Origin of the sequence: Floccifex porci, from assembly GCF_009696175.1 — a bacterium.
GTDB lineage: Bacteria > Bacillota_I > Bacilli_A > Erysipelotrichales > Erysipelotrichaceae > Floccifex > Floccifex porci.
In genome coordinates, this window is record NZ_VUMM01000008.1 from 1 (window position 1) to 57,671 (window position 57,671).

General features: G+C 33.5%; 48 protein-coding genes and 1 riboswitch (1 of these 49 running past the window's edge). Of the genes, 11 read left to right on the forward strand and 37 right to left on the reverse strand.

Going from position 1 to position 57,671, the window contains the following annotated elements; genetic code table 11:
* Positions 1 to 127 precede the first annotated feature (127 nt).
* The 6 genes from bcp to FYJ50_RS05320 form a co-directional block, all read right to left on the reverse strand.
* Positions 128 to 583, reverse strand: coding sequence for a thioredoxin-dependent thiol peroxidase (bcp, locus tag FYJ50_RS05295; RefSeq protein ID WP_154460048.1), 456 nt, complete (start codon positions 581 to 583; stop codon positions 128 to 130).
* 1 nt (position 584) lies between these two features.
* Entirely contained in the window at positions 585 to 1,574 is a 990-nt protein-coding gene (gene argF / locus FYJ50_RS05300) for an ornithine carbamoyltransferase (protein WP_154460049.1), read from the reverse strand.
* A gap of 52 nt (positions 1,575 to 1,626) precedes the next feature.
* Entirely contained in the window at positions 1,627 to 3,216 is a 1,590-nt protein-coding gene (locus FYJ50_RS05305) for a putative ABC transporter permease subunit (protein WP_154460050.1), read from the reverse strand.
* Position 3,217: 1 nt separating this feature from the next.
* Positions 3,218 to 3,922, reverse strand: coding sequence for an ABC transporter ATP-binding protein (locus tag FYJ50_RS05310; RefSeq protein ID WP_154460051.1), 705 nt, complete (start codon positions 3,920 to 3,922; stop codon positions 3,218 to 3,220).
* Complete coding sequence (locus FYJ50_RS05315; RefSeq protein WP_154460052.1) at positions 3,909 to 4,631, reverse strand: GNAT family N-acetyltransferase; 723 nt, start codon at positions 4,629 to 4,631, stop codon at positions 3,909 to 3,911. The genes FYJ50_RS05310 and FYJ50_RS05315 overlap by 14 nt, the downstream gene beginning before the upstream one ends.
* Before the next feature lie 125 nt (positions 4,632 to 4,756).
* Entirely contained in the window at positions 4,757 to 6,079 is a 1,323-nt protein-coding gene (locus FYJ50_RS05320; RefSeq protein WP_154460053.1) for an MATE family efflux transporter, read from the reverse strand.
* 273 nt (positions 6,080 to 6,352) lie between these two features.
* Between FYJ50_RS05320 and FYJ50_RS05325 the strand changes: the two genes are divergently transcribed.
* Positions 6,353 to 7,936 (forward strand): glucose-6-phosphate isomerase, encoded by a 1,584-nt coding sequence (locus FYJ50_RS05325; RefSeq protein WP_154460054.1) that lies wholly within the window; start codon positions 6,353 to 6,355, stop codon positions 7,934 to 7,936.
* A 39-nt stretch (positions 7,937 to 7,975) separates the two neighbouring features.
* On the opposite strand, the gene deoC is transcribed toward FYJ50_RS05325, so the two are convergent.
* From deoC to FYJ50_RS05365, 8 genes are all read right to left on the reverse strand, one after another.
* Positions 7,976 to 8,683, reverse strand: a complete 708-nt coding sequence (gene deoC / locus FYJ50_RS05330) for a deoxyribose-phosphate aldolase (protein WP_154460055.1) — start codon at positions 8,681 to 8,683, stop codon at positions 7,976 to 7,978.
* Positions 8,684 to 8,745: 62 nt separating this feature from the next.
* Complete coding sequence (gene pyk, locus FYJ50_RS05335) at positions 8,746 to 10,167, reverse strand: pyruvate kinase (protein ID WP_154460056.1); 1,422 nt, start codon at positions 10,165 to 10,167, stop codon at positions 8,746 to 8,748.
* Between the two features lie 104 nt (positions 10,168 to 10,271).
* Complete coding sequence (cls, locus tag FYJ50_RS05340; protein WP_154460057.1) at positions 10,272 to 11,774, reverse strand: cardiolipin synthase; 1,503 nt, start codon at positions 11,772 to 11,774, stop codon at positions 10,272 to 10,274.
* A 1-nt stretch (position 11,775) separates the two neighbouring features.
* Positions 11,776 to 12,546, reverse strand: coding sequence for a sulfite exporter TauE/SafE family protein (locus tag FYJ50_RS05345; protein ID WP_205946438.1), 771 nt, complete (start codon positions 12,544 to 12,546; stop codon positions 11,776 to 11,778).
* A 2-nt stretch (positions 12,547 to 12,548) separates the two neighbouring features.
* The gene (locus FYJ50_RS05350) at positions 12,549 to 12,977 is read right to left on the reverse strand and encodes a MarR family winged helix-turn-helix transcriptional regulator (RefSeq protein WP_154460059.1); all 429 of its coding nucleotides are present in this window, start codon (positions 12,975 to 12,977) and stop codon (positions 12,549 to 12,551) included.
* 83 nt (positions 12,978 to 13,060) lie between these two features.
* A complete protein-coding gene (upp, locus tag FYJ50_RS05355) occupies positions 13,061 to 13,705 on the reverse strand; it encodes a uracil phosphoribosyltransferase (RefSeq protein WP_154460060.1) in 645 nt (214 codons plus the stop codon).
* Between the two features lie 13 nt (positions 13,706 to 13,718).
* The gene (locus FYJ50_RS05360) at positions 13,719 to 15,125 is read right to left on the reverse strand and encodes a uracil-xanthine permease family protein (protein WP_154460061.1); all 1,407 of its coding nucleotides are present in this window, start codon (positions 15,123 to 15,125) and stop codon (positions 13,719 to 13,721) included.
* Positions 15,126 to 15,184: 59 nt separating this feature from the next.
* Entirely contained in the window at positions 15,185 to 16,057 is an 873-nt protein-coding gene (locus tag FYJ50_RS05365; RefSeq protein ID WP_154460062.1) for a DegV family protein, read from the reverse strand.
* A gap of 100 nt (positions 16,058 to 16,157) precedes the next feature.
* Between FYJ50_RS05365 and FYJ50_RS05370 the strand changes: the two genes are divergently transcribed.
* Positions 16,158 to 16,739, forward strand: a complete 582-nt coding sequence (locus tag FYJ50_RS05370; protein ID WP_154460063.1) for a TetR/AcrR family transcriptional regulator — start codon at positions 16,158 to 16,160, stop codon at positions 16,737 to 16,739.
* Positions 16,740 to 16,778: 39 nt separating this feature from the next.
* Here FYJ50_RS05370 and FYJ50_RS05375 read toward each other — a convergent pair whose 3' ends face one another.
* From FYJ50_RS05375 to FYJ50_RS05395, 5 genes are read right to left on the reverse strand one after another with little or no spacing between them, the layout of a single operon-like run.
* Positions 16,779 to 17,741 carry a transketolase family protein gene (locus FYJ50_RS05375; RefSeq protein ID WP_154460064.1) on the reverse strand — a complete coding sequence of 321 codons (963 nt, stop codon included), beginning with the start codon at positions 17,739 to 17,741 and terminating at the stop codon, positions 16,779 to 16,781.
* Between the two features lies 1 nt (position 17,742).
* Positions 17,743 to 18,597: a transketolase gene (locus FYJ50_RS05380; RefSeq protein ID WP_154460065.1), complete on the reverse strand. Its 855-nt coding sequence runs from the start codon at positions 18,595 to 18,597 to the stop codon at positions 17,743 to 17,745.
* 59 nt (positions 18,598 to 18,656) lie between these two features.
* On the reverse strand, positions 18,657 to 18,938 hold the full coding sequence (locus FYJ50_RS05385; RefSeq protein ID WP_154460066.1) for a PTS sugar transporter subunit IIB: 282 nt from the start codon (positions 18,936 to 18,938) through the stop codon (positions 18,657 to 18,659).
* A 47-nt stretch (positions 18,939 to 18,985) separates the two neighbouring features.
* Positions 18,986 to 20,407: a PTS ascorbate transporter subunit IIC gene (locus FYJ50_RS05390; protein WP_154460067.1), complete on the reverse strand. Its 1,422-nt coding sequence runs from the start codon at positions 20,405 to 20,407 to the stop codon at positions 18,986 to 18,988.
* A 30-nt stretch (positions 20,408 to 20,437) separates the two neighbouring features.
* On the reverse strand, positions 20,438 to 20,881 hold the full coding sequence (locus tag FYJ50_RS05395) for a PTS sugar transporter subunit IIA (protein WP_154460068.1): 444 nt from the start codon (positions 20,879 to 20,881) through the stop codon (positions 20,438 to 20,440).
* A gap of 157 nt (positions 20,882 to 21,038) precedes the next feature.
* On the opposite strand from FYJ50_RS05395, the gene FYJ50_RS05400 reads away from it, so the two are divergent.
* The gene (locus FYJ50_RS05400; RefSeq protein WP_235900933.1) at positions 21,039 to 21,785 is read left to right on the forward strand and encodes a hypothetical protein; all 747 of its coding nucleotides are present in this window, start codon (positions 21,039 to 21,041) and stop codon (positions 21,783 to 21,785) included.
* Between the two features lie 13 nt (positions 21,786 to 21,798).
* Positions 21,799 to 23,838: a BglG family transcription antiterminator gene (locus tag FYJ50_RS05405; protein WP_154460070.1), complete on the forward strand. Its 2,040-nt coding sequence runs from the start codon at positions 21,799 to 21,801 to the stop codon at positions 23,836 to 23,838.
* A gap of 7 nt (positions 23,839 to 23,845) precedes the next feature.
* On the opposite strand, the gene FYJ50_RS05410 is transcribed toward FYJ50_RS05405, so the two are convergent.
* From FYJ50_RS05410 to FYJ50_RS05425, 4 genes are read right to left on the reverse strand one after another with little or no spacing between them, the layout of a single operon-like run.
* On the reverse strand, positions 23,846 to 25,129 hold the full coding sequence (locus tag FYJ50_RS05410; protein WP_154460071.1) for an ABC transporter substrate-binding protein: 1,284 nt from the start codon (positions 25,127 to 25,129) through the stop codon (positions 23,846 to 23,848).
* Positions 25,113 to 25,817 carry a response regulator transcription factor gene (locus FYJ50_RS05415; RefSeq protein WP_154460072.1) on the reverse strand — a complete coding sequence of 235 codons (705 nt, stop codon included), beginning with the start codon at positions 25,815 to 25,817 and terminating at the stop codon, positions 25,113 to 25,115. The genes FYJ50_RS05410 and FYJ50_RS05415 overlap by 17 nt, the downstream gene beginning before the upstream one ends.
* Positions 25,814 to 27,133, reverse strand: coding sequence for a sensor histidine kinase (locus tag FYJ50_RS05420; protein WP_154460073.1), 1,320 nt, complete (start codon positions 27,131 to 27,133; stop codon positions 25,814 to 25,816). The genes FYJ50_RS05415 and FYJ50_RS05420 overlap by 4 nt, the downstream gene beginning before the upstream one ends.
* On the reverse strand, positions 27,133 to 28,107 hold the full coding sequence (locus FYJ50_RS05425) for a sugar ABC transporter substrate-binding protein (RefSeq protein ID WP_235900934.1): 975 nt from the start codon (positions 28,105 to 28,107) through the stop codon (positions 27,133 to 27,135). The genes FYJ50_RS05420 and FYJ50_RS05425 overlap by 1 nt, the downstream gene beginning before the upstream one ends.
* 139 nt (positions 28,108 to 28,246) lie before the next feature.
* Between FYJ50_RS05425 and FYJ50_RS05430 the strand changes: the two genes are divergently transcribed.
* Positions 28,247 to 29,590, forward strand: coding sequence for an ATP-binding protein (locus tag FYJ50_RS05430; RefSeq protein ID WP_154460074.1), 1,344 nt, complete (start codon positions 28,247 to 28,249; stop codon positions 29,588 to 29,590).
* Positions 29,591 to 30,164: 574 nt separating this feature from the next.
* Positions 30,165 to 30,806, forward strand: a complete 642-nt coding sequence (locus FYJ50_RS05440; RefSeq protein WP_154460075.1) for a zf-HC2 domain-containing protein — start codon at positions 30,165 to 30,167, stop codon at positions 30,804 to 30,806.
* Positions 30,807 to 30,836: 30 nt separating this feature from the next.
* On the opposite strand, the gene FYJ50_RS05445 is transcribed toward FYJ50_RS05440, so the two are convergent.
* Both FYJ50_RS05445 and baiCD read right to left on the reverse strand, forming a co-directional pair.
* Positions 30,837 to 36,146 (reverse strand): GH32 C-terminal domain-containing protein, encoded by a 5,310-nt coding sequence (locus FYJ50_RS05445; protein WP_154460076.1) that lies wholly within the window; start codon positions 36,144 to 36,146, stop codon positions 30,837 to 30,839.
* A gap of 138 nt (positions 36,147 to 36,284) precedes the next feature.
* The gene (gene baiCD / locus FYJ50_RS05450; protein WP_154460077.1) at positions 36,285 to 39,758 is read right to left on the reverse strand and encodes a bile acid Fe-S flavoenzyme BaiCD; all 3,474 of its coding nucleotides are present in this window, start codon (positions 39,756 to 39,758) and stop codon (positions 36,285 to 36,287) included.
* Positions 39,759 to 39,928: 170 nt separating this feature from the next.
* Here baiCD and FYJ50_RS05455 point away from each other — a divergent pair, with 170 nt between their 5' ends.
* Positions 39,929 to 40,900, forward strand: coding sequence for a MerR family transcriptional regulator (locus tag FYJ50_RS05455; protein ID WP_154460078.1), 972 nt, complete (start codon positions 39,929 to 39,931; stop codon positions 40,898 to 40,900).
* Here the strand turns inward: FYJ50_RS05455 and trhA are convergent.
* From trhA to FYJ50_RS05470, 3 genes are read right to left on the reverse strand one after another with little or no spacing between them, the layout of a single operon-like run.
* Complete coding sequence (gene trhA, locus FYJ50_RS05460) at positions 40,874 to 41,530, reverse strand: PAQR family membrane homeostasis protein TrhA (RefSeq protein WP_154460079.1); 657 nt, start codon at positions 41,528 to 41,530, stop codon at positions 40,874 to 40,876. The two genes, FYJ50_RS05455 and trhA, sit on opposite strands and share 27 nt — an antisense overlap.
* A 36-nt stretch (positions 41,531 to 41,566) precedes the next feature.
* Positions 41,567 to 41,734 (reverse strand): hypothetical protein, encoded by a 168-nt coding sequence (locus FYJ50_RS05465; RefSeq protein ID WP_154460080.1) that lies wholly within the window; start codon positions 41,732 to 41,734, stop codon positions 41,567 to 41,569.
* Entirely contained in the window at positions 41,731 to 42,489 is a 759-nt protein-coding gene (locus FYJ50_RS05470; RefSeq protein WP_154460081.1) for an alpha/beta hydrolase, read from the reverse strand. The genes FYJ50_RS05465 and FYJ50_RS05470 overlap by 4 nt, the downstream gene beginning before the upstream one ends.
* A gap of 107 nt (positions 42,490 to 42,596) precedes the next feature.
* Here FYJ50_RS05470 and FYJ50_RS05475 point away from each other — a divergent pair, with 107 nt between their 5' ends.
* From FYJ50_RS05475 to FYJ50_RS05485, 3 genes are all read left to right on the forward strand, one after another.
* Complete coding sequence (locus FYJ50_RS05475) at positions 42,597 to 43,055, forward strand: divergent PAP2 family protein (RefSeq protein WP_154460082.1); 459 nt, start codon at positions 42,597 to 42,599, stop codon at positions 43,053 to 43,055.
* Between the two features lie 97 nt (positions 43,056 to 43,152).
* Entirely contained in the window at positions 43,153 to 43,599 is a 447-nt protein-coding gene (locus FYJ50_RS05480) for a MarR family winged helix-turn-helix transcriptional regulator (RefSeq protein ID WP_154460083.1), read from the forward strand.
* Between the two features lies 1 nt (position 43,600).
* Complete coding sequence (locus FYJ50_RS05485; protein WP_205946440.1) at positions 43,601 to 44,935, forward strand: citrate/2-methylcitrate synthase; 1,335 nt, start codon at positions 43,601 to 43,603, stop codon at positions 44,933 to 44,935.
* A gap of 254 nt (positions 44,936 to 45,189) precedes the next feature.
* Here FYJ50_RS05485 and FYJ50_RS05490 read toward each other — a convergent pair whose 3' ends face one another.
* Complete coding sequence (locus FYJ50_RS05490; protein ID WP_154460084.1) at positions 45,190 to 45,546, reverse strand: hypothetical protein; 357 nt, start codon at positions 45,544 to 45,546, stop codon at positions 45,190 to 45,192.
* Positions 45,547 to 46,126: 580 nt separating this feature from the next.
* Positions 46,127 to 46,212, forward strand: a riboswitch (glycine riboswitch).
* Between the two features lie 75 nt (positions 46,213 to 46,287).
* Here FYJ50_RS05490 and FYJ50_RS05495 point away from each other — a divergent pair.
* Positions 46,288 to 47,751, forward strand: coding sequence for an alanine/glycine:cation symporter family protein (locus tag FYJ50_RS05495; RefSeq protein WP_154460085.1), 1,464 nt, complete (start codon positions 46,288 to 46,290; stop codon positions 47,749 to 47,751).
* A 236-nt stretch (positions 47,752 to 47,987) separates the two neighbouring features.
* Here FYJ50_RS05495 and FYJ50_RS05500 read toward each other — a convergent pair whose 3' ends face one another.
* The 8 genes from FYJ50_RS05500 to FYJ50_RS05535 all read right to left on the reverse strand — a co-directional run.
* Complete coding sequence (locus FYJ50_RS05500; RefSeq protein ID WP_154460086.1) at positions 47,988 to 48,944, reverse strand: hypothetical protein; 957 nt, start codon at positions 48,942 to 48,944, stop codon at positions 47,988 to 47,990.
* A gap of 277 nt (positions 48,945 to 49,221) precedes the next feature.
* On the reverse strand, positions 49,222 to 49,755 hold the full coding sequence (locus FYJ50_RS05505; RefSeq protein ID WP_154460087.1) for a hypothetical protein: 534 nt from the start codon (positions 49,753 to 49,755) through the stop codon (positions 49,222 to 49,224).
* On the reverse strand, positions 49,739 to 51,832 hold the full coding sequence (locus FYJ50_RS05510) for a DUF3160 domain-containing protein (RefSeq protein ID WP_154460088.1): 2,094 nt from the start codon (positions 51,830 to 51,832) through the stop codon (positions 49,739 to 49,741). The genes FYJ50_RS05505 and FYJ50_RS05510 overlap by 17 nt, the downstream gene beginning before the upstream one ends.
* Positions 51,833 to 51,919: 87 nt before the next feature.
* Positions 51,920 to 53,785: a DUF2075 domain-containing protein gene (locus FYJ50_RS05515; RefSeq protein WP_154460089.1), complete on the reverse strand. Its 1,866-nt coding sequence runs from the start codon at positions 53,783 to 53,785 to the stop codon at positions 51,920 to 51,922.
* A gap of 56 nt (positions 53,786 to 53,841) precedes the next feature.
* Positions 53,842 to 54,930 carry an NAD(P)H-dependent amine dehydrogenase family protein gene (locus tag FYJ50_RS05520; protein WP_154460090.1) on the reverse strand — a complete coding sequence of 363 codons (1,089 nt, stop codon included), beginning with the start codon at positions 54,928 to 54,930 and terminating at the stop codon, positions 53,842 to 53,844.
* Between the two features lie 70 nt (positions 54,931 to 55,000).
* Positions 55,001 to 55,837: a MerR family transcriptional regulator gene (locus FYJ50_RS05525; RefSeq protein WP_154460091.1), complete on the reverse strand. Its 837-nt coding sequence runs from the start codon at positions 55,835 to 55,837 to the stop codon at positions 55,001 to 55,003.
* A gap of 60 nt (positions 55,838 to 55,897) precedes the next feature.
* Positions 55,898 to 57,292 (reverse strand): MATE family efflux transporter, encoded by a 1,395-nt coding sequence (locus FYJ50_RS05530; RefSeq protein ID WP_154460092.1) that lies wholly within the window; start codon positions 57,290 to 57,292, stop codon positions 55,898 to 55,900.
* Between the two features lie 317 nt (positions 57,293 to 57,609).
* A protein-coding gene (locus tag FYJ50_RS05535; RefSeq protein ID WP_154460093.1) for a thioredoxin family protein crosses the window boundary here: on the reverse strand, positions 57,610 to 57,671 show its 3' end. The gene runs 331 nt beyond the window's last position; 62 of the gene's 393 nt are visible here — the last part of the coding sequence; its start codon lies beyond the right edge, outside the window — the gene reads right to left on this strand; the stop codon is at positions 57,610 to 57,612.

The following is a 57,671-nucleotide window of genomic DNA, read 5'->3' on the forward strand; positions in this document are numbered from 1 at the left end:
AGGGTCTCTTTTTTGTCTTGCCATTTCATTCATTTCCTTTTTTCTCCTATATCATAGCATAGATAATAATAAAAACCGTGAAGTTGATCCGTACGCTCTCAACTTACACGGTTTATATTACACTCTCCTATTTTACTGTTTCTAACATTTTTTGAGCATCCTGTGCTGCTTTTACTTTATCATTGCTAAAGATTATGATTCCATTTTCATCAATAACATAAGTTGTACGAACGACACCCATATAGGTTTTTCCACACATTTTCTTTTCATGCCATACATCATAAGATGAAATCACATCTAAATTCTCATCTGATAATAAAGTAATATCCAAATTCTGTTTCTGTTCAAAATTTTTATGTGATTTTACAGAATCTTTGCTTAAACCAATGATTTGAATTCCTTTTTCTAAAAATTCTGATTTTAATTGAGAATATGCACAAGCCTGTTTTGTACATCCAGCTGTGTTATCTTTTGGATAAAAATACAATAAAACTTTCTGACCTTTATAATCACTTAAAGAATGCAGATTTCCATCCTGGTCCTGTAATGTGAAATCCGGTGCTTTACTTCCCACTTCTAACATATCAATCTCCTATTGTTGCCACCATTACTGCTTTAATGGTATGCATACGATTTTCTGCTTCATCAAATACAACACTGTTCTCAGACTGGAAAACTTCATCTTCCACTTCACGGATATCCAGTCCCAATGTTTCCAACTTTTCTTTGGCAACCTGTGTTTCAAAATCATGGAAAGAAGGAAGACAATGCATAAATAAACAGTCAGGATTATTCGTCAATTCCATCATTTTCTGTGTCACTTTATATGGACTTAACATTTCCACTCTAGGTTTATATAAACTTTCATCTTCTCCCATACTTACCCAGATATCTGTATAAATCACATCCGCATTTTTAACCGCTTCTTCCACATTGTGACTCACTTCTAAAATAGCTCCGCTTTTTTCCGCTTCAATCTGACAATACTCCCATACAACCGGATCAATCTGCAGCTGTTCAGGTCCTAAACATACAAAATGCATTCCCATTTTTACCGCTCCATACATCAGACCATAACAAACATTGTTTCGTATATCTCCACTGAATACAAATTTTACCTGTTCCAGTGGTTTATTTAAATGTTCTTCAATTGTTAAGAAGTCGGCTAATGTTTGTGTGGGATGATCCACATCCGTTAAACCATTCCACACAGGAATTCCAGAATATTGTGCCAGCAATTCCACTGTTTCCTGTTCAAAACCTCTAAATTCAATTCCATCGTACATTCTACCTAATACTTTGGCACTGTCTTTAATCGATTCTTTTTTTCCAAATTGAGAGTTATTTAAAAAAGTAACATGGGCTCCTTCATCATAACAGGCTACTTCAAAAGAACAGCGAGTACGTGTAGAAGTCTTATCAAAGATTAAAACAACATTTTTTCCATTTAAATGTTTTTTAATTGTGCCTTCTTTTTTATCTTTTTTTAATTCTTTCGCCAAATTTAAAAGATATCGTATTTCCTCTTTTGTATAATCTTTTAATGTTAAAAAATTCCTTCCTTTTAAATTCATAGTCAAAGCTCCTTTTATATGTGACTATTCTATCAATTTTGTATTTTAATTTCTATAGATGTCTAAAGATTTCTGCTCCTTTTTTAAAGATCCAGGCACGCAAACAAAGAATACATATCAACAAAAGAATGGAAATTATCCCTGCATATACATATGCTGAAATAGATTTACGCAGTAAAAAATACAATCCTGCAATGACAACTACAACGATCCAGTTTCCAAATAAAGCCACAAAAGGAGCCATTCCCTGTTTCACAACAGCGGTTTCATTTGTCCATTCCATATTTGGAAATTTTAATCCCAGATAAAGACCATCTAAATCGGAGAATGTGACAATCAACAGACTATAAACAAAAATAAATAAAGTTTCTAAAATAGAAAACGATAATAACCAGGCCAGTACTCCATCTAAAATCAATAGTGGAATTATAGTAAATAAAAAATGCAGATTGAATTTAGCCTTTAAAATATCTATTTCTTTGACTGGACAAGTTTGAACGATCCAAACATTCTTCCCTTCTAAAGAAACAGAAGGAGCACTAATCATATTGGATGTAGCCACAAATCCAATGATTGTCATGCTGACAATCAGAAGCATAGATGCATCTGGTAAAAAAACCAGCAGTTCTAAAATCGTATCTTTCTGTAATATACAGACACCAATCAATAAAACTGTAAAAACGGAACCGATTCCTGAATTCAACATATAAGTTGGACTGCTATAGAAACGAAGCCATTCTTTTTTTAATAAAGTTTTAGAAATAGAACTTTGTTTAATACTCTTTACATTGTATTCTTTTCTTTTCTGTCCTTTATTCATCATTAACAAACGATCAAATCCTATCGTAACCAGTGCATAAACAACAATTGTACAAAGAATAGACAACAGTAAAAGAATTCCTGTATATACATAATTTCCATCCGCTGCTTTTCCTAAAACATATAAAATATATCCTTTATCTTTAAAAGAAACAGCTAAACTCATCACTTTTACAAGCAGATTCTGAAATCCTGATACCAGCTTAAAATAGAAATAATAATAAATCCCAATAAAACCTAAAGATAAAAATACCACAATCAGTGATTTATTTTTCAAACGAACACTGATTAATGCTACTATCCATCCTAATAATGTGGATAAAGCCAGTACAAGAAAAGAAAGAGTCATCATTAATACAATTTGACAAATAAAACTGGATACTGTGAATCCAAAACCAATCTGTCCAATAATCATAGATGGAATATAGGCCAAAGCCATATATATAAAACCCATAACATATACACCCGTTAAACGAGAAAGAATTAAATCTTTTTTAGGAATAGGTAAAGACAGCATCAATTCATTATCTTTTGGTAAATACAGACTGGCATAGGTACTAAATACAGAACCAAATACACCCAGAATAATGGATACTAAAGACATAATACAGTAATAGAACCAGTTGATTTTCAACCCTTTAAAGGTTGATACCATCAGACCTGCATAAATACCAATGGCCAAAGCCATAATCAGGCATACAAAAACCATCAGGAAACCAAAACCAATTTTTTCACCTTTTGATTTAGCTTTTCCTTTTTTATGATCAAAAAACAAGAAGGAAAAAGATTCTAATAATTGTTTTTTCAATAATACTTTCAACATATTATTCCTCCAGTTCCAGAAAGACTTCTTCTAATGAAGTATCTCCTTTTACCTGTTCCATTGTTCCAGAAACGATCCGTTTTCCATTTTTAATGATTGCGACCTTATCACATAATTTTTCTGCTACTTCCAGTACATGAGTAGAAAAGAAAATTGAACTTCCCTTTAAACACATCTCTTTCATTAAATTTTTTAATTGGAAAGAAGCCTTTGGATCCAGACCTACAAAAGGTTCATCCATAATAATCAATTTAGGATCGTGTACCAGAGCCGAAATAATAGCAAGTTTCTGTTTCATACCATGAGAATATGTACTGATATAAGAAGCTAAATCTTTCTGTATTTCAAACATCTGTGCATACTTCTCTATACGCTCTTTTCTTATTTCTTTTGAAATCTGAAAAATATCGGCTATAAAATTCAGATATTGAATTCCTGTCATAAAATTATACAGATCGGGATTATCTGGAATATACGCAATCTTTGATTTACATCCTAGAGGATCTTTCTTTATATTTATTCCATCCACATAAATATTCCCCTGATCAAAATCTAAAATTCCACAGCAGGCTTTTATTGTTGTCGTTTTTCCAGCCCCATTATGACCAATAAATCCATAAATTTCTCCTTTTTGAATATGTAGATCTAAATTATCCACTGCCTTTTTATCTCCATATACTTTTGTCAATCCTTCAATTTTTAACATAATTTCCTCCATATTTCATCGGTATAAAACGAATTCCATTTATACATTGAAGTTTATCAATATCATAAAAACCTAAATGTTTATAAATATCATGAGCATAGAAAGAAGAATTTACTGTAAATTCTTTCTTTTCATAATCTTTGCTCATATAATAAAACAATCTTTTTCCAATTCCCTGATTCATATATTCTTTCTTCACAAAGAAATAAGAAATGTGCTGATACTCTCGAATTGCCAGAACACCAATCAATTCATCTGAAGCATACGAACCATAAAATATTTTATTCTGTGTCTCTTTTAATGTATTCTGAAATTCTATCAAACCTTCTTTCGAATAATCACATCCTTCAAATTCAAGAAAAACATCCCATATTAACATTATTGCTTTTTCCATATCCTTTTCAGGAATCTTTTTCAATTCCAGTTCTTTTGTTTCCATTTTATAGATCCATTCAAACAATTCTTTTAATTTCTTTTTATTTTCAATATCTTTTACAATGACATACTGACTGTCTTCTTTACAGAATTGATATTCCTGTAAATTCAAGCCATCTTTTTTCTTAATAAAAATCTGATCCTTGTATAAATAAGCAATCGCAATGCCATTTTTATAAATCGTATAATTTCCTAATTTCTTACAGTAATAAATATCTTTAATTTCAATTAACTGATTCATCACATATTGAAAAAAAGAAAAAGATGTACTCATTGAATTAGTCCTCCTGATTTTATTATAAATGAAATACTTATAGAAAATAGGATAAACTTTTAGGACAATGTGTTTATTCTTAATAAAAAATAAACCTTACCACAATGGCAAGGTCAATTTATTTTTTATTTTTTCGTCCAGGGATAGATCCAATATAAAATTTGAGCAATGCATCCAGTAATGATATTGCTTAAAAGCATACTGATCCAGATTCCCATAATTCCCAAATCCGTATATTGAAAGAAAAGAAGAATCAAAGGAATTCGTGTTCCCCATAATCTTAATATAGATAAAAGAAAACTGATAAATGTATGTCCCGATCCATTAAAAACAGCACATAAATTAAAATACCAGGTACAGAATGGTCCAGTTAATAAAGTAAAGAACACAAAAGTTGAAGTAATGGATAATAAAGAAGAACTGGCATCCGGTACAAACAGTAAGATTGATGGTTTCATCCAGGCAATTCCAATAAAGAGAAGTGCAAAAGATAAAATAGTTGTAATCCACATTGTATATCGATAACTTTGTCTGGCTCTTTCCTTTTTTTCAGCTCCCAGATTCTGTCCAATAAAAGCAGGTAGTACATTGGAAAAGGCAATGACGGGAATATTATATAAATTGGTTAGTTTTTCCCCAATTCCATATCCAGACATCGCAACAGCCCCATAATAGACAATATATTTATTCATTAATACAAATCCTAAAGATTCTAAAAACTGACCAATGGCACAAGGCAATGATAATTTTAAAATTTCAAATGAATCTTTTAAATGAATATGAAAATAAGGTTTTAACTGAGGATGATGAAATAAAGAATATAAAATATATGGAATCACGATCCATTTTGATATAACAGTGGCAATAGCCGCTCCTTTTACACTTAAAGAAAAGCCAAAAATCAAAAGTGGATCCAGTATTATATTAAAGATAGAAGCCATTGCACTTACAATCATTCCACTTTTACTGTTTCCACACGATTGCATAATGGCCATATAAATTGTGATCAGAAACAAACCCAGATAATCAAAAGAAAGAATTCTTAAATAATTAAAAGAATCTTTATAGATTTCCACAGGAGCTTTTAAATATACTAAGATCCAGTCAGAACAGACAAAAGTAGAAATTGTAAGAATCAGAATAAAGATTAAACTGATATATAGAATCTGCCAGGAATAAGAACTGGCTTTATCGTATTCTTGTGCTCCATAACGAAAAGATACAATGGCAGTACAGCCTGCTGCCAATCCATTGGCTATACTTAATGCACACCATAAAACAGGTGTTACCAGGGAAATGGCCCCTACCGCTAATTCTCCTATTTTTCCTACAAAAAATGTATCCACCAGACCATATAAAGAATTAAATACATTTAGTATCATTAAGGGGAAAGCCATTTGAATTAATGATTTTTTTAAATTTCCATTGATTATATCTACATTGCGCATGAAGACATTATAACATAGTATTCCATTATTGAGTCCAATCTTTCCACATCTATTGTTTTTTATATTCTTTGTTTTATAATGAAGCCAGATAAAGAAAGAGATCAACAATAAGACTTAAGCAAGCAATTGAAAGGAGATAAAGAGTGAAAAATAAATTTATTTTGTAAGAGGTCCTTACTTGAAAGAAGAAGAGTAGGGGCCATTTCTTTTGTCTTTATTGAAAAAAAGAGGAACTGTTGTATAATAAATTTAACTTATATGGAGGATTACAAAATGGTATCATGGAAAGATTTTGATTCTTTATCATCTTATGAAACATTACAATCTTTAAAAAATCATGTAGATGTAAAGAAAGAATTATCTGGTGAAAATGGAGCAGAACGTGTAAGAAAATACAACTGTGAAATGGCAGCTGGATTAAATTACAATTATGCTTCAAAAGAAGTGGATGAAGTAGTATTAAAGGCATTACAGGAATTATCCGATGAAGCCCAATTAACAGAAAAATTTGAAGAATTATATAATGGAGCTATCATCAATACAGGTGAAAATCGTCTGGTTCTTCATCATTTAGCTCGTAATCAGTTAGGAAAAGATGTCGTTGTAGATGGAGTCAATAAACGTGAATTCTACGTTTCCCAGCAAAAGAAAGCTGCAGACTTTGCCAATAAAGTTCACAATGGAGAAATCGTGAATGAAAATGGTGAGCCATTCACAACGGTTGTTCAGATTGGTATTGGTGGTTCGGATTTAGGTCCTCGCGCTTTATATATCGCATTAGAAAACTGGGCAAAAGCCAATCAGACATTTAAAATGGAAGCCCGTTTTATTTCCAATGTAGACCCAGATGATGCAGCAGCTGTATTAAACGCAACCGATTTAGCTCATGCTTTATTTATTGTTGTTTCAAAATCAGGTACAACATTAGAAACCTTAACAAATGAACAGTTTGTCAAAGATGCATTGATTCAGGCAGGATTAGATCCTTCTAAACATATGCTGGCTGTAACCAGTGAAACATCTCCTTTGGCAAAGAGTCCAGATTACTTAACAGCTGTCTTTATGGATGATTATATCGGTGGACGTTATTCATCGGTATCCGCTGTTGGTGGAATGGTATTGTCTCTTGCCTTTGGTCCAGAAGTCTTTGCGCAGATCTTAGAAGGAATGGCAAAAGAAGATCAATTGGCTACTAATAAAAACATTTTAGAAAATCCAGATTTACTGGATGCTTTAATTGGTGTCTATGAAAGAAATGTTCAGGGATATCCAGTAACAGCTGTTCTTCCTTATTCACAAGCTTTAGCTCGTTTCCCAGCGCATTTACAACAATGTGATATGGAATCCAATGGAAAATCAGTAAACCGCTTTGGACAGCCAATTCATTATGTAACAGGACCTGTTATCTTTGGTGAACCAGGAACAAATGGTCAGCATTCTTTCTATCAGCTGTTACATCAGGGAACGGATATTATTTCTTTACAGTTTGTTGGATTTAAAAATTCTCAAATCGGAAAAGATGTAAATATTGAAAACAGTACAAGCCAACAGAAATTAAATGCCAATGTAGCAGCGCAGATTGTTGCCTTTGCTTGTGGTAAAGAAGATACAAATCAAAATAAGAATTTTGAAGGTGGTCGTCCTTCAAGTATCATTATTGGAGAACAGTTAACACCAGCTGCTTTAGGAGCTTTACTGGCACACTTTGAAAACAAAATTATGTTCCAGGGATTTGTATGGAATCTGAATAGTTTTGACCAGGAAGGTGTTCAGTTAGGAAAAGTATTGGCAAAAAAAGTATTATCTGGAAACAGTGATGGAGCTTTAAAAGTTTACGCTGATTTATTAAACATCTAAAAAAAATTTACCTTCGTATGAAAATACGAAGGTATTTTTTTATTCCAATCCTAAAACAACCGGTACTGATTTATAGCCAATTCCCATCCGATCGATTCCCATATCAATCAAATCTAAGAAATGATCTTGCGTGCGAATGTGACCACTTCCTTTTATTTTAATCTGATTTCCCACTTCTTCCATCATCATTTGAATAATCTGACAAGTGGCTCCATGATCATCATGTCCTGTTAAAAACCCTGTACTTGTTTTGATCCAATCCGCTTTCCCTTTGACAACCGCATGGCAAGCTTTACGAATCTGTTCTTCATTTAATGCCCCGGTTTCAATGATTACTTTACATTCAATTCCTTTTTCATGACAGACATTGGCAACCGCTTCAATATCTCTTGATACTTCATCATACAATCCAGCTCGAATCAGACCAAAATTGGCAACCATATCCAATTCTCCTACACAATCGGATTGAAGAGCCAATTTTGCCTGCCTGACTTTAGATTCTGTACTGCTATTGCCAAAAGGAAAATCACAGGTAGGTCCTAATTTTGTATTTGTACCTCTCACGATTGGCTCACACAATTTCATATATCCAGGAGAGATACAAACTTGAGCAACCTTTAATTCCACTCCTTTTTTACAATAATAGACAATTTCATCAGGAGTAAATTCAGGTTTCAAAACACTATAATCAATATAAGAAGCCCATTCTTCTAAACTCATTTCTCTTGCTTTTTTTTCTGGTTTCATAATTGTCTCCTCTATTTAAGTATAAAAAAAGACTTCTCTATTTTTCAAGAGAAGTTTTCATTTTATCGAATTTCAATAATTCTTAAATAATCGGTAGCTCCCGGCAGACCAGGTGTTCCTCCTGTAATAATAATTGTGTCTCCAGATTTACATCCATTTTCTTTGGCAATAATTGTTGCGATGTTTTTCATTCCTGTAGCGGATGAAAATTCACGTGTCATTACTGGATGTACACCCCAGTACGCATTGATCTGATTGAATGTAGATTTAACAGGAGTGGCTCCAATCAATAAACATTTTGGCTTATATTTAGCCATTTTAATGGCTGTCGTTCCACTTTCTGTAAAGGCAATAATCGCTTTTACATCAAATTCTGTTGCCATTTCCGCTACAGATAAACAAATGGCTTCGGATTTATCTTTTGGACAAGCTCCTTTTGCCTGACGATAATATCCTTTATAATCAAAATTGTATTCTGTCATCAAAGCGATACGTGCCATCATATCCACGGCTTCCACTGGATATTGACCCGATGCCGATTCTCCGGAAAGCATAATACAATCTGTTCCATCATAGATCGCATTGGCCACATCACTGACTTCTGCACGAGTTGGTACTGGACTGTTCTGCATACTTTCTAACATCTGTGTTGCGGTTACAACCAGTTTGCGTTTTTCATTGCATTTATTAATGATATCTTTTTGAATGGCTGGAACCATTTCCGCAGGTACTTCTACACCTAAATCCCCACGAGCAACCATAATTCCATCGGCTTCATCAATGATTTCATCAATATTCGAAACCCCTTCCTGGTTTTCTATCTTGGCAATGATTTTAATCTCCATATGATTGAATTCTGCTAACAGTTTACGAATATCCAGAATATCCTGTACACGACGAACAAAGGAAGCTGCAATAAAATCAACCCCTTGTTCACATCCAAATCTAATATCTTCAATATCTTTTTCAGATAAATACTCAAATCCTAATTTGATATTTGGTACGTTAATTCCACGTTTATTTTTAACCATACCACTATTCAGACAACGACAGACAATGTCTTTATCAACAATTTCTTTTACCATTAAATCAATGGCTCCATCGTTTACTAAAATATGAGTTCCTTTTTGTACATCTTTATATAATTCTTTATAAGTAATTGAAAATTGAGTGGAAGTACCAACTACATCTTTATAGACAATGGTAATATCGGTATTCTTTTTAAATTCTACACATCCATTTTCAAAATCCCCTGTACGAATTTCAGGTCCTTTTGTATCAAGTAAAATAGAAACATTTGAATTTAATTCTTTATTAATCTCTCGAATCAAATCAATTTTCTTTTGATGTTCTTCATGAGAACCATGAGAAAAATTCATTCTCATTATATCCATTCCAGACTTAACCATTTCGGTTAAAACTTTTTTATTTTCACTTGCTGGACCAATTGTACAAATAATTTTTGTCTTCTTAATTCCTGCCATATAATCCTCCTGCAGATACAATCTGCTTCACACATCATTCATTATCTACAAAAAAATCAGTTAATCAAGAAAAAAAACAGTGAAAGCGTTTTCGACTTTCACTGTTATAAAAGTGGTGCAAATAAGCGTAAAAAATCATCCCACAGATTCTTAATAATTGACTGTTTACAATCTTCTTCCTTCATCTGTTTTGACATTTCCATAGTCTGTTCCATATCCTTTTTTAAAGAATGAAAGATTGAACTTTGGTAGAAAATGGAATTGCATTCATAATGCAGAAATAGACTTCTATAATCTAAATTCACCGTTCCAATACTGCACAGATCCTCATCGATCAGCCATGCCTTTGCGTGCAAGAATCCTGGTGTATACTGATAAATCTGTATTCCTTCTTTTAACAATTGACGGGCAAAAGACATCGTTAACCGATATACTATTTTTTTATCTGGAATACCTGGAATCATTATCCTTACATCCACATTTCTTCTTGCCAGAGCACATAAACATTCCACCACTGAATCATCCAGAATTAAATAAGGTGTATAGATCCAGATTCTTTTTGTGGCTCTGTAAAAAGTTTCCAGAAGAAATTGACGGCTGGTATGTACTTTATTACTGGGAGAATCATAATATGATAAGATATATCCATTATGCTCATTCCTGTTTTCAAAATTCGTCGTCATCTGAATTTTATCATTGCTGATGGAATTCCATATCTGAGCAAACATAAATGTATAATTATTGACACCATCTCCTGTAATCGAAAATCCGATATCTTTCCAGTGTCCATATTTTTCTTTTACATTAATATACTCATCAGCAATATTGACTCCTCCACTAAATGCGATTTCATTATCAATGACCAGCATCTTTCTATGATCTCGATTATTCAACTGAAATTTCACAAATATCGCCGGATTAAATGGAATACATTTTATACCATATTTATTTAATTCTTTAATATTATGTAAAGAATAAGTGGAAATAGATCCAATATCATCATATAAAACTCTTACATCCACTCCTTCTTTTACTTTTTCTTTAAAAATATCCACCATCGAATTTAAAAAGATGCCTTCTTCAATAATAAAATATTCCATATATATAAATTTTTTTGCACCTTTTAAAGCCTTTAACATATCTGGAAACATTGAATCTCCTAAAGAATAATATTTGCAGTCTTTAATATAATGAACAGGCATCTCATTGTTCTTAGATATAGTATTCAGTGTCTGAAATAAATGCTCATCTTTCTGTTTGATATTTTCATTTAATTCTTCAGAGGTTTTATCATGTACATCTAAATTCATTTTTGCCTTTTCAATATTTTTATTTAAGCGATTGGTACTTCTGGTTTCTCCACATAAAATATACAGCCAGGCACCTAAAATTGGAAAAAGAACAATTAATAAGATCCACATGAGTTTATAATTGGATTCGGTATAATTGGAAGCAATATGAAGAACAAAAATAAATGCACATATTGATAATACTTCATTGATAAATGGAAAAATATTATTTAACCAGTTTAATAACAGTAAATACCAGATGATCTGTAATAATACCGCTGGTAAAATAGTTAAAATACGACTTAATATCCGTTTCATATCAGGCACCTAAAATATTAAATCCTATTACACTGATTCCCAGTATGACAAGCACAATTCCAGTGGCTCGATTTAATGTAATTGCATCCGCTTTATTGGCAAATTTAGCTGCAATACGAGCCCATAATAATGTGAATAAAATGCATAAAAGCCAGATATTTACAGGTGGTAAACCACCAATCATAAAATGAGAAAAAGCACCTGTAAAAGCCGTAAAGGCCATAATAAAGACACTGGTTCCCACTGCCGTTTTCAATTCATATCCCAATACAGAAGTTAAAATCAGAAGCATCATCATGCCTCCTCCTGCACCAATAAATCCACAGATAAAACCAATTAAAATTCCGCAGACAATGGATTGGATGGCTCTTTTCTTTGCACTGGTTTCATTCATCTTTTCTTTTGTTGTCATTACAGGTTTGACAATGAATTTAATCCCCAGTAATAAAGTCATAAAAACTGAAAAATTTCCCATTGTTCTGGATGGAACCAGTTTAGCAACATAGCTTCCAACAACGGTGAAAATCAAAACGGAAATCATCATGAGAATTCCATTTTTAATATCCAGATTTTTATTTTTGCCATATGTATAGGCCGATATAGCACTAGCCAATACATCCGAGGATAAAGCGATTCCCACTGCCATATAAGGTTCCATTCCTAAAAATGAAATTAACATAGGAGAGATCACTGCAGCTGCAGACAAACCTGCAAATCCAGTTCCCAATCCCGCTCCCATTCCCGCAAAAAAGGTCACTAATAAAATTTCCATACTCAACATCCTTTCATATGTTCTAAATTTTCTTCCAGTTTATGAATCGTTTTAAAAAAGATTTCTTTTTCATCAGGCTGAATGCCATCAAATAAATTCTGGATAAACAATGTCTGAATCTCATTTCCTTTTTGAATCAATGATTGTGCCTTATCCGTCAGCAGCAATCCTGTTTTTCGACGATCTCCTTCAACTGCTTCTCTTAATAAATAACCTTCATGTACCAGTTTATCTACATTGATAGAAACCAGATTGGCTTTAATACGACGAATCCGCACAATATCCCCAGCCGTTTTATATTTAGGATGGTTTCCAAGAAACATAAGAATATCAAAAGCTGTCTGCGGAAGATTAAATTGATGACATACAGGTTTACACATATTGTAGTAAATAGAGAAGCAGCGAAACCCCATATCCATATTCTTATCCATACATATCTCCTTTAATAAATAGTTCATTTTTGAAGTATTATAGTCCTCTATTCAGATTGCGTCAATAAAAAAAGCAGCCGAAGCTACTTTGTTCCAAATATACGATCCCCAGCATCTCCCAATCCTGGACATATATAGGCATTTTCATTTAGTTCCCGATCTAGACATCCCACATAGATTTCTACATCCGGATGTGCTTTTGATAGAGCTTCTAAACCTTCTGGAGCGGCAATGATACACATAAACTTAATGTGTTTTCCACCTTCTTTTTTGATCTGATCAATGGCATCGATTGCAGAACCTCCTGTTGCCAGCATTGGATCGGTTACCACAATCAGTCTTTTATCTATTGGCTTTGGAAGTTTACAGTAATATGGATGAGGAATGAAAGTTTCTTCATCTCGATACATTCCAATATGCCCCACTCTGGCATTAGGAACAAGTGCCAGGATACCGGAAACCATACCCAGTCCAGCTCTTAAAATGGGAACGATTGCCAGTTTAGGCCCTGCAATATGAGGAGCCATTGTTTTTTCAAGTGGTGTTTCCACTTCCACCTGTTCAAGTGGTAAATCGGATAGTGCTTCAAATCCTTCCAGCATAGCGATTTCTTCCACAAGCTGACGGAATTCTTTTGTGGATGTGTTTTTGTCTCTTAATTTTGAAATCTTATGCTGAATCAAAGGATGTTTAAAAATTGTGATGTTTGAATTTTCATTAAAATTCATAAAAGTATCCTTTCTATTCAGTCTGATCTGAATTTTTTATAAATACACCACGACTCTGGTCTCCAGCTGGATTTGTACCAAATTCGTAGTCATTTCCAGGTAAAATCGCATTTAAGATAATTCCTGCAATAGCAGCAATAGCAAGAGAAGTTAATGTGATAGATGTAGAGAAAATGGTAAATGTTAATCCAGAAGAAAAACCTAAACCACAAACAAATATAACTCCACAAATAATTAAGTTTCTAGATTTTGTCAAGTCTACCTGATTTTCTACAATATTACGAACTCCAATGGCTGAAATCATTCCATACAGCATAAAGGAAACCCCTCCAATAATAGCCGCTGGCATTGTCGAAATGATAGCAGAAAATTTAGGAATAAACGATAGCGCAATAGCCAGTCCAGCCGCAATTCGAATGACTTTTGGATCATAGACTTTTGAAAGTTCCAGTACTCCTGTATTTTCTCCATAAGTTGTATTGGCTGGTCCTCCAATCAGACCGGCAAACGCAGTAGCCAGACCATCTCCCATCAAAGTGCGATTTAAACCTGGATCGGAAATAAAATTCTGTCCAACCGTTGCCGAAATGGCTGACATATCCCCTACGTGTTCCATCATAGAAGCAATGGCAATTGGAGCCATAACCAGGATAGAAGTCACATCAAATTTACATAGCTGAAATTGTGGCAATCCAACCCAGCTTGCCTGAGCAACACTGGCAAAATCAATAATGGCACTTCCATCTGGATTACTCATACCTAATGAATTCATGATTAGGGCCACACCATAGGCAATGATGACACCCATTAAAATTGGAATAATTTTAAACATTCCTTTTCCCCAGATATTAAATACGACAATTACACCCAAAGCCACTAAAGCCAGAAACCAGTTTGTAGAGGCATTTGAAATGGCACTGGAAGCTAAAGACAATCCAATACAGATAATAATAGGTCCTGTCACAACAGGAGGCAAAAAGCGCATTACTTTTTTAACCCCAACTATTTTAATAATTAAAGCCACAACCAGATACAGCAATCCAGCAATGACAATTCCTCCACAGGCATAAGCTGCTTTTTCATTAGGCCCCATTGTGGCATACATTCCTGTCTGTAAATTGGCAATGGTATGAAATCCTCCTAAAAAAGCAAAAGAAGATCCTAAAAAAGCAGGTACTTTCATTTTTGTACAGACATGAAACAATAAAGTACCAAAGCCAGCCGCAAATAAGGTAACCGATACGGTCAATCCTTGTGTTAATGGCTGTCCACATGCCTGTTTAAAATAACCCGAAACTAGAATAGGTACTAAAATCGTTGCGCCAAACATCGCAAACATATGTTGTATACCTAAAATCATCATTTTCCCTTTTCCTAATTTCGTGGCATCCCGAACAACATTTTCTTCATTTTCATTCATATATTTTTCACTCCCTAACAAGCATTCTAGCACAAATAAAAAGAATAAGACATAGATTCTTATTCTTTGTGTTTAACAATTAAAGCCACTCCCAAAGCACCTGGTCCTACATGGCATCCAATGCTCATTGTTAAAGGAGCAGAGTAAAATGGCAAATCTGGAAACTGCTCCTGTAATTTTAATTTCCATTTTGAAATATCTTCCTCACTCATATAAGTATAAGCCAAACCAAGCGCCAGTTCATGATCCTCATCAATTTCTTTAAATCGAGTATCGAAATCCTCTTTTAAATGTTCCACCATAATTCGAAAAGCCGATTTCATTCCCCTTGCCTTTGAACAAGTATCCAGTTTTTCTCCCTGGATTGTTAATACTGGTTTGATATGAAGCATCGATCCCAGTAAAGCCACTGCTGGAGTGATGCGTCCTCCCTTTTGAAGATACTTTAATGTATCCACCGTAATATAAATGGAAGCATCATAAGCTTCTTTCTCCAATCGCTCTTTAATTTCCTTAGCCCCATATCCTTTTTCAGCCATAGATAAGGCATCCATAACCGATAATAGCTGAGTTACCGAAATACGGTGATTGTCCACAACCTGAACTTTGCCATCAAATTCCTGAGCAAACGACATGGCACTTTGACAGGAACCACTTAAAGCACTGGTCATTGGAATATAAACAATTTCATCATATTCTTTTAAAATCTCTTCCCACATATTCATTAAAGAAGCAATAGAAGGCTGAGAACTTGTCACATTGGCTCCTTTTTCCTGCTGTTCATAAAAAAAAGAAACTTCTATATTTTCATTTTCTATATATGTATTCTGATTTATATTAATAGGCATATTCAACATGAAACAATTCATTTCTTTTGCCTGCTGCAAAGAAATACCAGAATTGCTGTCTGTCATTATAGCAACTTTATTCATATTCTTTTCTCCTTTACTTAACACGTGTTATAATTCTAACAGATGTATAAATAAAAAAACATTACAGATTTTTTAATTTGTCTAAATAAAGGAGAATTTTATGAGTGATTTACGTATCAAAAAAACAAAATCCGTATTAAAATCTACATTGATTTCCATGTTAAATGAAAAATCATTTGAAAAAATCAATGTCACTGATATTTGTAAAAAAGCAAATATTTCTCGTATCACCTTTTATTCTCACTACAATGATAAATTTTCCATCATTGATGAAATAATAGAAGAATATACCGCAATTGCGAAAATAATCTTTCAGAAAAAACAGATTGAAAATAATAAAAAAAATAATTCTGTTCAAAGTTACTGTAATATACTGGATACAATATTAGAATTGTTTGAAAAATATCCAAATTTTTTTCAAAATATTACTCCCGATAAAAATCCATATTTAAGTTTAATTTTATACAATCGGGTTTTAAAAACAGTAGAACTTCACACCATTGAAGAAAGTCATACCCATAAATTAAAATATACACCTAGACAGATTACAGGCTTTTTGTGTTATGGATTGGCTGGATTTATTAATGAGAGCGAAAACGAAAATATAAACAAAGATAAGATAAGAGAACAGGCTAAAAGAATATTAACAGATACCGTTCGTTCTTCTGTTATCATAGAATAGTACTTTTCAAATCTTAAAAAAGGGTGTATATGACACCCTTTATTTTAATATAGATTGAATGGAATCCACCAAATCATCCGCTGTTAATTTAAATTCTTTCTGAAGAAAATCTGGTGTTCCAACTTGTCCAAACTGTTCATTTACACCATGGCGTTTAAATGGAATGGATACTTGTGCATCCATTAATACTTCAGCCACGGCACTTGATAATCCTCCTGTAATGGAATGATTTTCAAATGTCACAAGTGCTTTTTTATTTTGAACTTCTTTAAGAATCAGTTCTGAATCAATTGGTTTAATACAGAACATATCGATAACTTCCACTGAAATACCTTCTTTTTCCAGTTTTTCAGCTGCATCCAAAGCATCACTGACCAATTGACCTGCACTGATTACCAGTACATCCTTCCCTTGTCTTACAACATTTCCTTTTCCAATTTCAAAAGTAGAACCTGGTTCATATACATTACGAACGGCTTTACGATTGCCACGGAAGTAATGAATTCCTTCCATTTTCGCAAATTCTTTTACCAGCCATTTCGCCTGTACTTCATCGCATACATCACATACAATCGCATTAGGGATGGTTCTCATTAAAGCCACATCTTCCCATGTTGTATGTGTTCCTCCATTAGGGCCTACTGTAAATCCTGGATCAGATCCATAAATATTAATTGTATTGTGCGCATAGGCTCCAGATAAGAATACCTGATCAAATACTCTACGTGTCGCAAATGGTCCAAATGTATGAACAAATGGAATGTATCCTTCACTGGACATTCCACAAGCCACTCCTACCATATTGGCTTCTGCAATCCCACATTGAATGTAATTGTCTGGATAAGCTTTCTGAATCAGATTGGTTTTACTGGCACCTGCTAGATCGGCTTCCAGTTGAACCACTTTATCATTTTCTTCAATGGCTTCAATAACCGCATTGGCAATACTTGCTGTCAGATCGATTTTTCCCTTTTGATTCCGATTTTCTAATACTTTAAACATGTTAGCATTCCTCCTTTGAAATGAATTCCAGTAAAGCTTGTTTTGCTTCATTTGCTGCATCATTTATTTCATCGGTATTAAATTTTACCGAATGATTGCTAAACATGTTTTCAAAGTAAGGAACTCCTTGTCCTTTAATGGTATCTAATACAATACAAACGGCTTTGTCTTTCACTTCTTTTGCCTGATTAATGGCATCATCAATGGCTTCTATATCGTTCCCTTTGACTTTCTGAGTAAAGAATCCAAACGCTTCCATTTTTTTACTGATATCAAATGGATTCATAATATCCTTTGTATATCCATCCAATTGACGCTTATTGTCATCAATGATCACAATACAGTTATTCAGCTTATAATTAGCAATATATTGGAATGCCTCCCAGCATTGTCCTTCATTCAGTTCCCCATCTCCAACAATCAAATAGACATAACGATCAATATGACTCTTTTTTAAAGCCGTAGCGATTCCAGCGGCTGTACTGGTACCTTGTCCTAATGAACCTGTCGTCATATCCACTCCTGGTGTTTTGGTACGATCCGGATGACTTGGAAGTTTCGTTCCTCCATCGTTTAATGTATATAACCATTCTTTATCAAAGAATCCACTTTCTGCTAAAGCGCTATACCATACAGGTCCAGCATGTCCTTTTGACAATACAACACGATCTCTTTGTTCCCATTTTGGATTAGTGGCATCGTATTGCATCTGTTTTCCATAAAGAACACTCATCAGTTCAACTAAAGAAAGAGACCCTCCTAAATGCCCATATCCACGATGCTGCAGCATATCCAAAACATCATAACGAATCTTTGCAGCTAATATTTCCAATTGATTCAATGTATTCTTTTCCATAGTGCCTCCATAAAAATGTTTAATGAAAAAGAAGGTTTTACCTCCTTCTTTTTCACTGATTATTGTTTGTCAAAAACTTCTTTTAGTTTTGTTGTGATTTCATTCATATCCATTAACTGATTTAAAACAATTTTGTTTGGATATGCTGTCATTTGAGGTGCCAGATCAAAACCAACAACAAATAAATCTGCCAAATCTGGTGAGATTTCATTTAATGAAGTATGATCCACAGAAACTCCAGTAATCCCTAAGTTTTTTAATGCTTTTTCAACATTCATGCTTACGATCATACTGCTTCCTAATCCCTGTCCACAACAACACATAATGCTACGAATAGCCATGAAAGTATCTCCTTTCTCTATATTAAATAGTTTCCTATTTAAAATGACTATGCTTCTTTGGCTTCTTTTTTAGGAGCAACAAAGTTATAAACGATAGGTAACAAGAATACTACGATACAAACGATGAATAATCCTGTTCCTTGTACAAATTGAGCAATATTACCAAATACGATTCCCATCCATGAGAAGTCAGCGTCTGAGAATGTACAGTTAGCAAAGTTCAAGCTTCCCATAACTGGCATACAGATAGCTGGTAAGAAAGTGATCAGTAAACCATGCATAAAGCTTCCAAATACACATCCTTTTAATCCACCTTCTGCATTTCCGAATACACCAGCTGTTGCTCCACAGAAGAAATGAGGAATAACTCCTGGTAAAATTAATGCTACAGGCACAAGCGCTGTATTAATAGCTGCTAATACGAATAAACCAACAATTCCACCTACGAATGAAACAAGGAATCCGATCAATACAGCATTTGGAGCATAAGGGAATACAACTGGACAGTCGATTGCAGGAATTGCACCTGGTACCAGTTTTTCAGCAATTCCACGGAATGCTGGAACGATTTCTCCAACGATCAAACGTACACCACTTAAAATAATATTAACACCACCGGCAAAGCTTAAACCACAAGTAATAGCCCAAACTGCCCAATGTGTTTGTGTTTCAGCACCAATATTTAATAATCCACCTAAGTTAGGATAAGAAGCTAAAATTGTTTCTGCATCGGCAGATAAAATTCCACGACCTACCGCAACAGCTGTAACAATTAAGAAGAACACAACCATAGTTAACCCGATGGCAACTGTTGTATCACGTAAGAAAGTTAAACGTTGTGGGAAGTTAACTTCTTCTGTTGATTTACTTCCTTTAAATAATTTTCCACATTGTGCAGAGAACCAGTATCCTAAACCACCAAAGTGACCAAATCCTAATTCATCTGTCTTAACAATTTTCTTCATAGTTGGTTGACAGTAAGCTGGAGAAGCACACATGATGAATCCAAGTAACAATCCACCAGCAATCCATAACTGGAATCCTTCCAATCCACCAACATTTAAAATAACAGCTAACATACATGCCATATATAATGTATGATGTCCTGTTAAGAAAATATAATGCCATCTAGAGAAACGAGCCAATACGATATTAGCAATCATACCAATACACATAACGTAAGCTGTATCTGTAGCAAATGAATTTAATGCCAGTGAAACAATAGCTTCATTGTTAGGAACAACTCCCTGCATATTAAATGCATAGTTGAATAAGTCACCGAATGCATTTAATGATCCAGATTGTAAGAATGCAGCACCTGCACTTAACACTAAGAAACCAACGATGGTTTTAACTGTACCCTTAATAACAACTTCAATTGGTTTTTTCTGTAAAACTAGACCTAACATAGCTAACAAACCAACTAAGATTGCAGGTGTCGATAAAATATTAATAATAAAATCTAACATCTTTTTCTCCTTCTAGTTGTAGAATGCGATTTAAGAATTTTCAGAAAAGATTCTATAGATTTCTTTTCCATCTTTCGCATCCAATAATGTTTGAATCTTTTTCTCATCAGAGAAGATATTTGAAACCGCAACAATTCCTGCCATATGAGATTCTTTGTCTTTTGCGACAAGAGTGACAAGTATGCGAACATCATAACCATCCTGAGTAAACTTGATCGGATTCTTTAATAAAGTAACCGCCATCTGGGTTTCATTCACTCCTGAATGATTACTGGCATGGATCAAAGCTAAATTTTCACACAGTACATAATAGGGCCCATATTGTTCTGTACTATCAAAAATGGCTTTTTCATATTCCTGTGTACAATATCCTTGTTCAATCATTGATTCACAGGCAACATGAATCGCTTCTTTCCAATCCTTCACACTTTCTTTAATAAAACAATTCTCTTCTTTCAGCAAATAACTAAGCATCTCAATCATCTCCTCTTTTCACTAGCATTATCCTAGACAATCTTTTGCAATACAAGGCCAATTAATTTCTATTTTTTGTGCAACTGTTTATTTTTTGTCGCATTGTTTTGCAAATATGCAAATGGTTTCACTAATTTGTGCAAAATATGCATTTTTTATGTATTATAATGTTAGACAATTCAGTAAAATTGCACAAATATTTGAAACAAAATGGATTCGATTTAAACAAACACCATTGATAAACTATTTCATAGAAGGAGGTCTATTTATGGAAGCCTTACCTATATTAATTCTATTAACGCTCTGTTTGTGTTCCATCGCAATTCCCTTTATAATCCGAAGTTTTATATGGAATTCAATATTAAAAAAGTTATACAATGGTCAATATACAAAAGCCATCGAACAAATGAATCGATCAACTTTATATAAATTACTATTTTCTGAATACGAAAGAAATTATAATCTATTAAGAACTTATATATCTCAAAAAGATGTTAAAATGATAAAAACTTTAAGCACAGAAATGCTTCATTCGAAACTAAATCCCAAACAAGCTTATCAGGTCGCGAGTCTGACATTCTTCTATTTCATTGAAGCAGAAGATGCTTCCACGTGTACCGATCTATTAAAATATATTGAAATGAGTGGAGAACCAGAAGAAATCCAATACGATCAAATGCTTTATCGTATTATTATCGAGAAAAAAAGTGAAGACATTGACTTCTTAAAATCCATGCTGGAACAAAAAAGTGATAAAAACGATCAGGGGATGCTTCAATATTTTATTGGAATTCAATACTTGAATTCAGGAAATAAAAAAGAAGCCAGCTTATTTTTAAATAAAGCCAAGAACAATTTAAAAGGAACCCCTTATCACAAAAAGATTAAAGAATTATTGGTTTAAAGGAGGAATGTTCATGTCAGTAATTTATAACCTTGATAAAAGGTGTCTTGAAATATTAAACATCATCATGTATACATCTGGATACTTAAAAATTCAGGATCTTGCTGATGAACTTCAAGTTTCAAAACGCAGTGTATATTATGATATTTCAAAAATAAATGAATGGCTGGAATCCAACAACATCGATCCTTTGATTCAAGAAAGAGGTAAAGGATTATTGATCAACAAACAACAATCCTTAGCCATTCAAAAAGTATTAAATCAAACAAATGATTCTTTACTGGTCTATACACCAGAAGAAAGAGTTATGATTATCATCTGTTATATCATTGTACGTGACCACCCTTTATATATTGATGATTTCATTCAGGAATGTCAGGTTTCTCGAAATACCATCATCAATGATTTAAAAAGTGTAGATAATTTATTATCAAAATACAGTTTAAATCTAAGTTATGATATAAAATCAGGTTATCGCATCATAGGTGATATCATTAAAAAAAGAGCTTTATTCTTCATGCTGTTTCCAAATCATTTATGGAGCTACCATGAAAAAAATCAGCTTTTCCAGTCCGATGATGTAAAAAATAAAAAGAATTTATATTTATTAAGATCCATAGAAAAAGAATTGCAGGCTGAATATGTAACTGGAATCCTTCCTGCATTATCTGTTTTTATATCCAGTATTGAAAATCGTAACGATGAACTTAATTTTTCCGATATGGATATTGAAGAAATTATTGAAACGAAAGAATATCAGCTTGTTCATGAATATTTTCCAAAATTGAAAAATAGCGAACAAATCTATGTCACTTTGCATTTATTAGGTTCCCGGCTTCAAACCATTCCCGTTAATGTTATGAAAGAACATGGTGAAACCTATATTATCGCAAAAAATCTGGTAAAAGAATTTGAACGTATTTCTTATTTCTATTATGACAAGGAAGAAGAACTCATTAATGCGATCAGTGCACATTTAAAAACATCTTTATATCGCTATCGTTATGGAATTCAATTGGGAAATCCAATGTTAGATAGCATCAAAACAGAATACTCTGATTTATTCAACCTTACAAAAAAGGCTTGTTTAACTTTAGAAAAACAATTGGATGTTCTTATTTCTGATGCAGAAGTTGCCTATTTAACGCTTCATTTTGGTGCTTTCATGCCACAAAAAAAGAAGAATAAAGAACATTTTCGAATTCTAATTATTTGTCCGAGTGGCATTGGTACAGGAAATATGTTGCGTCAGGAAGTTTCCAATTTAGTTCCTCAGGCAACAGAAATTACCAATTTGCCTTTAAGCAGCTACACCCCTAACCATGATTTTGATGTAGTTATTTCAACCGTTGTTTTATTGAATGAAAAAAAGCTGATAGTCGTTCATCCTATTTTGACCGATCAGGATCGGGTTGCGATTCTAAGAAACTGTATGTCAACGGAACCAAGAGCGAAAATGCAGATTGATGACATCATAAACATCGCGAAAAATTATATTCATCCTTCTCAAATCAATGATTTTCGTCAGAACCTGCAAGAATATTATTCCAGTATACAAGTACAGAAAGTCCATACAAAAAGACACGGAAACAGTTTGATAAATTTTCTGACACCAAATCATATTTTATGTATTCATCAAATTGTCGATTGGGAACAGGCAATTCGTATTTCCTGTCAGCCATTGATAGATGAAGACTCGATCACAGAAAAATACGTTCAATCCATTATCAACGACCAGAAAGAAAAAGGTTTGCACATGTTCTTAGCTGATGATCTGGTATTGGCTCATTCTGCTATTGAAAATGGTGTTAAACAATTGGATGTATCATTAGCTACATTTAAAAAACCGATTTATTTTCCAAATGGAAAAGCTGCACGAATCATTATTGTATTATGTGCCAAAGATAAAACAAAACACTTTGGTATTTTAAATGATGTTCTGGAAATCTTCTCCAAGAAAAAGAGCATTGAGCAAATTGTTAATTTAGATTCACCTGAAGCAATCCATCGTTATATTGAAAACTCTATAAATAAAGGGACAGCCAATCGATAACTGTCCCTTATTTTGTCTGAATTTTTTGTTGTATATCAGTTAATTCCATTAACGTATTATCACTGTGATTGATAACAATGCGATATATTTCTGCATCAATTTGCGATATGATTTCATCATATTGAGTAAATAAATCCATTGGTGTTCCTTGCTTCATTACTTCATCTAACATGATAAACTGAAAGTTAGAATCTCCTGGACTGTCATCGGACAATAAATCCATCGTTTCTTTTGAACTTGCTACGTTTTGTAGAACAGGAACTCCCTGAGATAATGTAATAATTTCGTTTTGACATTCTTCACTATATGTTAATTCTTTTAAAAATTCCCATGCAATTTCTTTATTCGAACTAAAACGAGAAATCCCCATGGAAAGTGTATTAATTTGAGATGTGTTGTCTCCATGTGTTCCAGCTGGAAGCATAAGAGCATCCCATTCAAAGTTGGAATATTTTTTTACACGCCATGGATAGGGTTTATAAGCACGATATTCACTGAATTTCATCGGACAGAAAGCCACTTTTCCCTCATCAAAATCTTGTGAATTAACTTCAATATTTTGATTAAGAGCAACTAATTTTTTCATAAAATCTATGCTTTCAACCATTTCTGTAGAATTTAAATGAAGATTTCCATTTTCATCCATAATTTCACAATTATTGGAATGCGCTGCCAATAACCAGTCATAGCCATAGACACCAAATTGATCCAGATACCCATCTCCATCTGTATCTTTTGTGACTTGTTCACAAATAGTATAAAAATCAGACCATGTCCATGTATTAACAGGAAAATCAATGTTTTCTTGTTCTAATAATGTTTTATTGACATACATTAAAGTGGGTACACTTTCAAATGGCAATGCATATTGACAATCTTTATATTGTCCGGCTTTTAAACTTGATTGATAAAATACATTTTCATTAATTTCATTCATATACGATTCTAAATTCAATAATAAACCAGTTTGTGCAAACATATCAAAACTCTCCGAAGGCACCATAAAAACGTCGGGAATATCTTGTTGCAAAGATTTTTCCAGAATCCATTCCACATAGTCATCTTTAGTAATTCCAGAAATGAGTTCTACTTTCACATTAGGGTATTTTTTTTCAAAACGTGCAATGGCATTTTCATAGATTTGGTAACAATTGCCATTTGGAACATCCCAGTTACTACCTGCAAACATGCCAAAAGTTATGGTGATGGTTTTATGGGATTGATAATTCACAAATATTAATGCACTGATAACAATCGCAAAAGCCAAGCCAATTTTAGTGATTTGTTTCATACTGGCCTCGTTCTAAGTTTTTGTCCATTGTTTTTCCACTTTGTAGATACCAGATGGCCAATTGTGTTCGATCTCGTAATTGAAGTTTATCTAGAATCACGCTCAAATAGTTTCGAATGGTTCCTTCTGAAAAATGTAAATGCATTGCAATTTCTTTATTTGATAAGCCATCCGCTACTTTTTCAATAACTTTCCATTCTGTTTTAGATAAATCAGATACATTTCCTTGTGGACGCAAGACAGGCTCTTGTTTGTTTTCGTGATTCGCCATTTCACTGAAAAGTTTGATAGCTTTGGCAGCAACTCTTGGATGGATGATGCTTCCTCCTTCATAAACCGTCTGAATGGCTTTGCTTAATTCATCTAAAGACGATCCTTTTAACAAATAGCCACTGGCTCCAAATTTTAAGGCATTATAGATATATTCATCGTCATCAAAAGTCGTTAATACGATGACATTGATTTGTGGATATTTTTCTTTGATAATTTTTGTACAATTAACACCATCCATTTCTGGCATTCGAATATCCATTAAAATTATGTCAGGAATTTCTTTTTCAATGCTGGTTAATACATCTTTTCCATTACTGACTAAATCAATGATTTTAAAATTGGGATTGCTGCTTAAAATAATTTTTAAACTTTCACGAAGTAGTTGCTGATCATCAGCGATAATAATTTTGATCATGTGATGTCTCCTGTTCTTAATGGAATTTCGGCAATAATAATAAATCCATCGTATCCATATACTTGTAAACGACCTTGTAGAATTTCAATTCTCTCTTTCATGTGATGTAATCCAAATCCTTCTTCTATATGCTGACAACCAATTCCATCGTCTTCAATGATGATAACTAATTTGGATTTATTGTCTTCATACGCAAAAGATACAAAAATATTTTTAGCTTTTCCGTGTCGAATCGCATTAGTCAAGCCTTCTTGTACAATTCGATAAATAACTTCGTCCATATCTTGTTGAAAACTAACAGTATCGATGTGATATACAAATTTAATATTCACATTGGATACTGTTTCAAAATCAAGAATCAGTCTTTCTAATGCTTCTTTTAAAGTAAATCTTTCCAAAGCATCGGGTCTTAATTTTTCAACCGAACGACGAACATCGGTTAAACCTTGACGAGCGGTTTGCGATAAAATTGATAACTGTTTTTTGGTAGCTTCTTTATCTATGTCCATAATCACAATGGCTGCATCAATTCCTACAGATAGTCCTGTTAATGTATGTCCCAAAGTATCATGGATTTCACGAGCCAATCGATTTCGTTCTTTGGTTTCTCCCATTTTTTCTTGTAGAATCGCATATTCTTCTAATTGTTTATTTAAATTTTGGAGTTCTTCATTCAAAGCTTTGATACGCTTGTTTTCATCTAATTCAAAAACCATTATTGAAAAGATTTCCAAAATAAAGAGAATCATATTCAATGTATTTAATGCACTATCAATAAAATTCAAAACCAATTTCCCTTTACTGGAATACCATAAAATATATTCACTTAAAGGAATGGGATGAATAATAGGTAATATATTGGAATTGGATATCATATATAATAAAATAGCCAATCCTAAAAATATATATAAGTCTTTATTGTCTCTGTGCTGATATAAAATAAAAACAATGAAAAGTAATACAATGGAATTACTTGAAAGCTGTAAAAAGTAAACAATCAAAGCGCAACACACAAAAGATAAACTTGTTAGTATTCGACTTTGTATAGGCGTAGTTGTATTTCTTTTTTCAATAAACATAAGTGCAACAAATAGAAAAAAGAAAATATTTACTAATACGATAGTTTGTGTATAAGAAAAATATGGAATAGCGCCTATGGTTTGAATAAATTCACTGGCTTGCTGGGTAGCAATTATTTTATTTGTCGTAGCATAAATAACCATTCCAATAAATTCTATATGAATGAAATTGATACAAACTAAAACCAGAAATAAGACAAAAATAAAATGTTTGTAATTCATTTTTTTCGTATTCATTATTGCCACCCCGCCAATGAAAAGTCATTAATGTTTTCGGATGTAATCAAGGTTACTGAGATTTTTGTTTCATTTGTTTTTAATGGTTTCTTTTCCAGTAACTGGTATGCAATTTCAATGGCTTTCTGTCCCATTTGAATAGGAAATTGAGCCGAAGTGGCTCGCATTTTTCCATCTTTAATTAATACCTTTGTTTCAGGCGTTCCATCCACTCCATAAACCAGTACATCTTCTCTTCCATAATCTTCTAAGGCAGCCATAGCACCTAAAGCACTTGGATCATTTAAAGCCATTATCACATCAAAAGAAATGTCTTCATTTAATATAGAAAAAATACATGGCATCGCATTTTCCAATTGGCCTTCACATTCTTTCCTGGCAACTATTTTATATTCAGGATGCGATTCAATGGTATCCACAAAACCTTGAATACGAGACGAACCCGAAGCTGTTTGTGAATGTTCTAATAATACTATATTCGCACTTTCTTTTTGTGTCATCATGTCTTGTGCAGCTAAAACACCAGCTAAATAATTATCCGATGTAACTGTATAACTGACATAGTCATTGGAATCTAAATTCGTATCTACGGCAATGACAATAATACCTTTTTTTCGACATTCTTCTAATACGTCATGGAGTTTTGTATTATCAATAGGATTGACAAACAAAACATCGATATCCATTTGAATAAGACGTTGAATGTGTTCAATTTGTTTGTCTACACTTAAAGCAGGATCCATTGTATAAAGTACATCCCCTCTTTGTTTGATTTCATTTTCAATTTCATCGTTAACGACTTCAAAAAATGGGTTATTCATCGTCATATATGTAGCCCCAAATTTAATAGGTTCTTTTGTTTGATTTTGTAAAAAAAAGAAAGATGATTTTTGTAGAAAAGAGTATCCTGTTAATACAAGTAATAAAGATATAACAACAATCATACATTCAATAATTCTAAATTTGTCTTTCATATTTTTTATTTTATCAATGTCTTTTTATCAATGCAACTAAACGTAATTGCACATTATTTTTACCAAACAATATTTCTTTTAATAATTAATGTTTCATTTTAGTTTTCTTTTATTAATAATAATGTGAAGGAGCGGTTATATGGAACGATTTATTTTAAATGATTTACTGAAATGGAAGAATTCCAACTATCGTAAGCCATTAATTTTAAAAGGTGTTAGACAAGTGGGAAAAACTTGGATTTTGAAAGAATTCGGAAAGCGTTATTATGAAAATACAGCTTATTTCAACTTTGATGAAAATGAAGAATATAAACAGTTTTTTGAAACTACAAAAGATGTAAATCGTATTTTACAAAATCTTATGATGGCCAGTGAACAGAAAATTATTCCAGAAAAAACTCTCATCATCTTTGATGAGGTACAAGATTGTCCAAATGTTATTAATTCCATGAAATATTTTTGTGAAAATGCACCACAATATCATATTGCCTGTGCCGGTTCTTTACTTGGAATTGCTTTGGCAAAGCCTTCTTCTTTTCCAGTTGGAAAAGTTAATTTCATGCAAATTGATCCTATGACGTTCACTGAATTTTTATTAGCGAATGGCGATAGAAATTTAGTTGAATATTTAGAATCTGTGGATTCTATTGAACCCATCCCTGATATTTTTTTCAATCTTTTATACGAAAAATTAAAAATGTACTATGTAACAGGTGGTATGCCCGAATCTGTTAAAATGTGGACAGAAGCAAGAGATATTGAAGCTATGCAGAAAGCTTTATCCGATATCATCAGGGCTTATGAACGTGATTTTGCAAAACATCCAAATGTCAAGGAATTTCCAAAAATTTCCATGATATGGAAATCCATTCCATCTCAATTATCCAGGGAAAATAAAAAATTTATCTACAAAGTTGTTAAAGAAGGAGCAAGGGCTCGCGAATACGAAAATGCTTTGCAATGGCTGGTTGATGCCAGATTGGTTCAAAAAGTCTATCGTAGTACAGCTCCCGGTCTTCCAATTTCAGCTTATGACGATCTATCTGCTTTTAAAATTTATTTAGTTGATGTTGGATTGCTTCGTCGTTTAGCACAGCTTGCTCCTACTTCTTTTAAAGAAGGCAATCGTCTTTTCACTGAATTCAAAGGTGCATTGTCTGAAAACTATGTTCTACAAACTTTAATAACACAATTTGAAGTTATGCCTCGCTATTGGACACAGACGAATCCTCCTTATAAAGTAGATTTTCTTATTCAACGTGAAAATGATATTTTTCCAGTTGAAGTAAAATCCGAAGCGAATACATCCAGCAAGAGTTTAAAGAAATTCAAAGAATTATTTCCTGATAAAGTAAAACTGCGTATACGTTTTTCTCTTGACAATCTAAAACTAGATGATGATGTACTAAATATTCCACTATTTATGGCCGACCAAACAAATCGAATCATTGGATTGGCATTGAAACAAAAATATAATGTTTAAAACTAAATGATGAAGACATTTTTGGTCTTCATCATTTCTTTTAAATTCTTTTGTAACAAACTGTATTTTAATATGTCATAGAGATGAAAGAAAAAGAGGTGTAGAAATGGATGATTTTGAATAGATTACTGTGATTATTTTGATGTTGTTTTTCGATTTGTTCTTACTTTATGTAAAGATGAATCCTTAGCAGAAGAAATTACACAGGAAACTTTTTTAAGGCTCTAAAGAAAATTGATTCATTTCGAGGGGATTGTAAAATAAATGTCTGGCTTTGTCAGATTGCTAAAAATACATATTATACATTAGCCAAAAAACAAACTCGTTATGCAGATTATTCTTTAGGACAAATTCCATTTGATGAATCCATTGAAGAAAAAAAGATCAAAAAAAGAACAAGTTCTTCAAATTTATAAAATAATTCATGAGATGGAAGAACCCTATAAAGAAGTATTTTGGATGCGAACTTTTTCGAATTTATCTTTTAAAGATATTTCTTTATTCTTTGGTAAAACTGAAAGCTGGGCTCGTGTCACGTATAATGTGCAAAATGTAAAATAAAGGAGGTGTTAAAATGAAATATCCATGTTCTATTATTCAAGATTTACTTCCGTTGTATGTAGATGAAATCTGTAGTGAGGAAAGTAAAAAAATTGTCGAAGATCATCTGTCTCAGTGTTCAATTTGTAAAGAAATATATGATTCTATGTGCAATTTGAAACAAGAAGATATTCATGATTATCATGAATCTCAAAGAATTAAATCTTTGAAACAGGTTAAGAAAAAAATACTTTATAAACAAATTTTAATTGGATTATCTTCTATTGTTTTATTATTTGTTCTCGGTTTTGGAATTATGACAGGTTTAAAAAATGAAATTGAAATTGTGAATCCAGATAATTGTGTTTCTGTTTCTATGATCAATGGTTCTCTAACAACTCGTCTTCAAGGGAGTCGCATTTATGAAGCTACCATTAAAAGAGTTTCAATTTCTTCAAAAGATTATTTATTCTTTTTTGTTAAGAATTCACAATGGGATGCATTAACTACGAATGAAGAAATATATTCTGAATTAATTCTATGTCCAGAAGATAAAAATGCAGATGAAATTGATGAAGTCTATTATTTTGCAGGAGATTATGAAGGTATTGAGTCAATGAATGAAATAGATCTCCAAAAAATTATTCAAAATTCCAAGCTTCTTTGGAAAAAATAAGGATCCGGATAATTCCAGATCCTTTATTTCTTATTTACGATGTTTCTTTTTGTAGACTAAAATACTTGCAATACCTGCTAAACTAGAAACCATAGCTGTTGTCCATACTTTTAAGTGTGATGTTACACCTGTGTTTGTATCTTTTTTATTGGATTGACTTTCTTTATCATTAGAAGGTTTTGGATCTTCTTTTTGTTTCTTAACTAAAGCATTTTTAGCTTCCTGTAAATCTTTAATACAAGCATCGATTTCTTCCTGTGTACCAGATTTCAGATAACTTTGTGCATTTTGAAGTACTTTTTCCAAATTCTTCCAAGACTTAGATGTATATTCATCTTTATTTAAAGTAGAGATATCCATTGCTTGTTTTAAAGCCTGTACATTTACCAATTGTTTTTTAGCTTCTTCAATGGATTGAATATGTTGTGCTATTTCTTCCTGTGTACTTGTTTCATCTCCTAATGCTTGTTTCGCATTATAGATGGCATCTTTATAAGCTTGTGCACTCTGTGTTGTATAGTTTTCTTCGACAATTGTTTCTTCTACAAGACTTGTTAAAGTATTCCAGCTGCTGTCTTTGACTATAAAATTCTTAAAGGAAACATTTCCATCCCATAATCCCAATCCAACATGTGGATTTTCATTGAAGAAATCCATTGTGGAATCAAAAGTATGTTCAATGACTTTCTGATTATCAATGATTACGATAATTTGATTGTTTGTCTTTTGAATCTGTACATGATGATATGCATTGTCATTGATGGCTTTGTCTAATGTTCCTGTGGCATAATTTCCACCACCAAAGGCAAACAGACGAACTTCTGTTCCATTTGTGAGCTGAACTGAATAAGCACCTCCATTATCATGTGGATTGCTTCCATTTGGCGCAGCTACAAACGCATTGACCAGTCCCTTATCGTATTTAATATCAAAGGCGATTGTGTATTCACGGGAAGCCAGTGGAGACTGTGATAAATAGTAGTCATTATTTCCTGTATTAGACACTTTTAATTCATCTTCTTCAATTGTCCAGTTACCAGATACACCTTCTAAGTCTTTAACATTTGTCTTAAAATTATTATTCGCAACCGTTACTTTAATTTCTTTTGTGATATCACCGGCTTTAACTGTAATAGTGGCTTCTCCTTTTAAGATACCTTTTAATGTAATGACACCATTTTCAATGGATGCTTTTACGATCTTGGAATCAGAAGATTCTACACTGATTTCACTTTCGACTTCCGTTGGTACCAGCCATGCATTGATTGTTGCTGTATCAGAAGTATATAGATGTACATTTGTGCTACTTAAACCAATATCCACTGGTTTTGTTGGTGTCTGTTTATCTGTCCAGATGGTTTTCATTGGATACACTGTTATATCCGCTTTACTATCCTGTCCTAATGAATAAACTTCTAATCCATTACTTGTAGCAGATGGGAAAATCTGTGCAGCTCCTGTTACACTGTAATTGGATGTGAAGGCTTCTACACTGGAACGATCAACATAAATATGTAAATCAATGCTTCCATCGCTGTTTCTTGTCACATTGGATTGATTCATCACATTCAGACTGGAACGAATGATCGTTCCTGACTGGCTTCGATCAATGGTGAATGTCTCATTGTTCAAATTGTATTTGATAACTGTCTTTTCACCATTTCCAACACGTACATTGAATCCAACTTCTGTTGTTGCTTCTCCTGGCATAAAATGCGCTACAATTTCATAAGAAGATTCATTGAAATCTTTGAATAAATCATTGGAGGCACTGATTGTTTCGTTATTCAATGTAATAGCTTTTTTAGTATCTCTTAGACTTTCATATTCTTTGACTGGTGTTTGTGTCAGAATATAATTTCCATTGGAATCCATTGTTAATCCAAGTTGCAGATTTAAATTGAACGTTCCATTGAAATCCTGTCCCACTGTATTCGCTACTGCATTACAGAAGCCATCTGCCCATGTATTCATCCAGTTAAGTTCCACCAATTCTGGAATTGTTGGATTTTCTTTTGTTCCAAAGTCTTGTACATAATATGTCATTGCCGCATAGGAATCATTTCCAAAGTTCATGATTCCATCACTTGTTTTATAGGCTTCATCCGGTACAAATGTCCATTTTCCATCCACTTCTTTAAAATCACCGATCTTGTAGTAACGTCCACCTCTGGATAATACCCATTTTGTTTCTTCCTGATATTGGATTGGATATAAATCCGGGCATTCTGTATGTAGATCAGCATAAGTGGATTCACATTCCCAGTTAATCAAATCAGTTGAAGAATAAATACGAAGTGGTCCACCAGCTACAACCATAAACCATTTATTTTCATATTTGAATACTTTTGGATCTCTGAAGTCTGGTACATTCAATGGATCGTTGACCCAGTCGGCTACAACTAAATCTGTTTTTGTCCATGTGTTTCCATCTTTTGAAGTTGCAACTTTAATTCTTTGCCCATTTCCATCCGCTGTAATGAAGGCAATCAATCCACCTGTATTATCTTCAAATAAACCAGATGTGTTATTTTCATCTACGACGATACATCCAGAGAACATGGCACCATTGGCATCTGGATACAGCGCAATAGGCTGATCTGTCCAGTGAATCAAATCTGTACTAGTGGCATGGGCCCAATGCATAGGTCCCCATACTGTATCATCATAGAACTGATAGAACATATGATAAACCCCATTGTAGTATACTAAACCATTTGGATCATTCGCCCATCCTTCTTTAACTGAATAATGATACTGGTCTCGATACGTTTCATTGTAGTAGATTTCATCATCTTTATAGCGATGCACATTCACTCGATAGACAACTTGTGCACTCATTCCATCTTTTTCAGCCGTTGAAATAACTGTTAAATAATTAATACCATCTTTGATTGGAATACTATCATTAGTTGTATATTGATTTCCATTTTCATCTTTAATAATGACAGAATCATTTCCTGTACAATTCAATTTTACCGATTCTACTTCGTGTTCTACATATTGAAGAAGCATTGGTTCTGTTGAACGGAACTGTGAAGAATCCGTAATGGCACGAGTTCCTTTGTCTGTTTCCACTGTAATATTGGACAACAATGGATTAAAGCTATCATCAAATTCTTTATAGTATGTATTCTGGAAAGTGACTTTTGAATTAAAGTTCAACAATCCAAAGTAACCAGAAGTCAATATCGTTGTCTGTCCTAAATTGTCTCTTTGAAGTGTATAGTCTCCCAGACTGGCTACTAACTGGTCATTGACATAATATAGAATCCATTCATTATAGGCGACAACTTTTAATGTATACGTATCCGCTTTTCCCACTGTTTTTTCAGCAATCAGCTGATTGGCGTTATTAGCCTGCCAGCGCCAGAACTTGACATTTCCATTTTCGGCATTGACATTGACCGCATAAGCTTCTTTTGTAGATAAATCGTTATTGCTTCTGAATACTAAAGCTGCACACCCTTTATCAGAATCAAATTTGATATCTGTCTGATACACAAAATTTGTTCCTGTTACTTCTGAAACCAGGAAAGCATCTCCCTTATCTGTGGCATCGCTATATAAACCATTTTCATTAATTTCCCATGTTCCATTGTTATAAGCCAGATTACTTAGATTTGTTTTAAATCTTTCATCCAATTCCAGACTTGTCAAATCACTTGAGAAATCGCTACGATCAAGGAACTGTACATTGGAGAATGTTGCCTGAGAATTAAAGGACAATAAACCAACATAGCCACCTTCCCAGTTGGAAATTGTTCCTGTAATTGTAGAAACATTAGAGGAACCGACATTATTAAATGAATATGTAAATTCTCCTGTTTTACTCATTTCCACTTTTAAATGAAGAGGCTGACTGATATCAATATTCATATTATTTTTGGTCTCATTTGTCATACCTGTATCACTGAAGCCCGTACCAAAAACACGGAAGAAATCATTTTTCCCCATTCTTTGAGAATCCAAATTAGCACAATACCATTTCATGCCTGGATTCGATTTATTTTGAACACCAAATACCAGCCCAGCAGATTGAATGGCATTTGTTCCAGTAAACTGTAAATCCGCTTCCCAGATAAAGTCATTGGCCTTTTCTGTATCCAACATCGCAAAGTGATCGCCACCTGAATTTGCCAGTGTGATATTATTTCCATCAACTGTCATTGGACTCGATCCAACATTGACAAAATTGGTTTCGTATGGAGAAGCCTCTACTGGCGTTGTCATTGTAATATTGGAAAAAGAAGCACTGCTATCAAATGCCAAAGCCCCTAAATATCCACCTGTATAATTTGTGAGTGTAGTAGATACTGTATGCGTATTAGCATCATTATTTCCCACTGAGAAAGTGACAATACCTTCTTCCGTTACATCCAGTTTCATATGAATTGGTTGTGTTTTGTCAATATCTTTAATTGGTGTATATGAATTGTTTTCTCCAATACCTGCACCATTCACACTGAATACACGAATCTGTCCAGCTCCGTTCAGATCATTAAAATTAAAGTTTGCACCTAACCAGCTGGCACCTGGATTATTGAAATCCTGAATTCCAAAAGTTAAAGCGGCACAGCCTCCATTGATCAGATTGACATCAGCTTCGTATGTAAAAGCTTTTACAGATTCTACTCCACTTAACAGGGCATGTGCATCTCCTGGTAACCCATAGATGGTTGTCCCTTCTACATTGGCATAACCTTGTTTTAATGAATCTCCCTGAATAAGGATATTCGAGAACTCAGCCGTGGAGGAATAGGTCATAAAACCAAAATCTCCACCATTATAATTGTCATTTAAATCGCCTTCACAGACTAATTTGTCATTGATGAAATACTGTAAATGTTTATTTTGTACAACTACTTTCATATTAAATGTTGACGTTAAATCAATAGAATTGTCTTTAAAAAAAGTATTCGCACTTCCATTTTTCCCAGGACAACCCAAATCACTATCAAGTCCATATCCCCAAACACGTGCTGGAACGTTCCAGTCAATTTTTCCATGGACATTGGCTTTTAATGAATCATTTGTATTGTCACTTCGTATTCCAAATACCAAAGCAGCGGATTGTTGTTCATTTGGATTGGTAAAAGTAACATCGGCACTGAATGTAAAATTGGTTTGTCCCTGTACCGTTGCCAATCTTAGAAAATTATCTCCTCCATTATTTTCGATAACCACTTTAGGAATTCTAGATTCTAGACTTAAAACATTTTGTGTTTGTGTACTTTTTGCCTTATTTTCCTGGGCATTCAGTACGATAGGCGTATATACAATCATTCCATTTAACAACATGGAAGCGGATATGGCCCCTTGTAAAGCTTTTTTTAACATTTCTTCTCTCCTTTAAATGTAATATTTGTTAATATTATTGTAATTTTATTCAATTTTCATTTAAAGTTAAGTTTGTCACAAACAAAGATGACATTTGTCATAAAAAAAAGGACTGCTCTTTTGGCAGTCCAGATAGTTTTATTCAAAGCCTAATTTTTCTCTTAATTCATGATAGATGTCATATCCACTGTATTCCATCTTAATTGTGTAATCATCTGTTTCTGGATGAATTGGCCACCATACTTGTCCTAAGAATGGATTGTATTTTGCCTGTTTTCCATATGTCCATTCTTCCTTCAGACATTCTGGACACCAGTGACCACCTTGTACAACCGCATTGATTGACATTTCAAATTCATAACCTTCTGCACTCTTCCATTTAATTGGTGTATAAATGTCTTTGATTTCAGTGGCAAGACATTGACCACCTCTAAATTCTGCAATGCCTTTCAGATCTTCGATTGTCAATTCTTCAATTTTCTTAGATTCATCGTATCCATGATTTAAATATGTAACTTCTTCACTTGGATGATACAATTTGAAATGATCCCAGTCTGGAATGGCTTCTAATTGTTCTTTTGAACCAAAGAAAGCTTTGATCCAGTCTTCTTCATTATTTTCGATCATCCAGTATGTACCCATACGTTTACGACCAATCATTTTATTGTTTTCTTTCATCTGTTCAGCGGTTGGAAACATTGCTCTAATCATTGGATTACGAGCCATTCTTGCCATTTCATCTTTTACAGAACCCCAGTACTGATCAGCTGGAATGCATCTGAAATGAAGAATGTCATCCAAATCTTTTGAATCTGAATAATATTGTCCATGGAAGTTATATTTGGCAATACGATTTAAATCATGGATGTCTTTTAATCCAATACCAAATGCAGATAAGTTAATATCCATTAATTCCCATGTAGTTAAACGATATCCTTCTCCACTGCTTAAATTGTAAGCTTTACGCCAGAAAGATTCAGGAACCCAGTCTTCACATAAATTAGCCATACAAATTCCAGATTCAATGGAAGTTGCCCACTCTAATACGTTATTTGGTGGCTGATGCGTAATGATTGGTAAGCTTCCTGCTGCCTGATTAGAAGGATGCTGTCCTGTCTGACGAATACTTACCCAATGTTTCAATCCACTATCAAATAATGCCATTTCAGAGAATACTTTACTTAATGCATAGTAATCAAATATAGAAGGACAAATTGGATCTCCTACACGACCAAACTGGATTGGATCGGCTCTATGTCCTGTCATCGCAACCGTACCTACATAGGCAAAGTGAACTTTGTCTGGGTCTGGCTGTGCCTTAATGGCTTTAATAATATTTAAAGTGGATCCAATATTTGTATATAGAGTTTCTTTTGGATGATCGTCTGCCATAGGAGAAACCATAGCTCCGATATGCAGTACATAATCCGCTCCAGTTACACATTTTAGAATGGTGTCATAATCGGACATATCTCCCCAGACAACTTCTAAGCTTGGCTGACGATATTTCTTCATTAAATCTCTATTTTTCTTAGAATCACGTACTAAAGCACGTACATTGAAACGAGAAGAACGAGCCAGTAACTGTTTTAATGTTTCCTGTCCCATCGTTCCACTGGCACCTGTGATAAATACGACTTTATTTGGTTTTAATGCATCTCTATGAACATCTTCTTTATCAAATGTCATCGCAACATCAAAGGCTTCTCTTACAGCATTTAATGCACGTCTTGGACCATATGCATCTCCTACACAGAAATATGCCACTTCATTGTCATAACATGCCTGTTCCAGTTCAGAAGTTTTTCTTGATTTAGAACCAATGGATACAATGGCATAATCACAGTCAAAACTCATTTCCTGATTGTCTTTTATACCAATGACTTTTCCATCTTCAATGGCTTTTACTTTAATATCTGTTACAGGAACAATACCCGCTCCATAAATGCTTTCCATCACACAAGTTTTACGAACGGAACCTAGATCCGATGCGATAGCTGGTAACATTTCCAGAATAGTAACTTTACATCCTCTGGCAGCTGCATATTCAGCCACTTCACATCCAACCAGTCCACCACCAATCACAACGACATTTCCTTTTACTTCTTTATCCCCTGCCAGTACTTCATGCGAATTGTATACAAAGTCTAAATCATTTCCTGGAATATTTAATTGAATTGGAGTGGCTCCAATGGCATTAATGAAAGAATGAGGCTTAATTTCAGAAATTGTTTCTGGTGTAACAGGCGTATTTAAACGAATATCGATACCCATCTTCTGAGCCTGTTTACCCATACGAATAACGGCATCGCTCATTTCTTTTTTACGAGGTGCTTTTCCTGCTAAAATAAACTGTCCACCTAAAGTATCTGTACTTTCCATTAAAATTGGATTGTGTCCTCTACGTTTTAATGTTAAAGCAGCTTCCAATCCAGCAATTCCTCCACCGGCAATCAATACCGTTTCAGGTTTTGTGACTGGAATGATTTCACATTCTTTTTCTCTTCCTAAAGCCGGATTCAATAAACATGTAACCTGAGGAATGTCCATATTTTCAAATCCATCGTAACATCCCTGATCGCATCCAATACAATAAGTGATTTCATCCAGACGATTTTCTTTTACTTTATTTAAGAATTCTGGATCGGCATACTGGGCACGGCACATAACCACCATATCCACTTTATCTTCTTCCAGAGCTTTTTCAGCAATTTCTGGTGTATTGATACGACCTACACCAATGGTAATCATTCCGGTTCCTTTACGGATCTTAGCTGCATTATCAATATTGAATCCCTGTGGAGTATCAATCGAAGGAACTTCGTATTTAATCGCTGCTGAAGAGAAGTTTCCTCTGGAAACATTTAATACATCTACACCGGCTTCTTTTGCCCAGTTACAGAATGTAATGGTATCTTCAATGGTCATACCATTTTCAAGATAATCATCCTGTGCATCAATACGCATAAATAAAGGCATATCTTCTGGAATATTTTTACGAATTTCTTTAATGCACTCCAATGGGAATCGAGCACGATTTTCCAGAGAACCACCATATTCATCCTGTCTATGATTAAAGAAAGCACTTAAGAATGTATGTGGTAAATAATTATGAGCACAATGGAATTCCACACAATCATATCCTGCCTGTACGGCACGAGCCGCTGCTTTTCCAAAACATTCTTCAACTTCTTTAATCTGATCTAAAGTGATTCCTGGAAGTGTAATCTGTTCAGAAACAGGCATATCACTGGATACCAGGATCTGAGCAGTCTGATCACTACCAACTGCCAATCCTCCTTGCCACAGCTGAATGCACGCTTTTCCTCCTGCTTCATGGATGGCATCCACTAATTTCTTATGTCCAGGAATGTACATATCTTCACTGATCGATAAGAAATTTCTTGGAGCGGATGGTGTATGAACGGAACTGACTTCCACACAGTTTAATCCACTTCCTCCTTTTACACGTGCAACATGATAATGAATCAATTTGTCTGTCACAAAACTTCCCTGTTTTCCAGAAAATTTTGTACCTGCTGCAGAATATACCACTCGATTTTTAAGTGTTAATCCGCGAATCTGAATCGGTTCAAACATTTTTTCAAACATAGTAAAACCTCCTGTATATCTAATTGAATTATAAAATATACAGTTTATGGAGTGTCAAATATCAATTTTAATGGCATAATCAGTTGATTTTTAGGAATTATATGAAATCGCTTTCAATTTTAGACTTTAAAACCATACACTATAGTGTATACTATTATTAGAAGGTCATTATGAAAATACAGGAAGTCAGTCAGAAAACACAAATCAGTAAACGAAACATTCATTTCTATATTCAGGAAGGTTTGATTACTCCAGATATCGATTCTGGTAATGGATACTATGATTTTAAAGAAAAAGAAGTGCAGCAGTTAAAATTAATTCAACTGTTCAGAAATGCACAGCTTCCTCTTTCAACCATACGATTCATCTTAAAAGAACCTTCTACAACTTCTTTTTATATCAGTCAATATCTGCATACTTTAAATCAGCAGAAAAAGTATCTTGAAAAGAATATTGAAAGTATGAACTATATTCTTCATCATTTACCTTTACAGATTCATTTTGATAATTTATATCAGGTCGTACAACAGGCTAACATTCCCAATCAAAAAGAAGAAATTGAAAATCAGAAAGATTATTCTTTGATTACTCGCTTTTTATGGTCTCGTTTTATCCCTGAAGGAATACAGAATGATTTTCATGAATTTCTATGGGCAAAAATCAATCGCTTAGCCCAAGAAGATTCAACAGGTGATTTTAATACTTTATCGAATTATTTAAATACTTTAGATGCCAGTGAAATTGAAACTCTATTTACAGATAATTATAAACATTATGAATTTGCGGTTGGTTTGGATGAACAGGGTTGTTTAGAATATGCATTAAAATTAGAAGAAAAAATAAAAAGAAATCTAAAAGAAAATCAGTTAATTTATATATGGAAGCAGGATTATTATTCTTTTTATTTACCAAATATAAGATTGTATGATTCAAAGAATTTACAGGATATTATTGTTCAGATTTCACCTTTTTTTAAACAGTATGTAAAAAACATTCATTTTGTCTGTTCAAAAGTTTATGAAAATAAAAAACTGATGAAAGAAATGGAAGAAACATTGTCTCCTTATTTAGATCTTCATCAGTATCATCATGCAGCCATTGAAGCTTTTGGTTCTTTAGATACAGTACAGAATCGCAATTAAATGCACTATACTTGCCAGAATAATGAATATATGCCAGGTAAAATGAAAAAATCTTTTATTGGGATGAGCATAAAAGAATGTCCCGATTGTATATAATATACCTCCTATAACGATTAATATTAAAAATAAAGGATGGCATTCTCGAATCAAGGTTGGCAAGATAAAAAGTGCAAGCCATCCCATGATCATATAAATACACATGCTTAATTTAGGATGTGCATTATTCGAAATGGATTTCAATAAAACTCCCGATATTACCATGAGCCATTCAATTGATAATACAAGATAGCCAATCCAGTTATGTAAGACAATTAAACAGATCGGTGTATAGGTACCTGCAATTGCCAATAAAATCATAATATGATCTAATTTTCGAAACACAAATTTATGAGTGGTTTCATATGGCATAGTATGGTATAAACAAGAGCCCATAAACATAAAAAATAAACAAATGAAATAAATAGATATTCCAGCTGCCTGTAATGCACCTCCCTGCAGATAAGCTCTTATTGAATAATAAGGCAGTGTAAACAACAATAAAAGAGCCATAACGCCATGACTGATGCTGTTTCCCACTTCTTCACCAAAACCAAGATGAACCGTGTGTTTCATGCTTTCATTTTTTTCCATAATGACATTATAGCTCTATTTTTTTGAAATACAATTTTAGTGATTTTTATTTGAACGTATCCCAAAATAAATACAGGCAATCACCATAACGATACTGACAACCAGCATCGTACGATCTTTAATGGTGTAACTTCCAATGGCTGCAGCTAAAAAACAGATGGCAGCTACATAATATAAGATTCCTGACTTCAGTATTTTTTTCATAGTAATCCTTTCTCTTTTATCCACTTCATGACATAATCGATACATTCATATACTTTTGCATAATCCCCTGTTTTGGCATTTAATGTATGATTGGCTCCTTCAATTTCAAATCGATCGGTCTTATTTTCCAGACTGAATCTATAACTGATTGCAGGATCAATAGTTGGATCGTCTTTTCCAATACACACCAGTATAGGACCTTCATAATTCAAAATGACTTCTTTTTGAATTTCCACTAATTCTTTTTTAAATCTTTCAAATAAAAGCTCCACTCTTCCATCACTTGGACGAATCAGACAATATCCATCTTTCATTTCAGGAACCAGTAAATCGGATAAATCTTTTCCATCCTGTAAAGCTCCGTTAATAGTAATGAGACAGGAAACAGGTAAATCACTTGAATATACCGCAATCCTTCCACCTAAACTGTGTCCTAATAATCCTATATGTGAAAACCCACATTCTTCTTTTAGATAACGAAAAGCTTCTTTTACTTCTTCCAGCATAACTTTCAAGCCATAATTTTCTCTGGAAAATCGATTTTCGCCCATGCTGCAGAAATCAATTCTTGCACTTGAAATTCCATTTTCTTCAAATTTCTGAGCAAATTTTGAAAATAAATATCCATCTCCTTCTTTAAAAGCCATAAATCCATGAAGCATTAATATACATAAAGAAGATGAATCGGATTCACTTTCTGTAATCACCATTGGTAAATCATGGTCTTTCATTTTAATAAATATTCTTTTTTCCACATAGATTATTCTACACTTATTCTTTAAAAATACAAAAATTATATCCATTTTATACAAAACGAATTCTAAATCATGATATAATTTGACAAGAAAAGGAAGGAAACGAAATGTCTGATTCACTATTTATTTTAGTCGCTTCTTTACTCAGTAATGTTGTAGCACAAATATCAAAAATGTTTGTTTATTATTATAGAACCGGAAAATGGGATATTCACTGGTGTCTGGCAAGTGGAGGATTTCCATCCAGCCACAGTTCCACTGTTACCACTTTAAGTCTATGTGTTGGCTTTATAGAAGGCTTTGGTTCTTCTATATTTGCGATTACCTGTGTTTTTTCTTTTATTGTAATGTATGATGCCTGCCATGTACGTTATTATACAGGGAAAAATATTGAATTGACCCAGCAGCTCATAAAAGATTTAAGTACCATGATGGGACTTCGTTTCGATGATCCCATTTATCAGGAAAAACTGAAAACCATTCTGGGACATAAACTGGTTGAAGTAGTCGGTGGATTTATACTGGGACTGATCATTGCTTTGATCTTATGGCCATTCTTTTCGTAAGCATGTTAGACATGCTTTTTTTATTGACATGAATGACAATATTACATATAATACTTCAAAATAGAATAGTTCATATTTGAACTAATAGGAGGTTTTTATGTCCGATAATTTTATTGAAAAATTTGATGATTTAGTAATTGAACAATATTATGAAAATAAAAATACCATCCGTGATTTTTTTGAACGGACAAGTATGAATGAATACGTTGCTCTAAAAGAAATATCAAAACATCACAACGATGAAAAGATTTATTTAAAAGATCTGGCAAAGACTATGCAGATTTCGTATCAGGCTTTAGCTCAAATCATTCGAAATTTAAAAGATAAAGGATATGTGAACTGGACTTATGATGGAGATGGAAAAGAAGGCACATACATTGAAATCAGTGAAGATGGTTTAAATTTATTATCCAGTCAGAAAGAATTCTTAAAACAATATTACAGTAAAATTTTAAAAGTATTTGGAAAAGATAAATTATTCCAGCTTTTATCTTTGTTGCACGAACTTCAGATGGTCATGCACGAAAACAGAGGAGATGAATAATATGGATATGAATAAATTAAACGAATATACAAAAAAACAGGAAGAAATCTGTATCAGAAATGATTATGTATCCCCTATTGTCTTTCAGGAATATGGAGTAAATCGTGGTTTAAGAGATGAAAACGGAAAAGGTGTTTTAACCGGCTTAACACATATTTCGGATATTGTTTCTTCTCATACTGTTAATGGAAAAAAAGAAGCCTGTGATGGACAGTTATGGTATCGTGGATATCGTGTTGAAAATCTGATTCATGATTTAAAAGAAGATGAATATGGATATGAAAAAATTGCTTATTTATTATTGATGGGTCAGCTTCCTGATAAAGAACAGGAAAAAGAATTCACAAAATTATTAGGACAATGCAGAACTTTACCTACGAATTTTACAAGGGATGTCATTATGAAAGCACCAAGTGAAGACATTATGAATTCTATGACAAAAAGTATCTTAACACTGGCTTCCTATGATGAAAATGTAAAAGATACAAGCATTTCCAATGTATTGCGTCAATGTATCCAGCTGATTGCTGAATTCCCATTATTGGCCATCTATGGATACAATGCGTACAATCATTATGAAAAATATGGGAGCATGTTTATTCATCATCCCGATCCAAATCTATCCACTGCAGAAAACATTTTAATGATGTTAAGACCAGATAAAAAGTATACAAAAACAGAAGCCAAAGTACTGGATACGGCTTTAATTCTTCATATGGAACATGGTGGAGGAAACAATTCCACTTTTACTACCCGTGTTGTCACTTCTTCTGGTTCCGACACCTATGCGACCATCAGTGCCGCTATGTGTTCTTTAAAGGGACCAAAACATGGAGGAGCCAACTTTAAAGTCATGGAAATGATCGAAGATATAAAAAATCATGTCAGCGATACCAGTGATCCAGATCAGGTAAAAACATATCTGGAAAAGATCGTTGATAAAGAAGCATTTGATCATAAAGGATTAATTTATGGAATGGGTCATGCCGTTTATTCAATATCCGATCCAAGAGAAAGAGTCTTTAAATCTTATGTTGTTGAACTAGCAAAAGAAAAAGGAAGAGAAAAAGATTTGATGTTGTATGAAAACATTGAAAACACTGCACCTGAAATCATCGCCAGAAAGCGTAAAATCTATAAAGGGGTTTCTCCAAATGTGGATTTCTATTCTGGTTTTGTTTATGAAATGTTAGGCATTCCACAGGAACTGTATACCGCAATGTTTGCCATTGCCCGTATTGTAGGATGGTCCGCTCACCGTATTGAAGAATTGATCTGTATGGACAAAATCATACGTCCAGCTTATATGAGCATCATGGAAAAGAAAGAAAATTAAAGTTGATAACGCATACATTCAATGTAAGCGTTTTGACAATTTGACAATTATTCTGAATATGTTTTAATGAGTCCATAAGGGTAAAACCTTATGGATTTTTTTAAAAATAACTTCATATATAGATGGAAAGGAGAACTTTATGTTTCTAATTACTTCAACAATCGCATTCACTATGATGATTTCAACAGGTATGATTTTAAGTCATCTTTTCAATGAATGCCTATAAAAAAATACAACTTGATGTTGTATTTTTTTTAATCTTCAAATGTATGATATGTAATAATGACACGAGCGGTTTCTTTAAATCTCTGGTTCTTTTTAAAATCTGCTTTTCCATCAATAGATATGGATTCAACCGATCCCTGTCTGGTCAATAATCCCATTCTCAAATCTTTCTGTTCCAGCAATACAATATCTTTAAATCCATACGCTTCCATTTCATCAAAAACCTGTTCATAATTTTTACGATAGTAATCCTGTGCACTAAAAGGAATACGAATCATAGGGATATCATTATTTAACTGTCGACTGATTTCATTGATTCCCTGGTCCACAACCTGAACCGCAGTTTCACAAATATCTTTAAGATTCGATAATAAATCTTTTGCCATTTTCAAAATCTCCTTTATTCAATAGTAATTTAGAATTTATTAGAATGCAAGTCATGCAATTTTATATATTTGTGTGAATAATATATGATTAAATAAAATTCCACAATTCACAAAATTATTATCATTTTTCACATCTTTTAACATAAATGTAATGTATTTTTGCGTTAGCTTTATTTTAATATAGAATCATCAAAGGAAACATAATAAGACCTTTGATAAAATCTTCATACTCTCTTCTCTAAACTGAAAGGCTCATGGAAACATGAGTCTTTTTGTTTAGAATAAGCCATATTTTTACATAATTTTACACAAAAAAAACAAACCATTTCGATAATAAAACTAATTGATTCCAATATAATAGAATCATCAAAGAAATGATTTCTTTGAAAACATAATTTTTTTATTTCTCTTCTCTAATTTGAAATAAAGCATTCAATTTTGAATGCTTTATTTCATTTTTTTCTTGTCAACTAAAAAAAATTATGGTATTTTTTGAACATTAAGTGTGAACAGATGTTTACAGAAAACAAGCAATTGCTGACCCAAGGGTTTAAAATCTCAGGTAAAAAAGACTGTAAACGGATCATACTCTGGAGACATCCATTTGGAGGCCGAAGGTGCAATGCGCATGCAGAATCTCTCAGGCAAAAGGACAGAGAAATTATTCGATTTTCTTTTCGTGTGAATTTGTGTGTATGCATCTATGTACACACACTTTTTATTTTGAGGAGGAAGTATAATATGATTGAAACGATTAATTCTTTTTTAAATGGAATCGTATGGGGACCGATTGGTCTATGTCTGTTATTTCTTGCAGGTGTCTGGATGACAATTGTGAACAGAGGATTTCAGATCACCCATTTTGCACACTGGATGAAACAAACCATTGGTGCCATTTTTAAAGATTCTCATGTAAGAGCTCATACCGAAAAACACGACAAACAGATCAGCCAGTTTCAAAGTCTATGTACAGCACTGGCTGCCACTATAGGAACTGGAAACATTGTAGGGGTTTCAACTGCGATTATCAGTGGAGGACCCGGTGCCATTTTCTGGATGTGGATCATGTCAATTCTGGGAATGATGACCAACTATTCAGAAAACGTTCTAGGTATTTTTTATCGTATCAAAAATAAAAAAGGAGAATGGTCTGGAGGTGCCATGTATTATCTGGTCAATGGACTGGGTGCAAAAAAAGGATGTAAGACATTGGGAAAAATACTGGCTTTATTATTCAGCTGTTTTTGTATCTTGGCTAGCTTTGGGATTGGAAACATTGCCCAGGTCAATTCCATTTCTGGAAATTTATTTTCTGCCTTTTCCATTCCAACCTATATTACAGGAATTCTCCTTGTATTCTTAACCGGAATTGTTGTCATTGGAGGAATCAAAAGAGTGGCTCTGGTAACCGAAAAACTGGTTCCATTTATGGCCGTCATTTATATATTAGGTGCACTTGGAATTATTGCCATTCACGGAAACAGGATTCCCGCTGCTTTTCTTTCCATATTTAAAGGAGCTTTTGGTCTTTCTTCTATTAAAGGAGGAATTTTAGGCTATGGTTTAAAAAGTGCCATTGTATGGGGATTTAAAAGAGGAGCTTTTTCAAATGAAGCTGGTTTAGGATCTTCGGTCATGGTTCATTCCAGTTCCAATGTGAAAGAACCTGTACAACAAGGTATGTGGGGAATCTTTGAAGTCTTTGCCGACACCATTGTTGTATGTACATTAACAGCTTTAGTTGTCCTGACAAGTGGATTCTTTGATTTAGAAACAGGTAAACAGATTGTAGATATTTCTGCTTCTTCCCTTGTTGGACAAGCCTTTGGAAATGTTTTCGGACCAATTGGACCGATGTTTATTGCCATTGCGATATTGATGTTTGCCTTCTCTACTGTTTTAGGATGGTCCCATTATGGTGGTAAAAGTGTTGAATATTTATTAGGTGAAAAAGCCGTCGTATTTTATCATCTGATATTCTGTGGAATGTCCTTTTTCTCCAGCACAATGGACCTTACACTTGCCTGGGATCTGTCCGATACTTTTAATGGACTTATGATGATTCCAAACTTAATAGGAGTCCTTGCCTGTTCTGGTACCGTTATGGCTATCACAAAAAACTATACCGATCGAGTCTTTAAACAGAAAGATATCAAACCTATGTATTCTGCTTATCCAGAAATACAAAAGGAACAAGAATCCTAAAACACAGTTCGCTGTGTTTTTTATTTTCCCAAATTCTTTTATATTTAACCCATTTTTACCAAATTCATATAAAAAACTCACAAAGTATAACACAATCATAAGATAGTTTTACGATAACTTTATCCTATTATAGAATCAACAAAGGGGATAGAAAATAATAGGTAAGGCCCTTTGTTCAAAATAAATTTTTCATACTCTCTTCTCTAAAAAGAAAAAGCACTCTTCGGAGTGTTTTTTCATTTTATAATATCACAATGTTCTAAAACCCAGCTTAATCCTAATATTCGATCCTGATCTTCAAAAGAAACATATACTTTATTTCCTTCCTGTTTATAGATTATTCCTTCTTTATATACGGGGTGAATCACAATACGATCCAGATAACCTTTTTCCATCTCTTCTTTTTCCAATGTAAAATAAGCATAGGCTCTTTCCCTTGAGCAATCCCAGGCATCGTATATTTTATATTCTCCATTGATTTTCTTTAAACAGGTAATATGGTTTTTTCCTGTATACAACAATACAGGTCCCTGTAAATCTTTTATTTTTTTAGAAAACTGGTAAACATTTAAAACATTCGCTAAAGGTTTATGTTTTATAAAATGATTGATTTCCAGTACTTTTTCAATGACTTCTATATGATTTAAATGAATTCGATTCATTTTATAAGCCACTATCGCAATTTGATCCAGTGCCTCGTGCCAGTTGATATTCAAACTATGACTGATTGCTCGTATCGAACAGTCTTCGCTTAGATTTCCATTTGGATTGGGATTGGAATATTGAAAAGTAGAAGTAGATGTATTTTCATGTTTTAAAATATTATATTGATAGTCATAATGAAAATCTTTTATATACATCTCATATTCTTCAAATGGATCTAAATATTCTGGATTTATAATTCCATACAAAATTCCATGAACAAAAGCATAATAATGACTTCCTCTTTTCAGTAAAGCATATCCTTTATAATCTTTAGGATCATGAAAACTATATCCCATTTCCTTTAATAAACATTTTTTATTTTTTTCATCTTCACTGGGACCATTTCCATATTTATGTAATACATCAATATAAGAGTCAAACATTGTCTTCCATTTACAATTTTCTAATATTCCTATCGCATTTAAACATTCAAAAAAAGAACTTTCTTCTTTGATTTTTGGACAAATGGTTTTATAAATATATTTCATATTTAAATTTTACATCAACTATTCCATATTTCTAGCCAACTTTTCCACTTTTCTTTTATATTTTAAATTTTATTGTATATTATAAGTGAAAAGAAAGAAGGACAGACCGATGTACAAATAAGATTCCTATCTATATAGAAATACCAGATATAGATAGATGAAAAGATAGAGGTATTCCATATAGATTCGAAAAGAAAGGAGAAACAGGTGAAAAACAAATTTATTTCATAGAAGGTCTCAACGTTATAATAAGAACAGTTGGGACCTTTTAATATGTCTATTCGGTTCTTTCAAAACCAAAATCGATCCATTTCCAGATTGTTGTTTCATCATCTGGATCGGTTAGTACCAGTTCATGATTTCTAATCTCCCAGTTTTTAATGTTTGGCCGTAAAGAAGAAGACATCCATTTTGAATGAATGGAGTCATTTTGTATTGTGAATACATATAAGTGCTGAGAAAAATGTAAAGTATCATTTGTATCCCAGAAAGGAGAATAATCCCCATAATTGGTTCGATTCCATACCAGCATCAACAATTCTTTCACTCCATCCTGATCAATATCATCTATTTTTATATCCGATATAAACCATTCTCGATCAAATTCATACGTTTCGTTTTCAAACTGTATGATTGCCTGTTTATTCTTTAACTGGTAGATTTCTTTTATTCCATCCTGATTCAAATCCATTGAAAGATTTATGTTTTTCCATTGAATATAGGATGGAAGAAAAAATCCACGAATATAAAGAATTGTTGCGAGTATCGCAACAATTCCAAATATTGATAGTATTTTAATAAGCGTTCGCATAATATGTCTGCCATTCTGGTAATTGTGGTGGATTATCATATTGATCAAGCATTTCTCTCCACTGTTGATCAGTTAAACGATTGGAAATTGGCTGTTCAAATTCATAGAAAGAATAAACCGTTCCTGAACAGATACGAATCTGACCATCAAAATAAACCGCAACATAAATAATGGATGGTTTTCCTGTGGCTACTTCCAAACATGTACCATTTGGATCGGTGGCAATATCACTGATCAGGGCAGAAGGATGATCCATGCTTCGATAATATTCTTTGGTTCCATCGTCCACTGTTTTTGTCCACAGATGTTCTAACTGTCCACCATAAGAACGAATCAGATCAAATTCTTCCTCACTCGGCATTTCTCCCTTTAATTCTTTTTCAGCAATAACCTGAAGCTTAGAAGCCAGATCCTGCAGATATTCCAGATATTCTTTATCTTCACTGTTTAATGCATTGTATTTTTCTAAACCGGTAATCATAGCTCCTGTCAGATTTTTGATATTTCCGAATACTTCTGGTTCGCATTCTACATATCCACGATCGTCTGGTTTTTCATCCATACCAGCTCCACCCATTTCAGCCATAACCTGTTTTGCGTACAATACACTGTCATGTTTTAATTCGGTATAGCTTCCTAAGAAAGTGGAAAGATTTTTTCTGGCCCATTGTTCACTTCTCATGAATTTTGGATATCCTTCTTCTTTAGTAACCAGTAATGGTTTTAGCGTAGCTAACCAGGCACTGTACATGCTGGAAGCCCATTGTTGATCCGTTGTCTTTTCTAAATCGGATTTTACCTTTTCCATCTGATCATCATAATTTGGATAAATGGATACACTTTCTTCTAAAATATCACTGGCAACTTCAGATCCTAAAGCACTGGCAACGTCCAAAGAAGAAGGAAGCATACGCTGATCTCCATTGGAAGATTCTTTCACATTTCGATATACCAGCTGCTGTAAAATAGAAGCATCAAAAGTAAATCTCTGACCAAGAATACGACATCCCTTTGTCGTTTCTTCTATTTCCTGATCTTCCATTACTACCATTCCATTGATTTGTGGAGCCGGCATATTTTCTGTTGCTTCTTTATAAGCTTTCCATCCTTTATCATTATCCAGTAAAGAAGAAACAGATACATCTTTACCATACGCCTGTTCAATCACTGGATAATATTCATAATAAGTGGCATCATCGCTTTCTCCAGCAAAGAAAGATGTAATGGTATAAATTGTATCCCAGGAAGTAAATCCTACTTCATTCAGTGAAAGCATTGATAATAAAGCACTTCGATTTAAATCATCGTCACTTTGAACAAATGTCATCTGTCCATACCACATCATCGCTTTAAAATACTGCTGCAGAATTTGTGATTCTGTATAATACCCTCGTACAGTAAACTGACTGTAATCCTGCATATATTCATATTCGTCTGTTGTAAAGATTGGAGACAAGAAGACTCCACTGGCTTCATTGATTAAATTTACTTCTTCATATGCTCTTTGGGATATTTCTGCAGGTGCATTTCCAGTTAATGCCAAAGCCACCGCATAATAATCTACATTTCGACTGGCTGCACTTTCCCATTCACTTCCCTTTAATTCATCATATTGTTTTAAAGACGCTTCATACATATTCATAGAGAACTCTGCAATGTTCTGATATAAGGTGGATGTTTCCAGTCCTTTCTGCAGATAGGCATAATACAAATGGAAAGTATGCAGTAATGAATCAGTTGTCACAAAATTAGGAATGTATGCGTATCGATTGGATTCATACAGATCAAAAAATTCATCATTATAGGCTTTTGTCACAACAAAATAATTTTCCGATAAAGCACTTTTCCATTCCTCACTCATATAATTATAATTTTTTCCATTGATCGCATTGGAAAGATCCGCTTCCAGTTTATAATCGTCATCTACTAGTGTTTTGTAATCATATTCTTCACTAATATTTTCCAGAAGCATAGGTCTTGTCATAGAAGTTGTCTGAGCCTGTGAACTTCCTTTGCCTGAACAGCCTGTCATCAAAGAAAGAGCCAGCACCATAGAAATGATCTTTTTTGTTTTCATACCTCTTATATTATCTATTCTGATGATCTTAAATAGATTTCTCCTTTCTTTTATTATAAAACGAATAAGACGATCTTTCTTGTTTTTTTATATTTCTATTCTCTTTTTTATATATTCCTGTAACTTTTGATCCACACAATAAATATAACACCCCTTCATTCCTCGAGTCATTAAAGTTCGATACGTGTTTTTAATGATTTCATCTGCTTTTTGTCTTGCCAGACATTCATTTTCTTTTGTCAGTTTTTTTAATCCTTTTATAGACTGATCGCTGTTTGCTCTTTTGGAAGGATCCGTTACAATATGACCCTTTTCATAACGAAGATCCAATCCAATGATCACACCTACATAATCAAATTCAAGACCTTGGGTGGTATGGATACAGCCTGCTTCATGAATGGAATCGGGATTGGTCGCAAAAGATTTTCCATTATCCAAATTCCAGCTGATGGAAAAATCACCAATCTGTATATCATGATAATCCGTATCTTTTCTAAATTTTGAAGGCCATTCCCAGCAATATCCAGCTAATATTCTAGACCTATGATTTTCTTCATTTTTCTGAATGATTTTCTTCTGCATTTCCAAAGGATCCTCAAATACCTGAAAATCATAATCAAATTCTTTTATACTGAAATTGGCTGTCTGTCTTATTTCCAGTACATCATCCAGCCAGGCAAGATATCCATTGGATCCATTACAGCGAAATTGTGATTTTAATTCCATATAAGTGATTTCTGACTTTTCTTTTTCCGCCCATTTTTCTATTTCAGAAACAGAACCAATATCTGACATTGTCACTCTCTGACTTTCGTCTATAAAAAATACCGAACACATAGAACAATGAATGATTTCTTTGATCTGATTTTCTCCCTTATTATGAAACATACCGGATTTCTCATTTAAACGATGGGCTTCATCCACCAGTAAAGTATGAATCTGATTTTTTCCAATTTCTGTATAAGCACCCGATCCTTTAAATAAATTATCCACACTGCATTTTTTGATCGTTCCTTTTAATTTTTCAGCATAAACATTTCTTGGAGCACTGTTTTTGGAAACATATTGAACAAACTGATCCAGTTGTGTCAATTTTGACAACAGTTGAATCGCAATGACACTTTTTCCTGTTCCAGGTCCACCCTGACAGATAATGGTTCTTTTTGTATGATCTTTCTGACATCTCATTGATAATTTTATAATATTTTCATATACAACCTGTTGTTCATCGATCATTATAAATTCTTTATTTCCCTTTAACATAGAAGCAATGGAATTCTGTAAACTTTTAGAAGGCTTAATTTTTCCATGATCGATTTCATATAATATTTCTTTCTGATCCCCTGTTTTAATAAACGATTTAATAAATGAACGTAAATCTTTGACCTGTCCTTTTGTGAAAGCTGGCGCCTGGTTTAAATATTCTTCATATTGAACATCATCTAAAGGATCTTTGTCTTTTCGAATGTAATTATGCAGGTAAGTACAAGGCTTTAATTCGATCTTTTTTTCCTGTACACTGGCATTGTAATCCATGATCAGCTGTGCATAGGACCAGGCCTGGTACGAAGGATGAACCACATCTCTTCTGGCATGCCCTGTATAAGTAGAAACCAGAGATGTATCCTCTACTTTTTCTAAATGCTGCCATTGTTTCAGTTCGATCACAACCATTCTAGGCTGATTTTTATCATTGTATCCCGAAATCATAAAATCCACCCGCTTGGAAGTCTGGGGAATATTATATTCGATCGCAATTCCTGAATCTGAAGGAATATTTGGATCGTTTAATACTTTATACATATATTCTAAAGAATTTGACCAGGAATTGTATTCACTTTCACTGGTGTGACGTCCCATCTTTCTATAAATCGTTTCTTTGATTTCATCCGCAATCGAATCTTCTTCTACACTTTGAATAAAATCCGTTTTGATTCCCTGATAAACTAACATATTGTTTTCCCTTTTTTATTTATTTTATCACAAAAAAGCTCAGGTAGTTCCTGAGCCTATTTAGAAGTTACATATTCATTTAAATCTTTAATACAGTATAAATTATAAGGATACTGATCGGTTGTGATATACCCTGCTGGAGCATCAATCAGTTGAGGAATACGATTGATGATCGTTCCACAAGTCAGTTCAACCGTTGCCGGTTTATTACAGATCAAAGTGGAATCCGGTTCTCCTTGCAGTGTCCATTGATTGATATCGTATTCATCTTTCGAATAGACTTTTCCCACACAAGCCGTTTCTAAAGTAATTCCTTCTTCTGTAGTCGTTGTCACAATCGCTTTCATTCCCGTTGCCTGTCCAGCTGGAATCACTCTTCCTAAAGTGGAAGAATATAAATCTTCTGGATACGTTGTTGGAATGCATTTCTGTGTTTGGGAAACAATATGAAGTCCCAATTTACTTGCCAGCCAGCCATTCTGATTCCACATGTAAGAAGGAACATATTCTCCACTTTCCACAATGGCTTTCATCTGGTCATGATCATAATCATTATACGCTCCAATTGTCTTATTGAATTCTTCAATGCTTAATCCAGCTCCATGTCCCTGTGCCAAAGCAATACCATAATCCTCTACATTATACCAGGATTCTCCAATGATCTTATTGACTGTATATTGAGAACCCATATAATTAGTAACCATTGTTCCCCAATACAAATCACAGTAACCAACACCAGTTAAAGTACAATTTCCTTCTTTTGCCAAAGCATCCAGTTTCTTAGTCAGATCTGGAGAAGAATTCCAAGGATATAAGGCTTCTTCACAAGTGGTGATCGCATTGACACCATTTTTCGCACAGATCGTAAAAATATCTTCCAGTTCCGCTACCGTTGAACGCGTTGCGATAATACATACATCTGGTTTTAGATCCGCAATCATTTTTTCCGCTTCACTGGCAGCACTAACCTTAATTCCTGTTTCTGGATATCCATCTCCTACAATATCCGCTGCATCTTTTCCAATTACCGCTGGATTCATATCAAATGCACCCAGTAAAACAGCTCCTTTACCAATCGCATAACGAATCAGATATTTCGCCATTTTCCCACAACCATATTGTACAAACGTAATTTTTCTTTCCATTTTTATAAATCTCCTTTCCTTTTTTTCTTATTATTATTATTGTAATGTCTAATCCAGCAAGAGTGTCAAGTTAAAAAGAAACAGGAACTTGTAAACGAAAAAACATCGATCTTCTACCTTCTTCAAAAATATTCATTTCATATAACACTTCACAAATACAATTTCCAGTGATCGTATAATTCTTTTCTATACAATATTCAAGTAATTTTTTCGCATACTCTTTTTCTTTATTAAAATCATCAATATAAATACAGGCATACATTCCATTTTCAATCTGTATTACATCTTTCTGTAAAGGAAAATAATCATCCACAAATATAAAAATATTATGAGATTCATAATGTTGATGGATAAAATCATTCTTTTTTAATAAAGTACCTGCATTACAGTAATAAATTTGTGGCAATTGATGATCAATTAAAGTATTCTTTAAATCATTTAAGATTGATTCATACGTTTCAATATCATAATCATAAAAATTAATGGGCGTATACATCGAATAAATTCTTCTTGTATTGATATATTCTAAAGTAATGGTTCCATCTTTAGGAGATTTACGATATCGTTCCATACTATAAATGGTGCGTTTTAAAGCCGAACGTTTTAATTTCAGATCTTCAATTTCTTTTTCTGTCTGCTCTTTCTTACGAATTAAAATTGCCTCTATTAAATTTAAATCTTTCTGATCCAATGTCTCTTTAATTTCTTTTAGATTCATCCCCAGTTCTTTCATATACTGGATCATATTCAATCGAGCATTCTGATTAATATCATAATATCGATAATTTGTCTGAGAATCGACATAGATTGGTTTTAATAAGCCCATTTCATCATATAAACGCAAAGCCGATATACTTACATGATTCATCTTACTCATTTGTCCAATGCTTAATAATTGTTTTTCCATATCTTTATTATAAAACAAAACTCTCATGTTAGATGAGAGTTTCAGATTTTTTCTAAAATATTAACCAATTCGTTTTTCCCATTTCTTTATTTCTGTCTGTACAAATAAGAAACCAATGATTGAAGAAATAATATCCGATATAACGGCTGCCCATAACATAGAGACAATGTTTTTGGTGATGGTTGCGATCAGAATGGAAACGGGAACAAAAATAATGACATCACGTAATAAAGCCAGTATTGTAGATTTCAGACTGTTTCCCATTGACTGTAAAATAATGGAGGCTGATTTAATATAACATGTCAACAAAATACCACCTAAGAATATACGAATACATAGACGAGCGTATTCCATATATTCAACTGTATTATGACTTCCAAATAAAAAGATAATGGCATCCGGTGCCAATTCAAAAATCAAGAAAGAAATAGCTCCTACCATTAAAACCAGTTTTGTGATCAGAAGAATGGTTTCCTTCACTCGTTTGATATTGCCAGCTCCCATATTAAAGCCAATAATGGGCTGACCACCAAGACTGATACCAATTACGATGGAAACCACAATTCCAAATACTTTCATAACAATTCCAACCACCGCAAGAGGGATAACCGCTCCATAAGCCACTCCTGTGCTGGCAATGGTTCCATATCCATACTTAGTCAATAGATTGTTGTTTACCGCAATAATGACAACGATAGAAAGCTGAACGATCAGGGAAGCCATTCCCACTGTAACAATGCGTAGTGTCGTCCTTCCTTCCAATTGAATGGACTTTTTCTCAATCTTAAAATTTTTGGCCTTTAAAAGGTACAATACACTCATAATAAAGGTAAGAATCTGACCCATGATTGTCGCAATGGCCGCTCCCTTTACACTCATATTTAAGCCAAAAATCAACACAGGATCCATAATCAGATTGGTGATGGCCCCCGCTAACGTACAACCCATCGCAAATTTAGGAGATCCATCGGCTCGAATGGAACCATTGATTCCCTGTCCAATCATATAAAAGGGAATACCGGCACAAATGATATTAAAATAGTCTGTGGCATATCCGTAACATTCCACTTCCTCTGGATTTCCTCCAAATAAACCTAAAATACTGGTTTTAAACAGAAATCCAATGAGACAAAGAAAAATGGATAAAACAATCAACAAAAACAATCCATTTCCTACATTTTTATTTGCCTGTTTGGAATCCTTTTTCCCAAGGGCAATACTGAAACCAGCTGCCGCTCCATCTCCAATCAACAATGCCAATCCCAGCGCAAATACTGTAAATGGATATACAATGTTTGTAGCTGCATTTCCATAAGCTCCTGCAGAGCTCCATCCAATAAAAATCTGATCGACAATATTATACAATGCCGCTACGACCATACTGATTACACAGGGAATAGAGAATTTTCTTACTAAGCTTCCTATGTTTCCATTTTCTAAATTCATTTCTTCCATAATAAGAACACCTCATTTCTATCCTGAAATGAACAACAAAAAAAAGCGCAGATCCATAATTGGACTTACGCTGATTTGCTACTCATTACAAAAGAAATTCTAACATAATTTATTTTTCTTCGTAAGTTTTTTTGCTTAAAACACCTTGTAAAACTATTCATTTATATACTAAATCGAATTCTTTTTAAATCTCAGATATCTATAGATTATCCATTTCGTTTGGTATGCCTCAATGATTCCTCCAACAACCATATATAATACCTAGACTATAAGATACTTTTGAAATAAATTAATTCCTTCCTTCTTTTTTTCTACCATTAAAATCCCAGCTTTCCAAGCAGTTTAATGACTTCCACACTCTTTAAAACCTTACCCATTG

Coding starts and splice junctions, on each gene's coding strand:
- pyk (WP_154460056.1), bottom strand. CDS start 10,167: ATGGCAGGAATTAAGAAGACAAAAATTATTTGTACAATTGGTCCAGCA.
- FYJ50_RS05405 (WP_154460070.1), top strand. CDS start 21,799: ATGTCAGTAATTTATAACCTTGATAAAAGGTGTCTTGAAATATTAAAC.
- FYJ50_RS05475 (WP_154460082.1), top strand. CDS start 42,597: ATGTCTGATTCACTATTTATTTTAGTCGCTTCTTTACTCAGTAATGTT.
- FYJ50_RS05350 (WP_154460059.1), bottom strand. CDS start 12,977: ATGGATAAGAATATGGATATGGGGTTTCGCTGCTTCTCTATTTACTAC.
- FYJ50_RS05375 (WP_154460064.1), bottom strand. CDS start 17,741: ATGTTTAAAGTATTAGAAAATCGGAATCAAAAGGGAAAAATCGATCTG.
- deoC (WP_154460055.1), bottom strand. CDS start 8,683: ATGAAACCAGAAAAAAAAGCAAGAGAAATGAGTTTAGAAGAATGGGCT.
- FYJ50_RS05320 (WP_154460053.1), bottom strand. CDS start 6,079: ATGCGCAATGTAGATATAATCAATGGAAATTTAAAAAAATCATTAATT.
- FYJ50_RS05385 (WP_154460066.1), bottom strand. CDS start 18,938: ATGGCTATTCGTAGCATTATGTGTTGTTGTGGACAGGGATTAGGAAGC.
- FYJ50_RS05305 (WP_154460050.1), bottom strand. CDS start 3,216: ATGTTGAAAGTATTATTGAAAAAACAATTATTAGAATCTTTTTCCTTC.
- FYJ50_RS05455 (WP_154460078.1), top strand. CDS start 39,929: ATGAAAATACAGGAAGTCAGTCAGAAAACACAAATCAGTAAACGAAAC.
- cls (WP_154460057.1), bottom strand. CDS start 11,774: ATGAAACGGATATTAAGTCGTATTTTAACTATTTTACCAGCGGTATTA.
- FYJ50_RS05500 (WP_154460086.1), bottom strand. CDS start 48,944: ATGAAATATATTTATAAAACCATTTGTCCAAAAATCAAAGAAGAAAGT.
- FYJ50_RS05370 (WP_154460063.1), top strand. CDS start 16,158: ATGAGTGATTTACGTATCAAAAAAACAAAATCCGTATTAAAATCTACA.
- FYJ50_RS05430 (WP_154460074.1), top strand. CDS start 28,247: ATGGAACGATTTATTTTAAATGATTTACTGAAATGGAAGAATTCCAAC.
- FYJ50_RS05360 (WP_154460061.1), bottom strand. CDS start 15,125: ATGAATGAAAATGAAGAAAATGTTGTTCGGGATGCCACGAAATTAGGA.
- FYJ50_RS05515 (WP_154460089.1), bottom strand. CDS start 53,785: ATGTTAGTTTATCAGGGAATCAAAACGGATTTTATTCAAAGTGTAGAA.
- FYJ50_RS05445 (WP_154460076.1), bottom strand. CDS start 36,146: ATGTTAAAAAAAGCTTTACAAGGGGCCATATCCGCTTCCATGTTGTTA.
- bcp (WP_154460048.1), bottom strand. CDS start 583: ATGTTAGAAGTGGGAAGTAAAGCACCGGATTTCACATTACAGGACCAG.
- FYJ50_RS05315 (WP_154460052.1), bottom strand. CDS start 4,631: ATGAGTACATCTTTTTCTTTTTTTCAATATGTGATGAATCAGTTAATT.
- FYJ50_RS05395 (WP_154460068.1), bottom strand. CDS start 20,881: ATGCTTAGTTATTTGCTGAAAGAAGAGAATTGTTTTATTAAAGAAAGT.
- FYJ50_RS05530 (WP_154460092.1), bottom strand. CDS start 57,292: ATGGAAGAAATGAATTTAGAAAATGGAAACATAGGAAGCTTAGTAAGA.
- upp (WP_154460060.1), bottom strand. CDS start 13,705: ATGAATTTTAATGAAAATTCAAACATCACAATTTTTAAACATCCTTTG.
- FYJ50_RS05440 (WP_154460075.1), top strand. CDS start 30,165: ATGAAATATCCATGTTCTATTATTCAAGATTTACTTCCGTTGTATGTA.
- FYJ50_RS05325 (WP_154460054.1), top strand. CDS start 6,353: ATGGTATCATGGAAAGATTTTGATTCTTTATCATCTTATGAAACATTA.
- FYJ50_RS05380 (WP_154460065.1), bottom strand. CDS start 18,597: ATGGAAAAGAATACATTGAATCAATTGGAAATATTAGCTGCAAAGATT.
- FYJ50_RS05425 (WP_235900934.1), bottom strand. CDS start 28,107: ATGAAAGACAAATTTAGAATTATTGAATGTATGATTGTTGTTATATCT.
- FYJ50_RS05390 (WP_154460067.1), bottom strand. CDS start 20,407: ATGTTAGATTTTATTATTAATATTTTATCGACACCTGCAATCTTAGTT.
- baiCD (WP_154460077.1), bottom strand. CDS start 39,758: ATGTTTGAAAAAATGTTTGAACCGATTCAGATTCGCGGATTAACACTT.
- FYJ50_RS05420 (WP_154460073.1), bottom strand. CDS start 27,133: ATGAATACGAAAAAAATGAATTACAAACATTTTATTTTTGTCTTATTT.
- trhA (WP_154460079.1), bottom strand. CDS start 41,530: ATGGAAAAAAATGAAAGCATGAAACACACGGTTCATCTTGGTTTTGGT.
- FYJ50_RS05310 (WP_154460051.1), bottom strand. CDS start 3,922: ATGTTAAAAATTGAAGGATTGACAAAAGTATATGGAGATAAAAAGGCA.
- FYJ50_RS05485 (WP_205946440.1), top strand. CDS start 43,601: ATGGATATGAATAAATTAAACGAATATACAAAAAAACAGGAAGAAATC.
- FYJ50_RS05465 (WP_154460080.1), bottom strand. CDS start 41,734: ATGAAAAAAATACTGAAGTCAGGAATCTTATATTATGTAGCTGCCATC.
- FYJ50_RS05490 (WP_154460084.1), bottom strand. CDS start 45,546: ATGGCAAAAGATTTATTATCGAATCTTAAAGATATTTGTGAAACTGCG.
- FYJ50_RS05345 (WP_205946438.1), bottom strand. CDS start 12,546: ATGGAAATTTTATTAGTGACCTTTTTTGCGGGAATGGGAGCGGGATTG.
- FYJ50_RS05520 (WP_154460090.1), bottom strand. CDS start 54,930: ATGGAAAGAAAAATTACGTTTGTACAATATGGTTGTGGGAAAATGGCG.
- argF (WP_154460049.1), bottom strand. CDS start 1,574: ATGAATTTAAAAGGAAGGAATTTTTTAACATTAAAAGATTATACAAAA.
- FYJ50_RS05365 (WP_154460062.1), bottom strand. CDS start 16,057: ATGAATAAAGTTGCTATAATGACAGACAGCAATTCTGGTATTTCTTTG.
- FYJ50_RS05510 (WP_154460088.1), bottom strand. CDS start 51,832: ATGAAAACAAAAAAGATCATTTCTATGGTGCTGGCTCTTTCTTTGATG.
- FYJ50_RS05495 (WP_154460085.1), top strand. CDS start 46,288: ATGATTGAAACGATTAATTCTTTTTTAAATGGAATCGTATGGGGACCG.
- FYJ50_RS05410 (WP_154460071.1), bottom strand. CDS start 25,129: ATGAAACAAATCACTAAAATTGGCTTGGCTTTTGCGATTGTTATCAGT.
- FYJ50_RS05415 (WP_154460072.1), bottom strand. CDS start 25,817: ATGATCAAAATTATTATCGCTGATGATCAGCAACTACTTCGTGAAAGT.
- FYJ50_RS05480 (WP_154460083.1), top strand. CDS start 43,153: ATGTCCGATAATTTTATTGAAAAATTTGATGATTTAGTAATTGAACAA.
- FYJ50_RS05505 (WP_154460087.1), bottom strand. CDS start 49,755: ATGCGAACGCTTATTAAAATACTATCAATATTTGGAATTGTTGCGATA.
- FYJ50_RS05400 (WP_235900933.1), top strand. CDS start 21,039: ATGTATTATAATGTTAGACAATTCAGTAAAATTGCACAAATATTTGAA.
- FYJ50_RS05525 (WP_154460091.1), bottom strand. CDS start 55,837: ATGGAAAAACAATTATTAAGCATTGGACAAATGAGTAAGATGAATCAT.